A 55,368-nucleotide genomic window follows, 5' to 3' on the forward strand; every position below is an offset into this window, starting at 1 on the left:
CGGCACCGTGATGGCCTACGAGGCTCTCAGCAGGGGGCCGGCCGGATCGGCGTTCGAGATGCCCGACACGCTGTTCCGTGTCGCCCGGGAAGCGGAACTCACGACCGAACTCGACCGGGCCTGCGTCGCCGCCTCCCTTCTGGCGGGCCAAAGGGCCGGCATCACCGAGCCGCTCTCCCTGTTCGTCAACGTCGAAGCTCAGGCCCTCAAGAGTCTCGCCGATCTTCTGCCACTCAACCTGGTCATCGTCGTGGAGATCACGGAACGCGATCTGCTCGTCGACCTCGGACTGCTGCTGCGGTCGGTGGCGCGCCTGAGAGAGTCGGGGCTGAAGATCGCCATGGACGACGTCGGCATCAATCCGGCCTCACTCGCCCTGCTCCCTCTGCTGCGCCCCGACTTCATCAAACTGGACATGAGTCTGCTGCAACGACAGCCGACCAGGCACACTGCACGGGTCATGGATGCGGTCAGCACGTACCAGGAGGAGTACAACGCGGTCATCATCGCCGAGGGGGTCGAGACGGAACAGCACGTCGACCAGGCCCGGGCGCTGGGAGCGACCCTCGGGCAGGGTTGGCTCTTTGCCAAGCCGAGTCCCGACTTCCCTGCCGAGGCCCCCCCGGGGGTGCACGTCTCCGTCACCCAGCCGGTGATCGGCAAGGAGTCGACACCGTTCTCCGTCGCCCGGCAGTTCCGGTCTCCGATGGTGTCGACCCGGCCGCTCCTGATCGAGGCCAGCAAGCTGCTGGAGGCTCGCGCCCTCGACGGCGACCGGTCGACGATCGTGCTCTCGACCTTCCAGCACACCGCGAATTTCAGCGAGACGACGCGCGACCGGTACGGCTCCCTGTCCGAACGGAACGGATTGGTTGCGGTCTTCGTACGTGATGACAGCCCTTTGTCGGTTCCGGCCGGTGACAGCCGGATCAAGGTGCGGACCTTCCCGGAATCTGACCCCCTCGAGTCCGAGTGGTCGGTCATCGTCGTGAGCGCGACCTATGCCGCGATGCTCACGGCAAGCCGCCAGGGCGCCGCAGACAACGAGGACAACTACGAGTTCGTCTTCACCCACAATCGGGAACTCGTCATCCGTGGCGCTCTCACGCTGGCGGTGCGGATGTGAAGATGTTCGTCGGTCTCACCGCGCGGCAAATGCGGTCGCTGTCGATCCAGGTTGTCTTCTTCCCGGGCGCAGCCTTCCTCGGAGTCCTCGCAGTCGAGGGAGACTTCAACCCCGGATGGGCCCGCTGGGTGGCGTTCTTCGGAGTGGCCGCCGGGCTCGCCGTCACCATTGTCGCTCGGTTCACTCCCTGGGTGACCAACGCGTTCACCACCCGGCTGATCGCCGCGACGATGGCGCTCACTGCGATGATCGGGTTCACCATCCAGCCACCGGCTGTCGGTGTGCTGACAGCGTTCGTGTACCTCGGCATCGCTGTCGGGGGCGCGGCCTTCCTCCGGCTCAGAGTTGCGATCGCGTTCATTGTCGTCTGTACGATCCTCGGCCTCTCGGTCGTACTGATCCGCTCCTCCGTCCCCCTCGTCGCCTCGATCGTCTTCCTCGCCCTCACGACGATCACCACGATCGTCGTGATCGTCCTCCGGCAGTCGCTCCAGGCCGCTCGCGACGAAGCCATCGCGCTCTCGCTCACGGATTCGCTCACGGGTCTCGCGAACAGGCGGAGCATGGATGCCCAGGTGCCCCTGATGATCGCCGTGGCCGAACGAACCAGCCAACACCTCGGCTGCCTGCTGATCGACATCGACCAGTTCAAGACTGTGAACGACGAGCAGGGCCACAGTGCCGGTGACCGAGTGTTGTTGTCGATCGCCGACGCCATTCGCGAGGCGACCCGAGAGGCGGATCTCGGCGTACGGATCGGCGGAGACGAATTCTGTGTGTTCACGATCGTCAGCCGTCGTGGAGACCTCCAGATCATCGCGGAGCGTCTGAGGACGCTGGTGCAGAACCTGCCGACAACACCGGTCACGACCATCAGCGTCGGGGGCTCCTCGACCGTTCCGGCGGCAGCTTCTTCAGAGCCCCCCCTCACCCTCGACGACCTCCTGCACAGGGCCGATCAGGCTCTCTACGAAGCGAAATCCGCCGGTCGCAACCAGAGCAGGATCTACGGCTAAGGTGAGCGCATGACCTCACTGCGCGCCTCGGAGACCCGGCTCATCGTCACCGTGCAGCAGTGGCCGGTGTCCCGTGCGGCCGTCCCTGTCGCACGGTTGATGAGCCTGTTCGGGGAGCACGCGGCGGGTTGGATCCTCCTGGGTCTCGTGGGTGCCGTACTGGATGAGCCCCGCAGGTTCGCCTGGCTCGCCGGAGTCCTGGCCGTGGTCGTGGCCCATGGCGTCTCCATCGTGGTGAAACGGCTCGTCAGGCGCCTCCGCCCGGGAATCGTCGTCAGAGCGGGGTCGCGCGGCGACTCCGTGGGCGGCTACGCCTCGAGCGACGCCGGCCCGGTGAAGGTGTACGCGACGGCCCCCAGCAAGCTGAGCTTCCCCAGTTCGCACGCGTCGTCGACGATGGCGGCCGTCATCGTCTACACCGCCCTGCTTCCGTTGCTCTGGCCGGTCGCTCTGCTCGTCGTCGTGGCCATGGGGTTCAGCCGGGTCATCCTCGGCATGCACTTCGTCACCGATGTGCTCGCGGGCTTCGGCATCGGGATCCTCGTCGGAGTACCGACTGCACTGTTGACCGCCTGACAGGGACTCAGGGGGTCGGCAGTTCCCAGCCGTACAGTCGCGCCAACACCGACATCAGGAAGAGCAGCGCCCAGAGGGCAGCGCAGATGAACAGCTTGGGGTCCCTCAGCACGACCTCCTCAGGGGCGCTCGCCTCGCCCCGCTCCACATCGAAGGCGTACAGCAGCAGGGCGACTCCGAAGGGCACGATCGAGGCGATCGAACCGATCGACGTTCCACCGTTCAGGTCGAAGGCCCACATCGCGTAGGACAGCATGGTGAGCGTCGCCGCGACCGTCCAGATGAAGCGGAGGTAGCCGACGGAGTAGAGGTCGAGCGTCCTGCGGGTGTGGAGTTCCTCGCTGCCGGCGCTCCTCACCTTCTCGGAGTAGCGTTTTCCCGCGACCATGAACAGGGAACCGGACGAGATGACAAGCAGGAACCACTGCGTGACGGGCACGCCCACCACAGCGGCGCCCGCTATCGCCCGGAGGACGAAGCCGCTCGCGACGACGATGATGTCGATGACGGGCTGGTGCTTCAACCAGATGCAGTACGAGACCTGGACCACGACATAGGTCAGCAGCACAGCGGCGAAGAGCGGGTACCCGACGATGAAGGCCACAGCGCTCGGAATGACCAGCAACGCGATGGCGACGGGCCAGGCGGCCCGTGCAGGGAACTCGCCCGACGGTATCGGCCGGAACCGTTTCGTGGGGTGCACGCGATCGGACTCGATGTCGAGGAGATCGTTCAGGATGTAGCCACCCGACGATGTGAGACAGAACGCCACGATCGCGAAGACGACCTCGACGATGACCCCGGGCTCCAGGATCACCCCGGCGGCGAGTGGCGCGACCGCGAGCAGCACGTTCTTCATCCACTGCTTGGGCCGCATCGCCCGGAGGAACGGTGGGCTCTTCGGCACCGTAGTCTTGAGAACTGTCACGACATCCCCCGATTCGAACGCTCATGCAGCTCATGCACCAATACCCCCCGTAATGGGGTCTGCACTCCTATACTAGAGCTACAATCTCCCCCGAAAGGGTCAACCATCCCGAGAGAACAGGGCGCGAGCGTCGACACGAACATCTCCGTCTGCGCCGGCCGGGCCAGAGCGGACACCCGGTGACCCGGGTCTCGTCGTGGGGACGACTGAGCGACGCTCCGCATTCGGTGGTTCCCATCACGTCGGCGGCCGCGGCACCGGCCGTGCTCCGAGCCACGGCTCCCGGCATCGCCCGCGGTATGGAACGGAGCTACGGCGACGTCGCGCTGAACGCCGGCGGCACCCTGTGGGACACCAGGTCGATGAACCGTCTCGTGTCGTTCGACACCGTGACGGGCATCCTCACCGTCGAGCCCGGGGTGCTGCTCCGCGACATCCAGGCGACCTTCAGCAGGCAGGGCTGGATGCTCGCCGTCACGCCTGGCACGGAGGCGGTCACCGTGGCCGGAGCCATCGCGAACGATGTGCACGGCAAGAACCACGCCACGATGGGGACCTTCGCCGACCACGTGACCTCCCTCACGCTGGTGCGGACCGACGGGGAGATTGTGGAGTGCGGACCGGACGGTGACGGCGAGAGCCGCGGCTGGTTCGAAGCGACCTGCGGCGGGCTCGGGCTCACCGGCCTCATCGTGCAGGCGTCGATCCGCCTGAAGCGCGTCCCCGGGCCGTGGCTGCTCGCCGAAGACATCCCCTACCAGTCCCTCTCGGAGTTCTTCGAGCTGTCGGATTCGTCGGAAGCGTCGTTCGAGCACGTCGTCTCGTGGATCGACATCACCACCGGCGGTGGCCGGCGCGGGATCGTCTCCCGGGCGAACTCCATCCCGTCGCCCCACAGGGACCTGCCGGCGTCGGCGACAGTGCTGGGAGCCGCCCGGGGCGGCATCACGTTCCCGGTCGTGCCGCCCGTCTCGCTGGTGAACAGCCTCACGCTGCCGCTCCTGAACCGGGCGTACTACCGTCTCAAACGGGCAGGGGCCGGCGCGAAGGTGGTGCACTACAAACCGTTCTTCTATCCGCTCGACGCGATCGGTGACTGGAACCGTGCCTACGGCCCGCAGGGTTTCTACCAGTACCAGTGTGTTCTTCCGCGGGAGAACGGGCTGGAAGGTGTGCGGGAGATCCTGGCCATCGTCGCCCGGTCGTCGCAGGGATCTTTCCTCGGCGTCCTCAAGACCCTCGGGGAGCGCGAACCCATCGGCATGCTGAGTTTCGCCCGGCCCGGCGTCAACCTGACGATCGACTTCCCCAATCTGGGGCAGTCGACGCTCTCCCTGCTCTCCTCCCTCGACTCTGTCGTGGCCGCTCACGGCGGACGCCTCTATCTGGCCAAGGACGCCCGGATGCCCGTCTCTCTCTTCGAGGCGGGTTACCCCCGTATCGAAGAGTTCGTCACCTACCGCGATCCGGGCATCAGCTCGGAGATGTCGCGCCGCCTGTTAGGAAGCTGATGCCCGGTTCCCCCACCCTCCCCGGTTCCCCCGCACGGCCAGGTCCGACCTGGCCCACCGACATCGTCATCGTCGGTGCGACGTCGGCGATCGCGGAGAACTGCGCGCGCCTGTGGCTGGAGGGCGGGTCATCCAGCGCCCTGCTCATCGGACGCGACAGCGTCGGGCTCGAACGCATCGCCACCGACTTCCGGGTGCGTTTCCCCTCGGCGACCATCTCGACGTCGGTGACCGATCTTCTCGACGTGCCGTCGATCAGGGACTCGGTGGCCGGCTTCGCCGGGGCAGGCGCAGCGGGGGCTCCTGCCGGTGCCGGCCTCACGGTGCTGATCGCCCACGGTTCGATGATCGACCAGGCCGAGTCACAGGCCGACCTCGGCAAGGCCGACTCGGTCCTCCAGGTCACGGGGGTGTCCCCGTCGCTCTGGATGGAAGCGTGCGCCGACACGATGACGGAAGGGACGATCGCCGTCCTCGGCTCCGTGGCCGGCGACCGCGGGCGGAAGAAGAACTACATCTACGGGGCCGCCAAGGGTCTCGTCGAGCGCATGGCGGAAGGACTGCAGCACCGACTGGCCGGTTCGCCGCTGCACGTCGTGCTCGTCAAACCCGGGCCGACGGCCACCCCGATGACAGCCGGCCTGCCGCAGTCCGGGCTCGCACCCGTTGCAGCCGTCGCAGCCGAGATCGTGAAGGGTGTGAACGCGGCCCGCCCGGTCGTCTATGCGCCCCTGAAATGGCAGGCCATCATGACCGTCGTCCGACTCATCCCGCGACCCGTCTTCAATCGTCTCGACTTCTGAAGCCGGGCGGTGCGTCTCAGGCCGCGTTCCCCTCGAAGGCTGAGTCCTCGTAGTCTTCGGTGAGCCCGTGCGGGGTCTTCTCCCAGTGGTGCGGGCTGAAGACAATCTGCCACGCCGCCCGCCAGGCCGCGATCGAATGCAGGATCCAGTACGCGGGATTGAGCAGCGCGAACATCGCGACGCGCCAGTTGTACCGTTTCCACGCAGCGAGCCCCGACACGATGATCATCAGCCCATTGGAGAAGAGCATGTTGGTCGTGCCGGCCACGATCAGCCACTCCGGCAGGTCCAGCCCGATGAACTGCACCCCGAGGTAGGTGAAGACGGTGAACCCGAGCACGAGCGGGTAGAGCAGGAAGGCCAGGGGCGTGCCGAGGATCAGCGCGACCAGCGAGAGGGCGCCGAGCGGTCCGTTCACCCTGAACCAGCGCACCGGATGCCTCGTGTTGACCGCAGCGGTCATGATGTAGCCCTTGATCCAGCGGGTGCGCTGGCGGATCCACGCGCCCACCTCCGCGCAGGCCTCCTCCCCGGTGGATGCCTCGACCACACCGACGCGGTAGCCGTGGGCCGCGACCCGGAGGCCCAGGTCGGCATCCTCCGTCACGTTGTACGGATCCCACGCGCCGAGCTGGCGGAGCACCGCCGTGTCGAAGTGGTTCGAAGTACCGCCGAGCGGAATCGGCAGGTGCGACTGGTCGAGGCCCGGGAGCATCGAATCGAACCAGTGGGCGTACTCGACCGAGAACAGCCGCGTGAGAACGTTGTAGTCGGCATTGAAGTACACGAGCGCACCCTGCAGGCAGACCAGCCTCTTCTGACCCGGATCGACGTACTTCCGCTCGAATTCGTCCTGCCGGAACGCCGCGACGGTGTCTCGGAGCTGCGACGGGTTCGGCCTGTCCTCCGCGTCGTAGATGACGACGAACTCGCCCCGAGCGAACGACAGACCGTAGTTGCAGGCCCTCGGCTTGGTCTGCGGGCCGCCGGGCGGCACGATCACCATCCGCACATATTCGGGCGGGCGCATCCTCCGCACGGCCGAGATGGTCTCCTCGTCGTCGGCCTCGAGCAGCACCATGACCTCGAGCTTCGCCTTCGGGTAGTCGATGGCGCCGATGTTCACCAGCAGCTTGCTGATGATGTTCGCCTCCTTGTAGGCGGGAATCAGGATCGTGTAGACCGGCAACTCGCTGTCGGCGATCCGGGAGGGGAGAGGCCGGAGCCCGCGGCGCACCCGCTCGAGGGACACCTCGGTGGCCCACCGCTCCTTGTTGCGCAGGTTGAACGGAGCCCGGAAACCAGCCACGGCCTTGAAGCCGATGTTCATCAGGAAGATGAGGTTGGCGGCCGTGAGCACCACGACAAGGGTCACGGTCAGGTCGATGAGGCAGCCCACGACCACCAGGGCGACGAGGATGCCGGGCACCACGATCTGCCAGCGTCGGAGACCCGCCTTGGCTGATTCGTCCGAGCTCTCGGTGGCCAGGGCATCCGATGCCCCGAACAGCAGGCGGGTGCGGCAGGCGGCCTCGACGGCCTGGTTCAGGTCCCAGTCCGTCGTGGTCCGGACCGTGATGGTCTGCACGCCGAGCAGCACCCGCGCGGCATCGACGACCTCCTCGGTCGGTGGAACGGTCGTGGCGATGATGGCCGCGTCGCCCTCCCGCCGCCACGGCACCCAGCCCGCCTCGATGTACTGTTCGGGCTCCTCCGCCGCGAAGAGGCCGGCCTGAGGGGGATGCTCGATCAGGTCGACGAGCGGCGCGTTCCACTGCACCGCGAGCGCCTCGAACATCTCCCGGCGGGTGACCGCCCCCGAGAGGATCAGCTGCCGCCCGAGCAGACCGCCTTCGTGCGCCTGCTTCCGCAGGGCATCCTGCAACTCGGCCTCGGAGACCAGACCGGCATCGACCAGGATCTCGCCGACACGACGGGACGTGCTCTCGCGTCCTGTCATCCCCAGATCCTCTCGTAGATGCGGTAGTCACCCTTCTCGAAGACGACCCGGTACGACGTGGCGAACGACGGCTGGTCCTTCACGCTGTCGTAGACGAGGTCGGCCACACCGGTCTGGCTGAGCTCCGGGGCGTCCGCGGTCGAGACGAAGACCCATTTCGCATGCGTTCCGGGACTGGCGATCGCCTCCTCGAACAGGGCACCGGTCGAGCGGTTGTAGTAGTCCACCAGCGGAATGCCGATCTCCGGCAGGAGGGCGCTTCCGGCGGCCGACTCGTCCATGAGCACCTGCCCCCCGTCGTAGTGGTCGCGGAGGTAGGCCGCCGCATCCGTCGCTCCGCTGGCACTCTTCAGCTGCACGTACCCGTCGGCTTCGGCGATGACGGATGACCGGGCCGGGTCGGTGGCCCACCAGGCCGTCTGCAGCACCAGCGAGAGACCGAGCAGCGCGAGAAGACCGCCACGCACGACGGGCACCCGGGAGATGCTGTCGACGAAGACGGAGGCCAACACCGCCAGCCACGGGATCACGGCGAGCGCGTACCGGGAGTTCCACCAGTTCTCGGGCAGGGAGTGGTCGTTGTTCATGTGCGTCTGCCCGAGGAAGAGGCTGAGCAGCGAGAACGCGTACGCCACCCCCATCACCCAGACGAGGAGCGCTCTGTTCGACAGGCCCCAGCGCCAGGCGAGGACGACAGCCCCGGCGATGCCGAGAACCACGGTGAGAAGGCCTGCCGTCTCGAGCACCGACCAGTTGTAGGTCCAGAGCGTGAGGCCGGCATTGTGGGTGTAGGCCAGCAGCCCGGCGTCGGCTGTCGCCTTCTGCAGGTTCGATGCCGAGTACTGACCGTTCAGGAACTCGAGCGGGTTGCTGTAGACGGCGAAGTTGTAGGTCAGCCACCACGCGATGGCGAGAGCGGGGAGGGCGGCGAAGGCGAGGACCATCTTGACGGCGTACCGCCACTCCCTCTTCCTGCGCCAGCTCGCAATGAGCACGACCACGGAGCCGCCCACGACCAGCACCCATCCCTCGTAGCGGGAGAGCGTCGCTCCGGCGGCGGGAAGACCGGTGAAGACCATCATCTCGCCGGCGCTCAGGTTGCGCTTCGAGGTGACCCAGTGCGCGAGCCCGGCGAAGCAGGCTGTCATGCAGAGGATGAGTACCGGTTCGGTGAGTGCCGTCGTGTACACGTACAGGATGCTCGGGTTCGCGACGATGAGCAGAACACCGGCGATGCGGGCCGGGCGACCGAGACCGATCCGCGCCGAGACACGGTAGACCCCGCAGGCGGTGCCCATCAGACAGACGACGCCGAGGAGGCCGGCGGCGAGACCGGTGTGCCACAGCCACAGGTTCTGCACGAAGGGCACGAGGATCAGACTGGGCACGGGGAGCCAGACGGTGCCCAGCTGCGTGAAGCCGGGGGCCTTGCTGTCGAAGAGCCGTCTCGAGATCGTGAGGTGGCTCTGCGAGTCGGCATAGGCCAGGTTGAGGCCGGACGTGGTCGAGACGATCACTGCGGCAAGCCCGACGACGAGGGCGAGCACGGCGATCACCAGCGTTCCGGGCACCCGCCGGCCGACAGCGGGTGCTCCCAGCGAGTCCCAGCGCTCCAGCATCCAGCGGGTGAGTCTCGACAGGGCAGGGGATGACGGCTCGTCGGGCGCCGCTCTGGGCCGGGGGTCGCTCGTCACGAGGCTCATCGCGGCACCCTCAGTCCGAGGATTCCCACGCCGACGGACCAACCGGGGCGATCACCGGGCAACCCCGGAATCCCGGTCGGCCGCGAGCTGCGCATCGACGTAGCGCTTCAGTTTCGCCCGTCGACGGCGGCGCGTGAGTTCGCCGACCACCGCGGCGAGGATGAGGATGGCCGCCACCACGACGGTCCACAGGGCGTACCCGTTGTAGTCGCTCGTCACGGCGGCCTGCGGAACGATGGCGTTGCTCGAGAGCTGAACCGGCACGTCCCCGCCGGGTTGCGCGACGACCACATCGCCGTTGAGCCCGAACCATGCTCCGGCATTGGACAGCGAGTAGTTCGCGGCCTGCCGCTGGAGCTGGTCTGTGGCAGCAGGGTCCGAACCGTCCGGGGCCCAGCCGCCGAGAAGGAGCACGTTCCGGCCCTCGGTCTCGAACGCCTCCAACGCGGCATAGGGGAGGGTCGCTCCGACACCGAAGACGACGGCCTTCGAGTCGATGGACCGGAAGGCATCGAGTCTCAGGGGGGCCTTCAGGGCATCCGAATCGTCCGACGTGGCACCCACGATGAGCCCGGACCTGTCGGAGGACACGAACTCCCCCGCCGGCAGCACGGTCAGATCGAGCTGCACGCGCGAATTCCGCTGCAGGGAGGCGACGACGTCACCGGCGGCAGCGACGGAAGAGGCGTCGGTCATCCCGGTTCCGAACGCTACCGGAAGCGTGGTGCCGAGCACCTGCGGGAACCGCTGGAACCCCGTGTCCAGGCTCTGCCCGCGGGTCGCCGCGACCGATGACCCCGCGTTGTCGACGAACAGTTCGATCGGAATGGACCGGGATTCCGGGAGGCACTCCCCTGTCGCAGGCGCGGCACTGAGCGTCACCTTCAACGCATTCGAAGCCGTGAGACGCGATGCGGCGACGGGGAGCGTGACGTCGAACGCCGGGGTGTGCCCGAGCACCGCCGAGCCGATGAGGTAGTCGTTCCAGTAGACGTTCATGGTGGCGACGACGGAATCCGGAATGTCGGAGTGCGTGCCGACCAGGTGCACCGTGGCGTCGCCGATCGGACCACCGAAGCTCGACTGGCTGACATTCACGACGGCGTCGGCCTGTCCGTAGCGGGCCAGGGCGATCTGCGCTCCCGCGCCGAGATCCTGGAGGGTCTGCGTCAGACCGACCGTGGTGGTTCCGGACTGGGTGAGACCGGATGTCTCGGCCGTGTCGGCCAGGGCCAGATAGTCGCTGCCGAGGGCAGCCCCGGCGGCGGCGAGATCCGCCTCGGGCCCGGAGACCGTCAGGGTCGGCACGCCTGCGGCGTCGGTCGAGAGGGCGGTCGTGACGGTGTCGCCCGAAACGGCGAACGCGACGACCCGCCCGCGGGCCGGCTCGACGTCGACAGCGTCAGCGGCGTCGGAAGCGGTCGACAGGCTGAGAGCGACCGGAGACGGGTAGGCATGGGCGAGCGAGCCCACCGCGGCGAGGCCGGCCTGGCGGAGGGCATCGCTCGGGCCGTCGGGAATCGTCACGGAGATCGCGTCGAGGGCCGGTGAGAAGAAGTCGGCAAGCGACGTCGGGAGCTCGGGCTGGCCCTCGAACCCCAGCGACACGTCGCCGACAGAGACGACAGCGGAGTCCGGGGCGACGCAGACGGAATCGCTGCCGGCCCCAGCTGCCACATACTCGAAACCGATGGCGACCTGGCCGTCGGCCACATCGGCGGCGGAGAGCGGGACGCTCACGGTGGCCGGGGCTGTCGGATCGACGACCTGCCGCACCTGGCCCTTCACGATGACCCTCACACTGCCGGCCACGCCGTCGGAGGCCGCCACAACCGGCTCGATGAGCGTCGTCGCCTGAGTGGGTGAGAGCCCCGCGGGCACCTTCACGGTGACGAACACCGGCGCCGAATCATCCGGAAGCTCGTCGATGCCGGCCGTGACGGTCTGGCCCGACGCGTCCACCGCCTGCACGACGGTGCCGATCGACGCCGCAGAGGCCGACGAGGCGAACACCGTCACCAGGATGGCCGCGATGCCTGCGCTCGCGAGAAGGTGGGCGAAGGGGGAGGAGAAGGGACGCATCGACCATCCGACATGAGGGGGCACCCGAGGAGCCCGGCTGACATTGGCATTCTTTGGACAAAAAAGGGGATTGCCTTGACCGGTCTGCGGCGGTACACAGCTGCGAAGTCAGCACAATCCTACGGGATATGGCCCCCGTTCGGAGGACACGACTCCCGACTCGCCTCCCAACCCGCGCCCCGGAAACCAGGAAAGCCCCCCGCCGGGGCGGAGGGCTTTCGGGTGGTGCGCCCGGAGGGATTCGAACCCCCGGCCTTCTGATCCGTAGTTCCAGGCGACCCGTACACCCTCGTTTCAGAGCGTGTCATCATACGGAAATCCTACCCCCCACGTTCCCCGGCATGTCCACGGATCTCGGCGAGGTGGCTATTCGTCTGGCTATCGCAAGCTCAACCCGAGGAATACGCAGGAGTTGGTGGAAATGCTCCGACCGACTGTCGAGCAGCGTCAGATCATGGTCGTAGCGTGTAAGAAGCCCAGTACAACTCGACTATGGATCGCAGGACATAGAGGAGTTGGTATGCGACCAAACCCGCTGCTACCGCTGTAGCCCACGGGTCAGCCGCAGACGTGCCAACAAAGATGGCCAGACCGGCTAACCAAGATGTGCTGGCTAGACCTGCAAGCACTGTCCAGAGGAGGAGCGTCCTCATGTTGTCGAGTACAGACTTTCGCTCCTCATCGAAGATTAGGTCGGGATTTGACCTAGCGTCGATGCTCCGCTCCCAGAAGCGCATAGCCATCGTGAAAGTCAATCCGGTCATGATCGACGTTGCGGTGAGAAGCGCCCCCACTGCATTGGTGCGGACGGCCATACATAGCACCACGACACTAACCACGACTGCCGCAACGAGAATTGCTAACTCAAGCCATAGTCGAATGCCGCGCCTCGGAACGCCGGGGGCCAGGCCCAAGTGGTCACGCACTATCTGGAACGATGTGATCTGGGACATTCCAAACCACCTTCCATGTAGAGGGAACGACTACCTCTTCGCCGGGATCGGGTATCACGCAGTAGGTTGCGGAAGATGTGCCGATGCCGAAGTTACCGGCAACGTCTGACACTGCATCTTTGCACACTGCGAGGAAGTCATCGTCCTCTGGTTTAAACCGGTCAGCGACCGTACCGTCTCCCGTGGGTTTCAGTTTTGGTTCAAGCGTGTAGGCCAGTGCAGGCCCTTCATCCATTCCCAGAGTGAAGCTTCTGTGGTTGCCAGAAGGAAGAGTGACATGCAGGTCTGCCGTTACGCCTAGCTCTTTGAGACGTTCACCCGAAGTTTCTAATCCATTTGCAGCTAGGCCAGGGTTCAGCACCGCAAATATCTTGTCTGCGTCAAGCTTGGCACCCGTCGCGTCGGTGTAGTTCGAGAGCTTTCTCGCCTTCCGAAATCGCCAACGAAGGGAAAACGATCCGTCGGCGTTCGACAGATCCATGAGCTTGGCGGATGGATCATTCTTATCAGGGAACTGAAAATCAAGGCTTCTCAGCGCCAGGTTGGTATTTTTCAGATCAGCGGCGGTGGTCAACGCCTTGATGACCGTAGTCACTTCGTGGAAATTCTGTCGCAGAGTATCGCTGATCAGTTTGACGAGGAAGCTGGCGACCCCTCGATTACCGATGCGCTCGGTCAGCAAGACTGCGAACTTCCCGTGCGCTGGAAAGATCACAACATTGCGGAAATCAATGTGTTCCGTGTGTCCAGTCTTCCTCTCGAACACGATCTTCCCGTTGTCATCGATTCGAGACTCGATGCCCTTACTCCCCTGCGTAACCGTGAAGTAAATCGTTTGGGAGTCCTTGAACACTGACGCTATTACGAAGGTTGTATCGTCTTTCTTCGCGAAGGCGAATGGTTTATGACCCTTCGAAGCCACCAGCGTTTGCGCCAAGAGGTCCACGAGCTTGGTGCTACGACCGTCGAGATCGTCTAGAGGTCTAGTTTCCGCTCCATGCTCAGACCGCGGTTTGATTGATATCAGATAAGGCACCACTTGATAAGTCGCCAACGTCTCCCCTTTGGAACCCCCGCGTCATGCGGCTAATTCAGAATGGTATCGACGTTAATCAGTCGCCGTGACTGGCATGCATGGAGACACGGTCAAGATCGTCACGCACGAGCAGATTTCTCTTCCTTCGACGAGAGTATGAAGACCGTCACCGCACCTTCGGCGGTTAGTAGGGTGAGCTATGACAAGTGCTGCGCCTGACCGACTCGGTAGAACTCAACTTGGCGAGATCATCGCTGGGTCGCTCCAATCCCGGATCACATATTCGTCCGAATCGACCGTCACGGCCATAGTCGGAGAATGGGGTTCTGGCAAGAGTTGGCTGCTCCGGGAGATTGTCGCCTCAATCCAGGCGGCCGAATCATCCGATTTACTCATTCCAATCAGCGTCCGCAACTTCAATCCATGGCTGTACGCGGACGAAGACTCCCTCTTTGCGGGATTCGCGCAGCTTCTGCTCGGAGAAATTAGCAGCAGGCGAATCAGGATGAAGGTAGCGAAGGCGCTCCAATTAATTGGACCGTCTCTTAAATTCGGGCAGATAGACCTGTCCGATGCCACGATCAATTTAGCGAGCGCCGTTGGGTATGCCTCCGACCCCAAGTCGATACAGGGAAGCGTCAGAAAATCCCTCACGAAGTCGGGCAAGCAAATCCTCGTCGTGCTCGATGATCTGGATCGACTAACGCCGAACGAACTGTTAATGGTGTTCAAACTAGTGCGGCTGCTTGGCGATATTGGCGGAATTCACTACTTACTGGTCTACGACGAATCGACGCTATTGCAATTGCTGGCTGCTACTCCGATTGCAGCCAAGAATGTTGGTCGCGCTCGAAACTACCTTGAGAAGATCGTCAGTCAGAAGTTCAGTGTGCCACCCATGCTCCCTAGCCAAGTCAGCGAACTCGGTATAGAACGAATATTCCGCCAAGCTGCGGAACTTGATATTCCGATACCGCAAGACTCGGCATCTCGATTCGAGTGGATTTTTGATCAGATGATGCGCGGACTGCTGTCGAACCCGCGCATGCTCGATCAGTACGCCTCGGAAGTACTCACGCTTCCAACTGATCTCTTCCGCGAGGTCGATTTCTGCGACTGGTGCGTAACGACGTTTCTCCGAACTTCATTCCCCGATGTTTGGAAACTGATCATTCAGTACAGAGGAGCGCTCACCGGCAACGTCGATCAGATCATCGGTGGAGACAAAGATGCGCTGCCCGACTTCACTCGTCAGCTTGTCAAGCTGCTCTCGACTCGAAGTCAACTCGTCGGAGTCACAGACATGATCGTTGCCCTGTTCCCCATGGCGGGACTCGAACACAGATCAGTGCCTGCCGGTAGCCGAGCACCTGCCGCTCTAGCCGCCAACATGTGTGTCGGGGATGCTCGCTTTTTTGAGCGTTACCTGTGGCTGTCGCTACCACCTGGCGAGATATCTAACGAAGCGATCCGAAGTGCGCTGAAAGGAATCAGCAAATCCACGCCGAGCGACCAAGACTATGCGCGATTCGGAGAAATACTTGAAGCGTCCCCGCTCGATGTGATCGATAGAGTGAGCCATCTTGTGCCTGCCGACGGCATTAGCATTCCCTTACTCGTGGGATACCTAGAAAGATACCCTCCATTCAATGCGCTCAATACAACCTACGGTGGCTCTGACCGCTCGATAGGTATCTACAGGATCATGACGATCTTAGAATCGGCATCGGCGACTGATCTTGCGGCAATCAAGGCTCGGGCAATGACACTCGGGCTTGCCGACGGCGACCTGTGGCTTGAGATTTCGAGAAGAATGCAACCTCTCAGATACCCGAATCTCGCCGAAGCGCTCGGTGACATTCAGTCACGAATTCTCGATCTACTGGAAGTCGCGTTCGCTGAGCTACCCACGCCCGGCGAATTGACCGAGTCGCAGTCCATCGGTTTCTATTTCTATAGAAACGCTCGGAGAGACGATTTTTATCGGTTAGGAAAAGAGGCCGTTCTCGCAAGAAGGTGGCGGGCCGATGACACCATTGGTCTAGCGCTCAGCGTATGGACTGGCGAACGAGGATCGAGCATCGATAGCTTGAACGCTGATGTGATCGAGGCTGTTTTCGGACTCGAGTTCCTACGCGAGTGCGAGGAAATACTTAGGTCCGAGGAAGAGGATTTAGTCGGCCAGTCACTGCCTGACAATTGGAGCTTCGACGGTGTACCACCAACACTCGCTAATACCCGACTAATTGCACACGCAGCAGTGAGTTACATTCTCGCCAATGCCCCAGTCGAAGCAGACTGAGCCAAGCGACGCGGTCACCTCACCCGGGCCGGGCCAAGATGCCGGTAAATCGTTGCCACACCAACTCCAATAATTTGGGCAATTTCAGCCTTCGTGTGGTCGCCTGAATCGTAAAGCTTCTGTGCCAGCTTGAGCTTCTTTTCGTCCATTGCCAGCGGCCTACCCCCGGTTCGTCCTGACTCTCTGGCAACAGCTAAGCCCGCCTTGGTTCGCTCAATCAACGTGTCACGCTCAAGCTGGGCAAATGCGGCGATGACTGTGATCATGGCCCGGCCCATTGCGCCAGACGTATCAATTCCTTCCGTGAGGCTTCGGAAGTTGATCTCACGCTCGGCAAGATCATCAAGTAACGCCAGCGTATGCCGCGTGTTTCTACCGAGCCTGTCCAGCTTCCACACGAGCAGGGTATCCCCCGCCCTTAGGTAGTCGAGACACTTATCCAGTTCGGGCCGAGAGGCAAGCGTGCCCGAGACACCGTGATCCGTGAAGAACTTTTCAGCCCCACCTATCTTGAGAGCGTCCAGTTGCAATTGAGGATTCTGGTCAGCGGTGCTAACGCGGCTGTAGGCGATGATGGTCATGACACAGTTTTATCATAACTTGACTATCAATTGCTAGGGTTTCGGATACGAGTTTTGAGAAAAATATCGCCTGAATTTAAGGGGCGAGCACGCCTACGTTTGGACTATCACTAGAGAATCGTTTTTGAAAAACCCGTCGCGCGGTACCGTACTGGATTGATATGGCTAACATCGTGATCATGGCCGATGAAGAGATCGACGCTCCAAGGCTGGTTTGGCACTACACCTCCACCGAAGGCTTGCTGGGCATTGTCCAACGCCACGTTCTCTGGGCAACATCGGCAGCGTTTATGAACGATGCCGAAGAGCTGAAAGCTGGCGCGACGGCATTTCGGGCATATTTTGAGGAAAGAAAGCCTGATCTGTCCGCAAAGGTAGTGTCCGAAATCACGAAGAGTGGACACTTGTCACCGGGCAGCGTCTTCGATACTTACTTGCTCTCAGCGTCTCGGCTTCGAGATAGCCTCACGATGTGGCGAAACTACGGTGGAAGCGGGGTTGCGTTCGCAGTTGGGATCGATAGAACTGCGAAATTGGCCATCCTCGAGCAGAGGCGAGGAGAGTCCCATCCCAGCCCGCCACCCGACTACGATCCTCCCGACTGGATTGAGTTGGAAAATGGGCGCAGGGTGAACGCAGCGTACGATCCAGACACAATTTTCTCTTTCGGGGCCGAGTGGCAGCGAGTCGTGTACATCGCAGAGGGGACTCCCAAGAAGATTCGGAAGGCACTCGACAGGCTAGTTTCACGCATTGAGAGCCGCGAGGAGGGCCAAATCACCATCTGGCTTGGCGGAAGTTCATTTCACCACTTCAAAAACGCCGGGTTTCGCGACGAGAGGGAGGTAAGGCTCCTATTCGACATCAACCCTTCGTGGAAGTTCGTATTGCACAGGCCGAGCCGGTTTGGACCGGTTCCCTACGTAGAAATCACATCGCCCGAGGCATCTTCTGATGAAAGTCGCGAGCACTGGGCCAAGAAAGCAAGCGTTCTGCCCATTCATGAGATCGTCGTTGGCCCGACACTCTTTGCGGAAGACGCGAAGCGATCTCTAAGAATGTTGCTTGACCACACGGGCTATGGGCATGTCAAGGTCAGTTCCAGTAAGACTCCATATCGGTAGTGGCGATACCTACTCGCCCTCCGAAATAGCGAGGTCGATTAGGCGCAGAAATTCCGGTATCACGTCGCTGTCGAGAGTGAAAGTTACTGGAATAGACAGCTCGATGTCGGACATGTCACCGCCCGATCTCCGCGCAATCGCTGCTTCTATTGCCGAGGAGAAGTCATCAACGAACTCTCTGCAAGCTTGTATGGGCTGATCAACGGTGCGGACCAACATCTCTCTCGCCTGCCCTGTCCGATCCGCCACTTGAAATGCCCGCAAATCATCCGCCCAGTCCAAGATCTGCGAATAAGTTGACGCGAATCGATTGGCTATATGGTCCATGAGAACCGGGTCACCCGGTTCCCCCGGCTTTCCAAACCCCTCTTGCTGAGCCTCTTCACTGATGACCATCGGTAGCCGCGAAGCGATGCCCTCGATTCGTTTCATCTGATAAATAGCTTGAGCCTTGAATTCGCTGGCGGTGTATTGATTGATGAAATTCATGCTGTATCCGAAATGGTAGTCACGCCACTTCGCCTCGTGCTTTTGCATCTCGATCCTTAGCGCGCAAGCAAAATATAGGTGCTCCCATAGTGGAGGTTTCGAAGCCAGAACCTCACGACGACCACTCTCATCTCGTGGAACCCGAAGCATGAAGTTCTCGTCAGTCATCGGCCCGCTGCCTTGCTTTCTCGGCCATGAACGGTAGGGGAAGTAACGAGGATTCGATACCAACCCCTCGGGTTCGGATACGCATTCCCCGATCCTGTGAGACAACGGTGAAACGACCCTCGCATGCAGAAGCGAAATAGACCGACTGCCGCACGATCTCATCGTCCATACGATTCCACCGTTGATGGCCGATTGGTTCGTCAATAAATTGGATCGTGACGTTCCGCCTCACCCCATGCGGACCAAATGGAGACATGTCCGACAGATATGGGTCGAAGGCCCTGATTACAGTGCGTGCCTTCTTATCGAATTCCTTGTCTCGGTCTTTCATGTTGTCGAGTTCATCGAGCACTACCAATGGAATAAGGAGCTTCACCTTTTTCGAAGGGACGATTGTAGGCCAATCAAGTTCATTGAACATTCGTCCGTGAAGGAGCACATTTGTGTCGAGAACTAAAGCGTGTTCGTCTCTATCGAGGCTGAGGATCTCGGAGTAGTGATCAAGTTGCGACATGATTTGTGAAAGTCGATTGAGTTGAAAATAGACTTCGCTTTCGATGAGGGGGATGGGCCGTTGAGTTTGAGTACTGATCTCTCTAATCCGCCAGTACCTTTCAGTCTGAAACCCTTGAGTCACTGAAGGATCTGAGAACAGCGTTCTCGTGCGTTGGTCAGCTGCTTCGATGAAGAGTAGATATAGCGATGCTGCGATTTCAGCATCCACACTCAAACTCGTCAGTCTCGCATTCAGCTCCATAAGCACCCCGCCGATCTGCTCCCTCGCACGATCAAGCGCCACACCTTTGTTGAGAAAGTTCCAAGCCATAACCGAATCCTGCCCGTCAGAACGCGTGCGAGCCAAAAGTACTCACCATTTCGAGAATATGGCTCAGGGTTCGTGTGGGAGTGGCACCGGGTTATCGGAGATGAAAGAAGTGGCTATGCAAACAGGGATCACCCCGAAGCGCCAGCAACAGGGTGATCCGTTCTTACAACCGACGCGCCCGCCCCAACGCGTCAGCAGTAAGTCTATGAACGCGAATCGAACGAGATAGAGCTACCGGTACGGATTGGCGCGCCAAACTCTTTACGCACTTTCGCGAGCGCCGCCTCACGCTCAGACTCCGTAGGGATCAACCACGCTTGATCCCTTCTGCGCTGACGCTCGGCCTCGAATTCAAGCGAGCCGGAGAGGAGCACTGGTAGATCAGACGGGAACGGGCCTAGTCCAATTCTGGGATCGTCCCCCGTCGCGACAGCAGCAAGCCATGTCTCGCCGTTCCGATCCCGAGACGCATCGATCATGGCTTCCGTCACCGTTAGGGTGTCGCCGCGACGACCGATGTACGAGGGGTAGAAGTCGCCTATGGACAGCGTCACTCCTGTCGCGAGAATGTGAATCTGGTCACCCGGCTTGATGCTGGTGGCCTTGGTTGCTGCGGTCATGCTGCGCCCCTTTCCTCGGGCTTTTGTGTCGTCAGTGGACGAGAGCGTTGAGGTTCTCGATGAATCCCAGATCGCTGAACTGGTGCTTTTCCATCTCGGCGATGAGATCTGTTCCTGCTTCGTGGCGGGAGACGAATGATGCGACTGCTCGAACGACAGTGTTGGAATCGGCGATTAGCTCGACGATTGCGGCATCATCGATTCCCATTTGCGAGAGCAAAGCAAGAACGATTTTGGCTTCTGAGTCGGCTGCCCGGATTTCGACAGAAGTGGTGCCGGTCTGTCGTGCGATGAGACGTGTCTCTCTCGCATTGTCAGCGAGGTCTACCAGTCGGGTCAGGAGGGACGGTGGCGCGGCGGAAGTGAAGAGCGCACCCGCTCGAAGTTGTTTCGACAAATGGGCGTTCGCGTGTCGTGACAACGCCGACACCGATACGTCATACATCGATGAGATCGACACGAGCGAGTCTCCCTGTGAAAGAAGATTGTCGATTGCTCGATTATCCCGAGAGGTGCAAATGCTGCACTTTCGCCCGAGCTTGGTTTCTTGAATCATGGCGACCTCCGCCCCGAAGATGCTGACCTCGAAATCAGCGTTGCCGAGATATTCGGCGCACCGGTATCGCCGATGGTCGCGTTACGGGAATGCTAAAACTTCTCGTTTCATCCCGTAATACTATTGTACCAGAGTTTGTACCAAGATGTGCTGAGTTTGCGATTTAGCGTCGGTGAATTAGTTCGCGAACCAGGTCACCCAGATCGATATTCAGGGCATTCGCGAGGTGGTACCAAGTCTCAAGCGACCCTCGGGAGTCACCAACCTCTATCTCGATCAAGGTACGACGACTCACCCCGCTCAACTCCGACAAGGCTTCGTACGTCAGGTGCGCGTCATGACGCAACCGACTGAGCTTCAAACGCAGTGCCTCGAAGTCTGGCTCGGGTCGATCCGTCTCTACTGGCACGGATCAAGTTCAGGTCCGCCAAGTCGATTTTACAGTGCGGACTTCCGCACAATATGGTGAGGGAATCCGCACCATAGCAAAGGACGCACAATGAGGCGCACTGCCGCACCCCTACTCTCGCTTCTCGTCTTGAGCACTGCCCTCGCCGGGTGTAGCTCGACTTCCACCACAACGCCCGTCGCTGTCGCGCCAACGTCAACTTCGGCACCCATTGCACCCGCCGATACACGGCCTGCTGAAAATAGCAACGGCAATCTCCCCAAAGCCATCGGAGAGGACGGTGCTGTCGTGTTCGACGGTACTGAGAAGAACGCAATCACCTTCAAAGTCACCAACATAGAAGTCAACCCTGATTGCACGGGCGACGGATCATTTAAGGTTCCTTCAAAGAACGGCGAGTTTGTCGCCATGACGGTAGAGATCACGACCGATCCCGAATACTTAAAAATCATGTCCGCCGGTGAACCGCTTCGTTTCTTTTGGCAGGACTGGGAGGGCTAGACCGCTGACGGGGCGGTGACCGAGAACGGGCCGAATGGGCTGACCTGCTTCGCTCAGGACGAGGCGCTTCCGGTCGAGATTCCCGCCGGTTCCACGACGACCGGAAAGTTTGTTCTCGATGTTGCCCCCTCTACGAGGTCTGTTTCGTGGGTTCCGTCGTACGTTCAGGGCGTAGGAAACTCTGGCTGGGAATGGACGATTCCCCAGTAGTCCAGTGCTGCAAAGTCAAGATATTAGCGAGACCGTAGGAGGCGTTCAGAGGCGACAGAAATATTGGACAAGCGCATACTAGCAATCGTGCTGAAATTAACTCAGCGCGGCTTTGGTGCGCTACGAGAGGGGTTTCCGTGGAGTGCGTGGTCAGCGGTTGCAAGCGAACTGCCGAGCACAAGTTCAATGTGTCGTTCAATCCTCTTGTGGTGACCTACTCGGCGTGCGCTCAGCACTACCCCCCGCTATCGAGAGGCGAGTGCTTTGCTCAGTCCGCAGATCTGACCAGAGGCATGACGGGAGTAGCACCCGCGCCCCCGTCGTCAGACCATTGAGGTTCGTCAGCGGAATCTCACGGTCGAGGGTAGCTTCTCGTCGAGATTGGTAGAGAAGCGAAATCGCTGCTTGCGAAACGTCGCTTCCTCGAATTCGGCCCAGAGCGGAGATGCGTAGATCGCTTCGGGCGTTCCCGACGTTGCTGCATCGAATATGTCACCAGCACAGTGCACACCATCCTTCTTCGATCTGAACTTGGGGCTGTCTTTAAGAAGATATGCGGTCGCCCGACGAGCGGTCGCAGGATCTATCAGTTCTACCGACTGCGCGAATGTACTCGCAACGGCCCCAACCGATGTTGCTGAACCCACCCACTTTTCCGAGAGGGCTTTAGCAACTGGCTGCACAGAGTTCTTATCGAAGTCATTTCTAGAAAAGAAGTAGACGTGAAGATGCGGGTGCCATCCCCGGTCTTCGGAGTATGTTGTTTCGACGAGCCAGCCCTGACCTAGAATGCCGAATCGGTCACGAATCGACTCCCATCCCTTCCCCGTGGTCATTCTGCTCATCGTGTTCTTGAGATCGCGAAGCGACTCGGCCAAGGGCATAAAGCTTTCATGAAACAACGTGAAGGTAGCAAAAAGCGTGGAGGGTGCCCGTTGTATATATTTCTCTGCGTTGTGTCGGAAACCTCGGAGTGAGATATCAGTACAGGTTGGGCATGCCCAAGAGTTGCCACACCGCGCCCGATGGACTTCGCCTGCGGCGTTGATTATCCGTTTGCCTGATCGGCAAAGTTGGATGCCCCTACGGCTTGAGACGATAGCTGCATCATGTTGAAGTACCCCCTTAGATTTCTTCGGTCTGTTCTGATAGGGGTGAAGAGAAGATACGTCTATTGATATATCTAGCTGGGAAACGGACGCAGGGGCGGTGAGATCGATCGAGGGCACGGGCAGATACCTTTGGGAAGCCGGAAGTGGGGCAGCGGCAGAACCACTGAGCTTCCTGACTTCATCCGAACGGGCCTATGCAATGTTCGGAGATTGGTACCCGCCCGTCGCAAATGGGCGCACTCCTATTTTACCAGCCAGCGGGAGCGAATGTGCCGAGTTTGAACCTCACCTTCGCGTGCATGATCACCATGCCGCGCTCAGAGCGCTTGTCGCGCCATCGGCAAGCGACGTGGCGTGCTTTGCATACACGTCCATCGTCACGGCGATGGAACTATGCCCGAAAGCCTTACTGACGTGTTCTATGCGCGCACCTCCTTCGAGCATTATTCGTGCCGCTGTATGCCGCAGATCGTGAAAACGAATTTCACGGAGACCTGCCTGTCTCTCGACCCGCTTGATCTGCTTTCCAACCGTACTGGGGTAGAGCGGCCCACCATAGGAGTTGGTGAACACAAGGTCAGTCTCGTCCCAGTGCTCGCCTGCTTCCATCCTCTGGATAGCCTGCCGGTGTTGCTGACGACGAAGGGTCTCGACAACGAAGTCTGACAGTTGCAACCTTCGCAGGCTGCTCTCCGTCTTCGGCGAAGTCAGTTGTAGGCTCACCCCGCTGGTACCGTTCGCCTTCTCGATCCTCTTCTCGGAGAGCGAGGCTTCAACACGCAGAGAGCCTGATCTCAGGTCAATTGCGCTCCACCGAAGCCCGAGAGTCTCGCCCCTGCGTAGCCCCAAATGAACGGCGAGTATTAGCACGCCCTCAAGATAGGAATCGATCCCGGCTGCGGCGACAAGTTGACGAGCTTCTGGAAGCGTATACGGCTCTTTCACCTGCGTGACCTCACCCTCCCTTTTGCCTACCGTTCGTGACCTTGCGACAGGATTAGACTGCACTGTCCCCTCGGCGAGCGCGTGTCTGAATATCGCGCCGAGCACTTGACGAGCCGCTTTCACAGTGCTCGTACTAAGGTTTCGCAGGCGTAAGACTGACACCCATTCGTTCACGTCTTGAGGCTTTACTTCAGACGCTAGTTTCTCCCCAAAGGTCGCCTCAATGTGGGAGCGCCAGTGGTACGTATAGCTCTGCTTTGTACTATCTCGGATTGAGTCCTTTAGACCATATTCAAGCCATGATGCAGCGAGCGCACCGACAGTCGCAGGCTGTTCAGCCTTAGCCTTCATAGAATCACGATCCGCGCAAAGCTGGCGAAGGATTGTCTTTGCTTCCCTTTCACTACGGCATACTCGGCGCTTGCGATCCCGCTTCCCTTCGGCAGTCATTCCCATGTCAACCGCTGCAATCCACTTGCCTCGACCGTCCTTGAAGACCGTGCCGTTGCCCTTTGATACGGTAACCGCGCTCATCGAGACACCTCCGCCCGCACCGAAGTGCGTCCCGGCGGTGACTGACTGATCAGATCTTCAATGGCATCGGTGGGGATTCGCACACTTGACCCGATGTAGATAGTGCGCAATCTCTCCGACTGGATGAGGCGATAGATTGTTGACCTCGACACCGAGAGACGGTAGCCCGCCTCTTCAATGGTCACTGCGTTTCGAACGTTGTACATATGTGTTGCTCCACTCTGTAGCAGGCATTCCCAGCGTGAAAGCACGTCAAAGTGCGCGAGGGGCGTGCGGACTATCCGCAGTCTGCCTGTGAAATAGGAGTCCGATGGCGAGTAGCCAGACTCAACAATCTCGTGAGGGTTACAAGGTATGTGACGGGTTTTTGCCGAAGCGAATCGACACGTCCCGTTTGACATTAACATTTGAATTTTTTGAACAAAAAAAGGCCAAGGTCTCGACTCGATGGCTATCCGCTTGGATATCCGTCGAGCCGAAACCTTGGCACTGGTTTCCGCACTTGCTTGCAATTGCAGGGTTGTAGCGGTGCGCCCGGAGGGATTCGAACCCCCGGCCTTCTGATCCGTAGTCAGACGCTCTATCCAGCTGAGCTACGGGCGCAAATCACACAAGAGATGACTCTACCACAGGCCGGGAGACGCAGTTGTCGCCGCAGAAGCGTGCTCACTGGGCGGAGCGCACTCGCGGCTACGGCCGCGGTGTCACGGTCAGGCCGCGAACGTCTCCGGCGCGGCGAACGGAAGGCCGAGCGCCGAGGCGACCAGCGCGTTCGTGACCTGCCCGTCGTGCACGTTGAGCCCGCGGGCGAGCGCAGCATCGTCGGCGATCGCGCGCTGCCAGCCCTTGTCGGCGAGCGTCAGCACGTAGGGCAGCGTCGCGTTCGTGAGGGCGGTCGTCGACGTCTCGGGAACGGCACCCGGCATGTTCGCCACGCAGTAGAAGACGCTGTTGTGCACCGGGAAGATGGGGTCGTCGTGGGTCGTCGGGTGCGAGCCCTCGAAGCAGCCACCCTGGTCGATCGCGATGTCGACGAGCACCGAACCGGGCTTCATCGCGGCGACCATCTCATCGGTGACGAGCTTCGGCGCGGCGGCACCCGGGATCAGTACGGAGCCCACCACGAGGTCGGCGTCCCGCACCTGCGCCGCGATCTCGTAGGCACTCGACGCGCGGGTCTGGATGCGCCCGCCGAACTGCACCTCGAGCTGGCGGAGGCGGGGCAGCGAGAGGTCGATCACGGTGACGTCCGCACCCATGCCGAGCGCGTTCGCTGCGGCGTGCTCCCCCGCGACTCCGCCGCCGATGACGACGACCTTCGCCTTGCGGGTGCCGGGCACACCGCCGAGCAGGATGCCGCGCCCGCCCGCCGCGCTCATCAGGTGGTAGCCGCCGACCTGCACCGAGAGCCGGCCCGCGACCTCGCTCATCGGCGAGAGCAGCGGGAGGCTGCGGTTCTCGAGCTGCACGGTCTCGTAGGCGATGGCTGTCGTGCCCGAGCGGAGCAGCGCGTCGGTGCACTCACGGCTGGCGGCGAGGTGCAGGTAGGTGAAGAGCACCTGCCCGCTCCGCAGCCGGTCGTACTCGCTGGCGATGGGCTCCTTGACCTTCAGCAGCAGATCGGCCTGCGCCCAGACCTCGTCGGCGGTGGCGAGGATGCTCGCCCCCGCGGCGACGTAGTCGTCATCGGTGATGCGCGAACCGAGGCCGGCGCCGGCCTGCACGACGACGTCATGACCGCGGCGGGCGAGCTCGTGCACACCGGCGGGCGTGATCGCCACGCGTTCCTCGTTGTTCTTGACCTCGCTCGGGATGCCCACGCGCATGTTCGTCTTCTCTCGCTCGCTCGCTGATACCTGTGTCCATTCTGCGAATCCCGCGTTTCAGACTCATTAATTCCGCAGAAACTGCTGCGGAATCATCCAGAGCCTCAGTATTCTTCTGGGAAGGAGGCTGAAGCCGATGGTTACGACGAACAATCCGCGGGCGTCCGGGCCGCTCGACGACGTCGACAGCCGGCTCGTCGAGCTCCTCAAGGCGAACGCACGGATGCCCAACAGTCGACTGGCGGAGCTGACCGGCATTGCGCAGTCGACCTGTATCGCGCGGGTGCGGTCGCTCGAGGAGCGCGGGGTGGTCACGGGCTACACCGCGCGCATCTCCGCCGCCGCCCTCGGCTTCACCCTGCAGGCGCTGATCAGCGTCAGCATCAAGTCGGGCGCCCGGCACAACCTGTCGTCGTTCAGCGACGAGATCCGCACCCGGCCGGAAGTGGTCGAGCTGTTCTTCCTCGGCGGTGCGGAGGATTTCGTGATCCACGTGGCGACCCGCGACAGCGACCACCTGCGGGAGTTCGTCGTCTCGAATCTCTCGGCGCACCCGGCCGTCGCCGCGACCCGCACCAGCATCGTGTTCGACCACATCGTCAACTGACGCCCTCATCTTCTCGTCCACAGGCAGTGGTTTGTGAACGCTGTCCACAATTTTGGCGTGATCGCTTGTCGCGCGCTCCCCGGCCGGAGTAGCTTTTCCCTCATCGACGAGCGGCGTCGATGAGACGAAAGGCGTGGACCATGTCAACAGTCGAGGGCTACGCGCAGGGAGTACCCTGCTGGATCGACCTCATCACCAGCGATGTCGACAGCGCACGAACGTTCTACGGTGAGCTGTTCGGTTGGTCGTACGGCTCCTACCCGATGCCCGGCGACGCGACCTACTACATGAGCACGATCGACGGCAGGAACGTCGCCGGCCTCATGCAGCTTGCGCCCGCGATGGAGGGCGACGCGCCGGCCTGGCAGACCTACCTCGCTGTTGACGACGCTGACGCGGCAGCCGGGCGGGTGACGGACGCCGGCGGCACCGTGCTGTTCCCCGTCGATGAGATCCCGGGGTCGGGCCGCATGACGATCGCCTTCGATCCGAGCGGAGCGAAGTTCGGGTTGTGGCAGACGACCGGTCACATCGGATCGGCTGTGGTCAACCAGCACGGCGCCCCGATCTGGCATGAGCTGCAGGCCGACGATCCGGCCCGGGCGGCCGACTTCTACAGTGCCGTCACCGGCGTGGAGGCGAAGACCTCCGACGTCGACGGCATCCCGTACATCGAGCTGCTCGTCGAGGGGAAGTCCTCTGCCGGCATCATGCCCAAGCAGGCAGCCGACCAGCCGAACGCGTGGCTGGTCTACTTCGGAGCGCACAGCCCCGACGAGACGGCCGCCAGGGCTGCAGAACTCGGCGGCCGGGTTCTACAACCGGCGTTCGACATCCCGGGCATCGGGCGCATGGCCGTGCTGGCCGATCCGCAGGGCGCAGTGTTCGCCGTGATGAGGGGTGAGGGCTGAGCTTCCGCGCCGCTCGTCTCAGCCACCCGGGCCGGTAACGTGGGCACATGGCCCATCTCCTGCACCTCGACTCGTCCGCCGATCCGGAACGCTCCCGCTCCCGGGCGATCGGCCGCACCTTCGACGAAGCCTGGCTGAAGGCCGACCCGGCGAACACCATCACGCACCGCGACCTGCACGCGAACCCGGTGCCGCACATCGCCGACGCTTCGCTGCACTGGCCGGCACGGCTCCGGCCGGAGGGATCCCACCCGCCCGCTGAAGCGGAGGCGTTGCAGGCGGAGCTCATCGAGGAACTGGTCGCCGCAGACGTGCTCGTGGTGGGCGCTCCGCTCTACAACTACTCCCTGCCGTCGACGCTCAAGGCCTGGATCGACCACATCCACGTTCCCGCGGTCACCGCCCCGTTCGACGTCGACACGCAGCCCATGAAGGGCCGGCCCGCGGTCATCCTCTCGAGCCGCGGAGCATCCTACGACGCGGGTTCGCCGACAGCCGACTGGGACCACGAGATCCCCGCCCTGAGCCTCATCCTCGGAACGGCCCTCGGCATGGAGATCACCGTCATCCAGACGAACCTGACGCTCGCCGACAGCGTCGCCGCGCTCGCCCCGCAGCTGGGCCGCAGCAACGCGGAACTCGCGGCGGCACACGAGGCTGCGGCGGAGACGGCCGCCCGGCTCGGCACCTCGGCCGCGTAGATGCGGGCTGGCGGCGTGGACCGGCGCGCCTCCACACCGGCGCCCCCTCCACACCGGCGCACCCTCCACACCGGCGCACCCCTCCACACAGGCGCTCCCCTCCACGCAGGCCCCCGCCACGCAAGCCCCCCGCCGCGATTGGCCGCCGAAGCCGGCAACTGCGACGATCGGATGAGCGGCTACCCGTGCCGCGAGGGTGAGGTGCAACATGCGGATCGTCGTCGTCGGAGCCACAGGAAACCTCGGCACAGCGACGCTCCGGCGAATGCAGGACGCGCCCGAGGTCACCGAGCTGGTCGGCATCGCCCGTCGGAGACCCGATGAGCACGCCGAACCGTACTCCGGGGCCGAATGGCAGACTATCGACATCGGCGCGCCCACGGCGGCGGCAGCCCTGACGACGGCGTTCGCCGGAGCCGACGCAGTCATCCACCTCGGCTGGGCGCTGCAGCCGAGCCACGACGAGCGGAGCATGTGGCGCACCAACGTCACGGGCACGGCGAATGTGCTGCACGCAGCATCCGGTGCAGGCGTCGGCCATGTGCTCGTCGCATCGTCGGTCGGCGCATACAGCCCCGGCCCGAAACACCGCCGGATAGACGAGACCTGGCCGACCGGCGGCATCCACACCTCGCACTATGCGCGCCACAAGGCCGTGAACGAGAGGGCGTTCGACCAGTTCGAGCAGGAACACCCCGACATCACACTCACCCGGTTCCGGCCGGGGCTCGTCTTCCAGGAGGGTGCCGGCCACGAGATCGCGGGGCTCTTCCTCGGCGGGCTGCCGATGGGCTGGCTGAAATATGTGCGGCCGCCGGTCATCCCACTGCCGGCCCAGATGGTGTTCCAGGCGATCCACGCCAGCGACGTCGGAGATGCGTTCTGGCGCGCGGTGGAACGGCGGGCCGGCGGTGCGTTCAACATCGCAGCCGAACCGGTGCTCGATCCGCAGCTCATCGCCCGGGTGATCGGTGCCCGCCGGGCCGTGCCGGTGCGGCTGCTGGCGGCGAAGTTCCTCGTCTGGCTGACCTGGCGGCTCCGCATCCAGCCGACGCCGCCGGGGTGGGTGGACATCGCGGCCACCGTTCCGATCATGTCCACTGAGCGGGCGCGCGACGTGCTCGGGTGGGAACCGCAGGTGTCGTCGACCGATGCCCTCGCCTCAATCGTGGCCGGCCTCGCGCACGACACCCGCACGCCGGGCTCCGGGCCGCTCGGGGGCTGAATGCGAGCATCCAGAATTCCCGGCCGGAGCGCCCGCGACCGTAACCTCAGCGCCCGCGTCGCTCCAGCCGGGCAGCCTTCCGCTGGGCGGACGACGCCTGCAGATTCGAGAGGATCACGAGCACCTCGGGCAGCGTGCCGAGCAGGAAGGCCGCGTACAGCGGAACCGACACGATCAGCAGGCCCCACGCCGCAACGAACACAGCAAGTGAGGTGCGACCTCCGGCCCGCACGACGATGGGTGGATCGGGGAATTCGCGGCGATCATCCTCGCCGAGATCCGTCACATCGCTCATGCGTTGCAGTATTGCACCCGAAACCGGCCACCGGCTGCGGATCACGGTGCCAGACTCTGTGCAGAAGAAAGGTCGCGCAGTCATGACACCCGACGACGAACTCCAGGGCCCACCGGGCGAACTCCGCGAGGACCGCCGCATCGGCGGCACCGACCTGACCCACTGGTATACCGCCCTCGGACGGCAGACCGCGCGCGTCGCCGAGGCCGTGAACCGTCGGCTCGGCCCGAACGCCACCCTCATCGTCATCCTCGTCATCGGACTGATCATCGCCATCGGTCTCAGCATCGCCGCCGTGGCGGTGTACGACGCCGTCACCGATTCCGACGGCGTCGCCGGGTTGGACCAGCCCCTGCTCGACTTCGCCATCACCCTGCGCTCCCCCTGGCTCGACACGATCGTGACGGGCTACACCGACATCGCCGGGCCGATCGGGATGCCCGTGATCGCCGTCGGCACCCTGCTGGTGCTCGGCATCCACCGCCGATCCTGGACCCCGGTCATCCTGATCGTGGCGGCCGGGAGCGGCTCGCTGCTGATGACCGTCGCCGGTAAAGACTTCATCGGCCGCGTACGCCCACCCCTCAGCGACGCCGTGCCGCCATATGAGTTCTCGCCCTCGTTCCCGAGCGGCCACACCCTCAACGCGGTGGTCGTGGCCGGGGTCATCGCGTACCTCCTGATCCTGCGGCAGGATCGCGTACGGAACAGGGTGCTGATCATCTCCGCCGCAGCGCTCTTCGCCCTGACCATCGGCCTCAGTCGCGTGTTCCTCGGACACCACTGGTTCACCGATGTGCTCGCCGGCTGGATTCTCGGTGCCGCGTGGCTCGCACTCGTGATCACTGCGCACCGGCTGTACCTGACCGTGCGCGCGGACCACGAGCGCCGAAGAGCGGCCGACGCCCCGGCTGCGTAGCAATCGACGCTTCGGCTGCGTAGCGGTGGTCGTCGCGGGGCTTCGCCGGGCGTGACGTGGGAGCTTGACTCGGCACCGCCGTGCCCTGCGGGCTCGCCGTCGGTGGGTGTGGTTCTGGATGCGCGTGGCCGGGTCGGTGGTGCGGACGGCAGGCGGCGCATGATCCGCAGCTGGTCGGCTGGTGTGGCTGGTGTGGCTGGGATTATGGGCATGGTTCTGCCCGGTGCCGTCCTACCAGGTGTCCTCCTGCCCTGTGTCCTCCTACCCCGTGTCGCTCTGGCGGTGTTCGAGCCACCATCCGGCCGGGGATGGGTCGCTCGATTGTGGCTCGCCGGATCGAGGGTCGCCGGGTCGGGGGTCGCCTGGTCGGGGGTCGCCTGGTCGGGGTGCGCCGCATTCGGGGTGGCCGAGTCGGGGGTCGTCACGTAGAGGCTCGCCGGGTGGAGGGTTGCTCGATTGTCGGGCGGCCGGTGGTGTCGGGGGTGGGGTCGGTGGTGGGCGGTGCCGGGCAGGGTTGTGCGGGCCGGGTGGGTGGTGGCCGGTCTTCTGTCGTGCCCGGTTCTGCTGGCAGGGCCTCGGGGTTTGGGTCCAGTCGAGCCACTCCGGTGGGATGAGGTGCGGGGTGCCGTTTCGGATGGTGAGTTTCCAGTGTGTTTTGTGCACGTTCGAATGGTGGAAGTGGCAGAGCAGCGCCCCGTTGTCGATGTCCGTGAGGCCGCCGGGGTTCGTGTCGGAGAGCCACCCGTCGACATGGTGACTTTCGCACCAGGACGGGGGTGCGTCGCAGCCCGGCCACACACACCCACCGTCCCGTGCCGCGAGGGCGCGGTTCTGGGCGGGGGTGAACAGGCGGCGGGTCTTCCCGTGCTGGAGGACCTGGCCGTGTTCCCCGAACAGGGTCGTGATCACATCCCCGTGACACAGCAGCGCCTCGACCGTTGAGTAGGGGACGGGGGCGGTGAGGCCGTCGATCCAGCCGATGCCGCGGCCGGTGACGACGTCGTCGAGGGTGGCGTGGAGGTTCACGGTCGGTGCGGCACCGTTCAGGCGCGGCATCTCCGGCCGTCCTGCCGCGGCCTGGAGGAGGTTCACGAGCGCGTCGACGCGCTTCTGACCCGTGGTGCGGGTATCCGCGGTCAGACCGTCGACCGGCGCGTCCGGGGCGCCGCCCGCGTCGTCGGCGGGATCGGTGGGGGAGGTGCTGGCCACGGTGCCGTCCGTTGCGGCGGCGCCATCCGCGCCATCCGCGCCTGCTACCGCGGCAGCCGCGTTTGCCTCGCCGAGTGCTGCCGGGTCGGGTTCGAACGCGACGATACGCGGGGACGTGTGCGGCTCCAATGCGGACGCGACGATCGCGGCCATCGACGGCGACAGCAGACCCCGGATCGAGGTCATGCCTGAGCGGTGCGCCTTCAGCTCGAGGTAGCGCTTCTCGTGCAGGTCCGCCTCGCGAGGCTCAGCACCGTCAGGGTCGAGGTGTTCCCGGCACCGGATAGCCAGATCATCCACCTGGTTCGCGGAATACCCGAAACTACCCGACGTCTGCTGAGCCAACGCCACGAGGTCACCCTCCGCTGCCGAGATCTCTTCGGTGAACCCGATCTTCGCGGCGGCCCCGGAGAGACGCCTCGTAATCGACGTCGCCGCATCCACCCCCAGCTCGCCCCGGGCCAGCGCCTCCGCAACCTGCGGGAAACGAGGTGGGTTCGGCAACCCCACCAACGACATGCTCGTGTGCACCTGCGAGGCGAGCTTCATCCTGCTCAAGATCGTCTCCGCCCGCGCACCGGTGATCGCCGCCAAAAACTTCGGAACCGACCGCACGTTGTGCGACCGGGCAAGACCCTCCGCCCCGAACTCCGCAGCAGAACGAGCCGCCACCTCCCCAGCCATCCGCACACGCAGGCCATCGACGATCCGGCCCAACGACTCCACCTGCACAGTCGCAGCCACCAGCTCGTCGTCGGCAAGCCCGCAGGGCGCGGCAGCCCCACCGCCCGACGCCAACAACGCGTCAAACCCCCGCCGGGCATCCAGAACCCACGACACCACCGACAAGAAGTCGGGTGCGGGAGCAGCTGGCTGGTTCATACCCGCAGTCAAACACCAACCACTGACATTGCCTCAACTACGGCAACAGCGTGCAATTCCGGCGCGAGCGGGCAGACTGTTCACGACCGAGACCTCACGTTCCGGCGAGTCCGAGCGTCTACAGAGTGTGAACATGAAACCGCCCTTCGAGAGAGTGGTCGCCGAGCACGGCGCCACGGTGCTGCGCGTCTGCCGTGCGGTGCTCGGGATGCCCGATGCCGAGGATGCCTGGTCCGAAACGTTCCTCGCCGCCCTCGGCGCGTATCCGGAGCTTCCACACGATGCGAACGTCGAGGCGTGGCTCGTCACGATCGCCCACCGCAAAGCGATCGATGCGACCCGGGCGCGCAGCCGCCAGCCGATCGCCGTCGAGGATGTGCCGGAACGGGCATCCAGAACCGGCAGCAGCTCAGACGGCAACGGTGACCGCAACGGCAACAGCCACAGCTCGGCGGACCGCCTCGATTCCCTCGCGCTCTGGCAGGCCGTCGGCTCACTGCCCGAGAAGCAGCGGCTCGCGGTCGCGTACCACTACCTCGGCGGGCTGCCCTTCGCCGACGTCGCCCCCCTTCTCGGAGGGAGCGTCGAAGCGGCCCGCCGCGCCTCCTCCGACGGAGTGCGCGCCCTGCGCCTCGTCTACCAGCCCCAGCGCGACACCGATCTGGAAGGAGCCGTGCGATGAACACGACCAACGCCGCCCACACGTCCGCCGGATTCGACTTCAGCCCCCGAGGGCCGGAATCCGCAGAACTCGCGGGCGCCGTCGCCCGGTTGCACGCCCGGCTCGAACAGCAGGCTCTGGATGCCCGCCTCCTCGACCTCGCCTACACAACGGTCGACACCCCCGTCGGATCGCTGCTGCTCGCCGCCACCGAGACCGGCCTCCTGCGGGTCGCCTACGACATCGAGGGTCACGATTCCGTGTTGGATACGCTCGCGGCCCGGGTCGGTGCGCGGATCCTGCGCGCACCGAAGCGTCTCGACGCCGTGGCTTTCGAGCTGGACGAGTACTTCGCCGGCACCCGTCGCGTGTTCGACGTTCCGCTCGACCTGTCACTGTCGAGCGGCTTCCGCCAACTCGTGCAGAGGCATCTGCCCGGGATCGCCTACGGCAGCACCGAGACGTACAAGGAGGTCGCCTTACTCGTCGGGAATCCGCGGGCCGTGCGCGCAGTCGGATCGGCGTGCGCGACGAACCCGCTGCCCGTCGTGGTGCCGTGCCACCGGGTGCTGCGGAGCGACGGCGGCCTCGGCGGGTACATCGGCGGGCTCGCGGCGAAGACGGCGCTGCTCGAGTTGGAGGGTCGGGTGGCGCGCGGCTGAGCCCCCGCCCGCCGGCGGCGCCGCGCGCGGGCCGGCGGTGGGGCCCGGAGGCCGCCGGCCGTCGCGGCACAATGGGCGGCAGGGCACGATGGGCGGTGGGCGGCGGCAGCGGGGCGGCGGCTGCATACGCGCCCATTTGTCGCATCCGCGCTTGCGCGCGCAAGCGACAAAGCGCGGCGCAAGCTCGGCAGCGCGGGCGCCGCGGGGGCCGGACGGGATCGGGGCGGGCGGGCGGAGACGGCGCGTTCGGTGGATGCGCGCCTGTTTGTCGCAACCGCGCCTGCGCGGGCGGGCGCGGAAGCGACAAACCGAAGCGCAAGCCTCGACGCTGGCGCGGACGGTCGCGGCGGCCGGGCGCGGGGCGGCGGGCGGGCGGGGCGGCGGGCGGCGGCCGGCCGCGGGGCGGGCGGGGCATGGCGGCGCGGCGCGGGGCGGGCGGGGCGGGGCGGAGACGGCACGTTCGGCGGATGCGCGCCCATTTGTCGCAACCGCGCCTGCGCGCGCGGGCGCGGAAGCGACAAACCGCGGCGCAAGCCCCGACGCGGGCACGGCCGGGCGCGGGGCGGCGGGCGCGGCGCGGCGGCCGCGGGGCGGCGGCCGGACGCGGGCGGCGGGGCGGCGGGCGCCGGGCGCGGGGCGGCGGGCGCGGGGCGGCGGCCGGGCGCGGGCGGCGGGGCGGCGGGCGCCGGGCGCGGGGCGGCGGGCGCGGGGCGGCGGCCGGGCGCGGTGCGGGCGGGGCGCCGGGCGCGCCCGCCTCAGCCGAGCAGCTCGCCGGGGTGGGTGAGCCGCCAGAACGGGTCCGGCCCGTCGAGCCCCGCCTCGAGCTGCAGCGGCACGGTGACGGTCTGCCCGGCGACGCTGAAGCGCAGGTCCCCGGCCGCGGTTCCCGCGTCACCTTCGCTGAGCGACACCGGATCGCCGGCCACGCTCACCGGCGTGCTCGACCAGACGACGGTGGAGGCATCCTGAGCCGCCACGACCGGCACGGTCGCACCCCACACCGACGTGTAACTGCCGACGACCTGGCCCACCGTCGACAGCGGAACACTCGTGAACCCGAGTTTGGCGCTGTCGAGCAGCGCGGTCACGGCCTGGCGAGCGGCCTCCGAACTGGCGGCGCCGAGAACCACGCCGACGACGCTGAACGGCGCGCCGGCCACGGTGAAGTCGGCGGAGAAGAGCAGGCACGAACCCGCTTCATCCGTCGTGCCCGTCTTGAGCCCGTCGATCCCGTCGGAACCGAGCAGCGTGTTCGTGTTGGTGAGCTCGGAGAGGCCCGGGATGCTCTCCTTCTGCGTCGAGACGACCGCCGCCAGAACGGGGTTGTCGAGCGCGAGCGAAGCCAGTTCCAGCAGATCGGTGGTGGTGCTGACGCTCGCCGGATCGAGTCCGCTCGAATCGACGACGTGGGTGCCGGTGAGCCCGTGCGCATCGATGAAGGCCTGCGCCGCGGTGAGGTAGTCGGGGATCGAGCCGAACGCCCAGGTGACAAGTGTCTCGCTGTAGTTGTTCGCCGATTCCATCAGCATGATCTCGATGACCTGCCGTTCGGTCAGAACCTGTCCCTCATTGACGAGCACGTACGATCCGCCGACCGCCCGCGTCGAATCGAGGAACGCCACGTCGGCGGCGGTCATCGTGATGCTCGGCCCGTCGTCGGTGAGCGTCAGCGGTTTCGCCTGCAGCACCACGAGCGCGGTGAGGATCTTCGTGACACTCGCGATCGGCACCGGTCCGGACTGCCCGCTGGAGGCCAGCACGTCCGCCGAATCCTGGAGCGAGATCGCGCTCGAGCCCTGCGCCGGCGTCGCGACCGCTGCCGCCGGCGCCGCCTGCACCGCGGGCAGTTCGAGCGTGACAGCCGCCGCGGGAAGGGGCGCCGTGAGCACCACGGGCACGTAGATGCCGGCCGCGACGAGCATGAACAGGATGCCGAGAACCACCACCCTCCTGACGAGGAACTGGCGTCGGGTCGGGGTCACCGCGCCATCGTATCCGAGCCCGCCTGACAGGCAGGTGGAGGGCGCCGATCGGCGCGCGCGGCACCAGCCGCAGCGACGAGACAGCAGCGACGTCGACGGCGGCTGCAACAGCAACAACAGCAGCGCGATCAGGTCGCGCTGAGCACCCCGGTCGCCAGGAGCACCATCAGCACGGCGCCGAGCGCCACCCGATACCAGATGAACACGGTGATCGGGTGCCGCGCGACGAACCGCAGCAGCCAGGCGATCGAGACGTATGCGACGGCGAAACTGATGACCGTGCCGATGACGACGGGCAGCCAGCCGACGGTGGAGCTCACCGCGCCGGCCTCGCTGACACCCTCATAGGCACCGGCTCCGACCAGCGCGGGGATGGCCAGGAAGAACGACAGCCGTGTGGCGGAGAGCCGGTCGAGCCCCCGCAGGAGCCCGGCGGAGATCGTCGCGCCCGACCGGGAGACGCCGGGGATGAGGGCGATGCACTGGAAGACGCCGATGATCAGCGCATCTTTCAGCGTGAGGCTCTCCTCGGGTCGCGACTGCCGGCCGACACGCTCGGCGACGAACATCACGACGCTCCACAGGATGAGTCCGGCGGCGACGACCCAGAGGTTCCGGAGCGGCCCGGAGACCAGCCCCTTGGCGGCGAACCCGACGACACCGATGGGCACGGATCCGGCGATGACGAGCCACGCGAAGCGGTAGTCGGGGTTCCGCCGCGCATCCGCCGCGAAGAGCCCCCGCAGCCAGGCCGCGACCAACCTGCCGATGTCGGCGCGGAAGAAGAGGATGACCGCGAGAATCGCACCGAATTGGATGATCGCGGTGAACGCCGTCACACCGGCATCGTCGATCGGCAGCCCGAGCAGCTTCTCGGCGAGGGTCAGGTGGCCCGTGCTCGACACCGGGAGGAACTCCGTGAACCCTTCGACGACGCCGAGGATGACGGCGAAGAGGAGGTTCATGCGCGGGCCTTCCGACGGCGGCGGAGAACGTCGACGACGATCGGCAGCACCGAAACGATCACGATGAGCACCGCGATGATCTCGATGTTGTTCGCGACGAACGGGATGCCGCCCAGGAAGTACCCGGCCAGCGTCAGCAGCAGCGCCCACGCGACGCCGCCGATCCCGTTCCAGAGGAGGAACGAGCGGAACGGCATCGCCGACATGCCGACGATCGGCGGAACGAACGTTCGCACCAGGGGAACGAAACGGGCGAGCACCAGGGCCCTGCCACCGTATCGGGTGAAGAAGTCATCGGCCTGGTCGCGGTACTTCGTCTTGAAGAGGCGCGCCTCGGGCTTGAACAGCCGCCCGCCGAAGCGACGACCGATGTGGTAGCCGGTCTGGTCCCCGAGGATGGCGGCTGCGGCGACCGCGATCACCAGCACGGGCAGGGTGAGGCCGAGCGGCACGGCGAGCAGTGCAGCCGTGAAGACCAGGGTGTCGCCGGGCAGGAACGGGAACAGCAGCCCCGTCTCGATGAACACGATCGCCATCACGACGACCAGCACCCAGGGTCCAGCACCTTCGAGCAGCGCGGTCGGGTCGAGAAGGCTCGCTGCGTGCAGGGGGGCAGCATGCAGGGGGGCGGTGTGGATGCTCGCGGCAGGGATGCTCGCTGGTGACACGCTCATCGGGCGGCTCCTTGTCGTGGGTCGTTTCCACGTTAGGCACCGCCGCCGCCGAGCGAATCAGCCGAGCGGAGCATCCTCGGCGTACATCGCTGTGATGACCCCGGGTGGGTCAGCCCTTCCCCTTGCCGCCGTTTCCGTTGCCGTTCCCGTTCCCGTTGTTGCCGTCACCCGGGGCGGGGGTGGCTGAGGTGTCCGGCGCCTCCGGCGGGGTCGGCGTCGTGACCGGGGTTGCCGGTGCGGCCGGAGTGGGCGGTGCAACCGGCGTGGCCGGCACTGATGGCAGGGCCGACTCGGGAGTATCGCCCGTCCCGTTCTCGGGAGCCTCGGTCGAGACCGGCGCGACGTTGGCCGGATCGGTTGCCGGATCCGTCGACGGATCCCCCGTCTGCGTCGAGGCAGGAACGGGCTGTGCCGGGTCGGCTGTGGGCGTGGAGGCCATCAGGCTCCCTCCGAGCCACACCGCGCCGGCCAGGGCTGCTGCCGCGGCGACCGCCACGACCGCGATTCGACGGCTGCGACGCTCCGGGATGACGGCTGCCGGCGCTGCCGGGAATGCCGCGGTCGCTGCCGTTTCGGCCGTTCCCGAAGACGCATCGGCCTGCGCCGCTGCCCCCGCCGCCGCCGGTGCCCCTGGTGCCGCCGCCCCCGCCGCCCCCGCCGCAGCCGCAGCCGCAGCCGGCAGCACCATGGTCGGCCGGGCAAGAGGGGCGGTGGCGTCGTCCACAGTCGGCTCGGCCGACGCCTCCCAGGTCGCGAGGTCGGCGACGATGTCGTGCGAGCGGATCGCCACGTCGAGCGCGGTGGGCCTGGCGAGGGGGTCCCGCGCGGTCATCCAACTGAGCAGGGAGACCCAGCTCGCCGGGATCCCGCCACCGATGACCGGATCCCGGGACGCCCGCGCACTCATTGCCTCAACGACCGTGCCGGGGTATTCCCGGCGCCCGGTCAGGCCTTCGAGGATCACGAGGCCGAGCGCGTAGACGTCCGCCTCCGGGCCGGGCTCGGCCCCCGCGGCCTGCTCCGGGCTGAGGTACGACGCGGTGCCGATGATGGTTCCCACGGTGGTCATCCGGTCGGCGCCCACCAGGTGGGCGATGCCGAAGTCCGCCAGCTTCGCGCGGTGGGTCGGTGAGGGCAGGCCCGTCGGGGCGAGCAGGATGTTCGCCGGTTTCAGATCGCGGTGCACGATGCCCTGCGCGTGCATGGCGGCGAGCCCTTCGGCGATGTCGGTCGCGACCTGGGCCGCCACCGCACCCCGGAGCGGTCCATGGTCGAGCGTCGAGCGGAGGTCCGGCCCGTTGACCAGTTCCATCACCAGGAAGCTCGGCACCGTCTCGTCGCCCGAGGCGAGGTGGGCGTCGTACATCGTGACGAGGTGGGGGTGGTTCAACCGGGCCAGCACATCGACTTCGCTCCGGCGTCGGGAGTCGTCCCGGGCTTCACCAGCATTGAACAACTTGACGGCGACCTTCCGGCCGAGCTGCTCGTCCGTCGCCTCGTACACCGTCGACATTCCGCCGGAGCCGATCCTGCGGGTCACCGCGTAGCGGCCGGCCAGCACCCGGCCGACCCAGCCTCCGCCTTCGGAATCCATGGCTGCCTCTCCGCGCGTGAATCTTGGTGCTTGCTGGGTAATGGTCGGATTGCTAGTCAAACTAGCAATCCGTGACGGACACTAGTAATTGTGACTGATTCGTTCGACTTCAGCGACCTGGTGCGACCTGATGCGGTTCCAGGGCCCGATCCGGTTCAGGATGACACGAACGTGCTCGAAGCCCTGCACATGTACCGCGCGGCCGAGGCTGCCATGCGGCGCCGCACCGGCTCGGCGATGGGGCTCGGCGACAACGACCTGCTGGCACTGCGTTTCATTCTCGACCAGCGTGCCGCCGGCCATCCGGTCGCTTCGAAGGACATCACGCGGTACCTCGGGATCTCGAGCGCCTCGACGACGGTTCTGATCCGCCGCCTCGAGTCGGGCGGCTTCATCGAGCGCCGGGAGAACAGCGCAGACCGCCGCTCGAGCGAGATCGTGCCCACCCAGGCCGCTGAGGGAGACACGGGGCCGCTGCTGGCTGTCGCCCAGAACCACATGGCTGCCGCGACCCAGACCCTCACGGCCGAGGAAGCGCGGATCGTGTCCCGCTTCCTGACGACGATGCGCACCACCGTCGACGGGATCGGCGCGAAGTAGAGCGCTTCTCTACACCCATTCGTCAACTCATGTCAATGGATTGCTAGTCCAATGAACTAGTTGTTATGTTCTCGTCCATGAACATTCTCGTTGTCATCATCGCCGTCATCGCGGTCATCCTGCTCATCACGGGCGGGGTCACGCAGTCGCTCAGCTTCCTGCTCTGGATCGGGGTCGTACTGCTCGTCATTGCTCTGATCGTCTTCCTGCTCCGGTTCATCACCGGCAACCGTCGCGTCTGAGGACGACCATGAGTCTCGGATCAGGCATCTTCCTCTTCGTCGTGGGCGCCATCCTGGCGTTCGCGCTCGACATCCAGGTCTCCTGGGTCGATCTGCACCTCGTCGGCTACATCCTGATGGCCGCCGGCGTGATCGGCATCATCCTCGGGATCGTGCTCATCACCCGGCGCCGCCAGAGCACCATGACCACGCGGTCCGCCGTCGATCCCGTCAGCGGCGAGCAGGTCTCCCGCCGCACGATCGATCGCGACGACCCCCTCGTCTAGTCAGCCGATCGACAAGCTCCTCGGGAATCGCTACCGGCTTGTCGAACCCCTGGGGCACGGTGGCATGGCCACCGTGTTCCGGGCCCGCGACGAACTCCTCGGGCGCGACGTCGCGATCAAGGTGTTCCACACCGCCGAAGCCCAGTCCGGGCGGATCGACGGCGAACTCGCCGTTCTGGCGTCGCTCGACCACCACGCTCTCGTGCAGCTCATCGATGCGGGATCCGAGACCGACGAATACGGGCGTGCCAACCGGTACATCGTGATGGCTCTCGTCAACGGCACGGATCTGCACGTGCACCTCCAGAGCCGCGCACGTCTCTCTGCCAGGCATATCGCCGAGATCGGCTACGACATCGCCGAGGCTCTCGACTACATGCACGCCCGGCGGGTCATCCACCGCGACATCAAGCCCTCGAACATCCTGCTCGTCGACTATCGGGACGGCTCGGCCAGGGCCCGGGCCAAGCTGACCGATTTCGGTATCGCCCTCGCCGACGACCGCGAACGCCTCACCGCGCAGGGTGTCACGACAGGCACCGCCGGCTATCTCAGCCCCGAGCAGGCCTCCGGCGGCGAGGTGACGACCGCCTCCGACGTCTACTCCCTCGGCCTGGTGCTGCTGCAGTGCTTCACGCGGCACCTCGAGTTTCCGGGGAGTGTCGTCGAGTCGGCGGTCGCGCGACTGGAGCGCGACCCGGTCGTCCCGGCGGAGCTGCCCGAACTCTGGCGGCGGCTGCTCCTGGCGATGACGGATCGCAACCCGCACAACCGTCCGCAGCGCCACGATCTCGTGGCCGCCCTCCGCCAGGTGGTGATCGCTGAGAGCGGCCGCCACAAGGGAGACGCCCTCGAACCGCTCTTCCCCGACGAGGCGCTCCGCACCGCCGCGCTCGTTCGCACAACGATTCTCGACACTCTCCCGAACGAAGCACTCGACCGCGTGACGGCGATGGCCGCGAGGCTGTTCTCCGCCCCGATCGCGATCGTGAGCGTCGTCGACCACGACAGGACCTGGTTCCGGTCGCACTACGGCGAGGCCGTCGACCAGATCGCCCGGCAGGTCGACCTCTCGAGCTCACCCACCCCGAGCACCGGGCCGGTCATCGTCGAAGACGGGCGGACGGATGATCGCACCAGGGCCAATCCCCTCGTCACCGGGCCCCTCGGACTGCGGTTCTACGTCGGCGTGCCGCTCCGCCGGGCGAACGGCGCGGTGATCGGCACCCTCAGTGTGCTGGACGTCGTTCCCGGCACGGCGACCGAAGCCGACGTGGCGAACCTCGAAGACCTCGCCGCACTGGTGGTCAACCAGCTGGAGCTCCGCCAGCTGAGCCTGCAGACGACGGTGGAGATGACCGCGCCGGGCAGCTGACCGCTAGACCACTCCCGCCGTGCCGAGCAGCGTTCCGACGACGAACGTGGCGACCAGTGCCAACGCGCCGCCGACGACCACCCGCACGGTGGCGCGCCCGATGGGACTGCCGCCGAGCCGCGCGCCGATCACACCGGTCGCCGCGAGCGCGAGGATGACCACGACGAACGTGACCGGCACCCGCACGGCCTCCGGCGGGAGAAGGATGGCCAGCAGGGGCAGGATCCCCCCGACGAGGAACGCCAGCGCCGACGCACCCGCGGCGTTCCACGGACTGACGACATCGTCTTCGTCGATGTTGAGTTCCATCGCGAGGTGCGCTCGCAGAGCATCCTTCTCGGTCAGCTCGACCGCGACGCGGTGCGCGGTCTCGGGCGTCAGGCCGCGGGACTCGTAGAGCCCGGCCAGCTCCGCGAGTTCGCCCTCGGGATCTTCCTTCAGTTCGGTGCGTTCCTTCTCGATCAGCGAGCGCTGGCTGTCGCGCTGGCTGCTCACCGAGACATACTCGCCGAGCGCCATGGAGACGGCACCACCGATGAGCGCCGCGGAACCGGCCGCGAGGATGGCGGGGGTGGAGGAGCTCGCTCCCGCGACACCGACGACGATGGCAGCGACGGACACGATGCCGTCGTTCGCCCCGAGAACACCGGCCCGCAGCCAGTTCAGGCGCCCCGCGAGGCTGCCGGAGTGCGGTTCGTGGGGTTGCTGGGCGAAGGCGGAGTCACTGCTCGGAGTGGTCATGCAGTCACTGTAGGCGCTAAGAAAGCTGGAAGAAACTCGCGAGATTCTTGAATGGTCGGATCCCCCCTCCCCGAGCCCCCCGCCCCCCTTCACCCAGAGAGCACCTCATGACCACCCACACGGCACCACCCCGCCGCGTCGCCCCGGACAGGATCGACCGCGCCCGGCGTACCCGCACGCGGCGACGGTTGCGGAAGGCCGACCTGCTCGTCGTGCTCTGCTGGTCATCCGTCGCCGCTGCCGTCTCGCTGTTCCTCGCGTACGGCGGCCTCTCCGAGGTGGTGGATGTCGCGTCCGCCCTCACCGCGCTCGGCATCGTCACCGGGCTGGTCGGCAGCGACCTCATCCTGGTCATGCTCGTTCTGGCCGCCCGCATCCCGGCCATCGACAGGGCTGTCGGGCAGGACACGGCGATGGCGTTCCACCGGAGCCTCGGCAAGCCCGCGCTCTACCTGATCCTCGCGCACGGGGCCCTGCTCACCGTGGGCTACGCGATGTCCGACGGGTCGAACGTCGTCGCGGAGACGATCTCCTTCTTCCAGGACCCCGACCTCGTGCTGGCGTACGCCGGGCTCGGTCTGCTGGTGCTCGTCGTCGTGACCAGCGTCGTCGCCGTGCGCCGCCGTTTCTCGTACGAGGCCTGGCATGTGATCCACCTGCTCAGCTATCTCGCCGTGCTCATCGCCCTCCCCCACCAGCTCTCGAGCGGGGCGGTGCTGGCCGACGGCACCCTGCAGCGGGTGTACTGGATCGGCCTCTACATCCTCGCGTTCGGTTCCATCGCCGTCTTCCGGTTCGCCGTGCCGATCGTCCGGAGCGCCCGGCACGACATCACGGTCTCCGCCGTCGAGACGATAGCCCCGGGAGTCGTGTCCATCCACCTCGCCGGTCGCGACCTCGAGCGTCTCCAGACAGCCGGCGGACAGTACGCCATCTGGCGGTTCTGGTCGGCGAAGACCTGGTGGCACGCCCACCCGATCTCGTTCTCGGCCGTACCGACCCGCACCTCTGCACGGATCACCGTGCGCGACCTCGGTCGCGGCAGTTCCGCGATCTCCCGGGTGCGCCCCGGCACGCGCGTCTCGATCGAGGGCCCGTACGGCATCTTCACCGACGACGTGCGTGCAGCCCCCCGGATCGCGGTCGTCGCGGCCGGCATCGGAATCACTCCCGTGAGATCGCTGCTCGAGGGCTCCACCCTGCGCCCCGGCGAGGCGACCGTGCTGCTCCGCGCCACGGATGCCTCGCAGCAGTACCTCTGGCAGGAGGTGGGCGCGCTGCCGAGCATGCAGGGCAGCGCGGTCTACAGCATGGTCGGGCCCCGGCCGCCGGGGCTCGCGACGTGGATGTCGGCTGAAGCCCTCTCCCGCGGCGTCACGCTCTCCTCCGCCTTCCCGCACCTGCTGGGTTCCGACCTCTACGTCTGCGGCCCGCAGTCCTGGGCCGACCTCGTGATCCGCGATGCCCGAGCCGCAGGCCTGCCCGAGAAGCAGATCCACGTCGAGAGGTTCGACTGGTGAGGCGACGCGCAGCGGTCTGGAGCGTACTGTCCTCGGGTGCCGTGCTCGCGATCGGCTGGCAGCTGGGGGCGCATGCACAGGCGTCTACCGGTCTCGCCGAGACGGCCGTGACCCCGGATGCCTCGTCGGCGTCATCCGCGAACGCCGCACCCGCGCCCGCCCCGTCAGCGTCCGCGTCCGCGACACCCGCTCCCTCATCCTCGGCTTCGGCCTCGGCGACCGCGGCCCCGTCGGCCACTCCGACCCCCGAAGCCACCGCTGCCGCACCGTCCGGAACCTCCGGCACCTTCACCGGCAGCAGCGTCTCGACCCGCTACGGCAGCGTGCAGGTGCAGGTCGTCGTCGCGAACGGCTCGATCACCGACGTGGTGGCGCTGAAACTGACCGACGACGACAATCGGTCGGTCTCGATCAGCAACCGCGCTGCCCCGGTGCTCCGCAAAGAGGTGCTCGCCGCACAGTCGGCAAAGGTGCAGAGCGTCTCCGGCGCGACGTACACGAGCGACGCCTACCTGACGTCGTTGCAGTCCGCGCTCGACCAGGCGGGGCTGTGACGATAGTCGCCCACGTGTTCGACACGATGGGCACCACCGCGAGCATCCGCCTCGCCGGACGCACACCTGCGGCCGGAGTACTGGCCGCCGTCGAGGCGTGTTTCGCCGGGTACGACGAGCAGTTCAGCCTCTACCGAGCGGACTCCGAGATCAGCCGGGTCGCCCGCGGTGCGCTGGCTCTCCCGCACACCAGCGAGAGCTTCCGCGACATGTACGCCGAAGCGTTGCACTGGCGGAGCGCCACCCGGGACTCGTTCTCGCCGCACCGGCCCGACGGGGTGCTCGACCTGTCGGGTGTGGTGAAGGCGAAGGCGATGGATGCCGCGGCGGCACTCCTCGGGGAGGCCGGCCTCACGGACTGGCTGCTGAACGTCGGCGGTGACATCGTGCTCGACGGGCGGTGCGCCGGTGCACTCTGGCGCGTCGGCGTCGTCGACCCGGATGACCGGCGGAGCCTGCTCTGCACGCTCGACCTCGACGACGGCAGGCGGGGGATGGCGACATCCGGAACCAGCGAACGCGGCGAGCACGTCTGGCGGAACAGCCTCACCCCGGACTACCGCCAGGTGACCGTCGTCGCCGACGACATCGTGACGGCCGATGTGCTCGCCACGGCGATCCTCGCGGGTGGGCGGGAACGGCTCGACGAAGCCGTCGACGAGTTCGGTGTCGACGTCATCGCGGTGGACGCCGATGGCGGCGTGGTCGCGACCGCGCGGATGCGCCACGCCCACGGATTCTCCCCGGCGTGAACACCCCCACCCCACAGGGCCCGCCAGCACCCCGAGACCTAGACTGCCCCCATGACTGACCCCCGCCGCATCCTGCTCGTCGAAGACGACCGGCAGCTCTCCGGGATGCTCGAACAGCTGCTCGCGAGCGAAGGCTACGACGTGGTCGTTGCGCGCGACGGCCAGCGGGCACTCCATGAAGGGCTCACCCAGGCCTTCGACGTGCTGGTGCTCGACCGCGGCCTCCCCGTGATCGAGGGGCTCGACGTTCTCAGCCGGCTGCGCGGGCGCGGCGTCCTCACGCCCGCCCTCATCCTCTCCGCGCTCGGCAACCCCGCCGACCGTGTAGAAGGGCTCGACCGCGGCGCGGAGGACTACCTCGGCAAACCGTTCGACATCGACGAACTTCTGGCGCGCATCCGGGCCCTGCTGCGACGCCACCAGACCGTCACGCCGATACTGCGGGTCCCCGGCGGCGAGTTCGACACCGGATCCCGCAGCGTGGCCACGGCCCACGCAGGAACGGTGCTGCTCTCCCAGCGTGAGGCTGAGCTCCTGGAGCGGCTGGCGAGGCGGCCCGGGCAGGTCTTCGAACGCGCCGACCTCCTGGGCTCCGTCTTTCCCGACGCCGACGATCTCGGCGTCGTCGACACGTACGTGCACTACCTCCGCAAGAAGCTCGGCCGGGGCTCTGTGCTCACCGTGCGGGGCGTCGGCTACCGCCTCGGAGCGGTGAAGTGAGGCGCGGCGGCGGGGCGCGCGCCGGGGGTACTCGCTCCGGGGGTACTCGCTCCGGGAGCGGCGATTCCCTGCGAGGCGCCGCGATCCGGCTCACCCTGCAGTTCATCGCTCTGATGACCGTCGTGCTCGTGATCGTCGCGGGCGTCGTGTTCGCGATCGTGAGCGTCGACGTGAACGAATCGAACCAGCGCTCCGTCGTCGTCGCCTCCCAGCTGGACTCTGTGCAGGAGACCCCGAGCGGAACGTACATCACCGTGGTCGAACACGGTCGACAGATCTCCTCGGACGGACTGCCCGACGGCCTGGTCGACACGGATGCCCTCGCCTCCGCCGCGGCGCTGGCCGACACGGGCGACGGCCGGGGCGGCGGGGGCAGCAGCGGGGGCGGCACCGGGGGCGGTTCGAGCGCCCTGCAGAGCCAGCGCACCGTCGACGGGCAGACCTACCTGATCAACACCTCCCGCCACGGGGACCGGATCGTGCAGGTGGCGGTCAACCTCTCCGAGGGCAGCGAGGAACTGACCCGGCTCGCTGTCGCCCTGGTGATCGCCGGGCTGGTCGCCCTCGTGGTCGCGGCCGCCCTCTCGTACCTCATGGCCCGGCGCGCCATCCGGCCGCTCGCAGATGCCCTCGAGCTGCAGCGCCAGTTCGTCGCCGATGCCAGCCACGAGCTCCGCACACCCCTCACGATCCTCAGCACGCGGGCGCAACTCCTGCAGCGCCGTGGCCGCTCCGATCTGCCGGCGGATGTCGGGGCCGCCGTCGACGGGATGGTGCGCGACTCGCGGGCCCTCACCGGCATCCTCGACGACCTGCTGATCGCCGCGGACACCCGGAGCGAGGTGCCTCTCGCGCCCATCGATGTGACGCGGACCGCGGACGCCGCCATCGCGACCCTGCAGGACGACGCGGACCGGCTCGGGATCACGCTGTCGCGCTCGGGGACGGGAGCGGACTCCGGGGCCGGGGCCGCGTCGGGGCCGGGGGCCGGGACGGACTCCGGGCCGGCGCCGGGGTCTGGATCAGCCGGGTCGGGGTCAGGGCCGGCGGCGGCGGGGCCGGGGGCGCCGGTCACGGTGAACGGATCCGAGGCCGCGCTGCTCCGCCTCCACATCGCCCTGCTCACCAACGCGCTCGACCACGCCCGGGAGGCGGTGCGCGTCGACATCGCCGTCGAGGGCGGCTCGGTGGTCATCCGCGTCATCGACGACGGCCCGGGATTCGATCCCGCCATCGCCGACCGCGCGTTCGCCCGCTTCGCCAGCACCCGCCCGGCGACCCCTGCCGGCAACGGGGCCACCCACTACGGTCTCGGCCTGGCGCTGGTGGCCGAGATCGCCCGGCGACACCACGGATCGGTGCGCATCGAGCAGCCGACAGGGGCCGGGGTGGGCGCGATCGTCGCCGTGCGCATCCCGCTCAGCACCGCGGCCTGAGGCCGGGAGTCAGGCCGGTTCGGCCGGTTCGGCTTGTTCGCCGGGTTCGCTCGCCGTGATGGGTTCGCCCGGCGCGACGGATGGCCCCGACTGCGGCGCCGACCGTTCCGCGGCATCCGTGCCGCCCGCGGCATCCGCCCCGCTCGCGGGATCCGGCCGGCCCGCGGCATCCGCCCGCCCCGCGGCATCCGCCCGTTCCGCGTCGGCGAACAGCTCGTCGACGTTGGCGTCGGGGTCGCGCACCAGCGCAGCGCTGACGACCGCGTGGACGCGCACGCGGCTCCGAGCATCCCCGCCCCGGGCATCCAGCGCGGGGAGCGCGGCCTCGCCGAGCACCCCGAACGCACGGCTGAGGCTCCGTTGCGTCTCGCGCGACCCGCGCCCGAGCTGCGCGCACAGCTCTTCTGCGAGATCGGCCTCCTCGCCGGGCGGCACCAGCCCCGCCGCCGTGCGCCACGCGCTCCGTGCCAGGCCGTCGTCGGAATCTCGCAGCAGCTCGACCGTGATCGCCGACCAGCCCCGCGGATCGCCGATCTTCGAGAGCGTGTGGAGCGCCTGGCTGCGCGCCTGCGACTCGTCAGCACCGACCTCGTAGACCAGCCGCGGCACCGTCCGTGACGTCGGGTGCCGGAGGAGCGCCCAGGTGAGCATGTCCCGCACGAAGAAGTCGGGCTCGACCGCGCACCGCCGCACCAGCACCTCGACGTACGACTCATCCGGACGGGTGCCCGCGGCGAGCGCGCTCGCCAGACGGTTCGACGACGACTCGTCCTCCAGAGCGATCCGGAGCCGGTCGGCGGCGGTGGACTCTGTCGACGTCATGTTCTCCTCGCTCCGGAAACCACAAAAGCCCCTCCCGAGGAAGAGGCTTTCATGAAAGTGCGGAGCCGGTGGGATTTGAACCCACGGTGGGCTTGACGCCCACTCCACCTTAGCAGGGTGGTGCACTAGGCCGAACTATGCGACAGCTCCAAAAGTGTTGCGTCAGCAAGCATAGCCGACAGCGCAAGTCGTCGTCGACGAGGGCGGGCGGAGTGCGCCCGGAACCCGCCGCACTAGGCTCGCGACATGCAGATCTTCCACATCGCCCGGGCCGCCGACTGGCTGGCCGCGCAGTCCAGCGGCGCTTACACCGTCTCGTCGAGCACGACCACGCTCGCCGAGGAGGGCTTCATCCACGCCTCCACCGCCGCCCAGGTGGGTGCGACCGCGGGCCGGTTCTACCGCGACATCCGCGAACCGCTCGTCGTGCTGGTGATGGATGACCGGCAGATCGTCGCCGCCGGAACCGCCGTCGAGCACGAGGAGGCCGGCAACGGCGAGCGCTTCCCGCACATCTTCGGCCCCATCGACCCGGCCTGGGTCCTGGATGCCCGCCCCGCCCACTTCGACGACACCGGCCAGTTCGTGTACTGAGCCGCGCCGGCCCTGCGACAGCCCGGCTACTGCATCCCGCCCAGTGCGGGCGGCGCGAAGATCGCCCAGAGCAGCGCCAGGAACGTGAGCACGAAGATCGTCGGCGTGACGAACTTCACCACGTTCGCGAAACCTGCCTGGGCCACGATCCGGCGACTCACGGCACTCGGAGCACCCAGCGACGACAGGTCTGCGGCGATGGCCTGCGCCTCGGCCGCCGCCGAGAACTGCACGACCGCGCCGAGGATGCCGGTCGACAGCAGAATGAGGGCCGCAGCCAGGCGGATGGGTGTCGGCTGGTGCCCGAGCCCGGCCATCACGAGGGCGACGCTCGACGTCAGCAGCACGATCGGTCCGAGCTGCGACAGGATGATCTGCAGCCGTGCTGACGCCCACATCGCGTGGAGCTCGTGTTCGGTCATCCGTTCGCCGCCTCTCAGGTCGCACCGGATGCCGGTGCCTCACGACTGACCCTACGTCACGCCGCGGGCCGCGTCGCGCAGGTTGCGGGGGGCTTGCCTCGGCCGTGCGGCCGGGAAAGGCTGGCGTAGTCTGGGGCGGGTGAACAGCGAACTGATGCGCCACTTCGTCGAAGCTGCCGAGCAGCTGAACTTCGCGCACGCCGCCCGTTCGCAGGGCGTCTCGCGGGCGACGCTCGTCGCCTCGATCAAAGAGCTCGAAGCCGAGCTCGGTCACCCGGTGTTCGACTACTCCGCACCGACGACGACGCTCACGCCCGCCGGCGAGGCACTGCTCGCGACGACGCTCGTGCAGTGGGCGAAGTCGGCTGCAGCGGCCGCCGCCGATGTGCCGCCGCCGGGCGGCAAGGCGAAGGCGTCGAAGGGCAAGGGCCGCGCCCCCGCGGTCAAAGGCGCGTCGCGCTCGGGCAAGCGCCGCCAGTCACGCTGATCCGGCGTCTCCCCCGCGCTGATCAGCGCCGCGGCGACCCGGCGGCTCAGACCCCGGTTGCGAGCCCGCCCGCGGGCACCGGAAGCACCGTCGCGATCTCGGTGGTCGTGCGGAGCCCCACCTGCCGCAGCTCGAGCTGGCTCACCACGAGGGCCGCGAGGTCCTGCAGGTTCGCGATTTCGGCGTCCGATGCCGTGCCGGGCAGGAAGTGCATGACGCAGAGCGTGCCGATGACGGTGCCGTCCCCGCGCTTCAGCGGCACCCCCACGTAGAACCGCATGCCGAGCGGTCCGGTCACCAGAACGTGGTCGCGCGTGCGCGGGTCGGAGCGGGCATCCTCGACCACCACCGGCTCGGCCGACGGCACCGAGCTCATCGTGAGGTCGAGTTCGCGGGCCACGCGTTCGACGTCGGGTTCGTAGTGCGCCTTGAACCACACGCGGTCGTGGTCGGCGATGCTCACGAGCGAGATCGGCGCGGAGAAGAGCCGGGCGGCCATTCCCGTGACACGGTCGAGCGCCTCGTCGGGCAGGGTGTCGAGCACGTCGGGCCGGGTGATCTCACCGGGCACGCGCGGCTCACCGGCCTCCGGGAAGAGCGGTTCGAGTTCCTCGTCGCGGTGCCGTCCGCTCTCCGCGATCACCAGCATCTTCAGCAGGGCCACCAGTTCGTGGCGGATGGGCCGGGCATCCGGATCCCGCGCTGTCATCGCGGTGAGAAGCTGCTGCCAGTGCTCGGGCAGGCCCTCGGGGATGCGGGGATCGCGCGAGAGCCTGGCCATCGCCGATTCGACGACGCTGCCGGCGAATTCGAGGTGCTGGGTGAAGCACTCCAGCAGCACGAGTCCGAGCGAGTACACGTCTGTCGCGGGGCCGACGGGGCGGCCCGAGGCCTGCTCGGGGCTGAGGTAGCCGGCGGTTCCCGTCGTGGCCCCCTCCTTGGTCATCCGTTCCATGTCGTCGGCGAGCGCGACTCCGAAGTCGGTGAGTTTCGCGCGGGCGCGGGTCGATCCGTCGCCGTAGTCGACGAGCAGGATGTTCGAGGGCTTGATGTCGCGATGCACCACGTTGTGCGCGTGGATGTAGTCGAGCGCCTCGGCCATGTCGTACCCGAGCTCGGCGATGTGGCGCGCCGACAGCGGGGCGGAGCGGATGCGCTGGTGCAGGTCGCTGCCGTTCACCAGCGCCATCACGATGTACCGGTGCGAGCGCCCGTAGTCGTCGGTGTCGAGCCCGGCATCGTGCAGCTGCACGAGCGCGTGGTGGTCGAGCCCTGCCAGAACGGCGAGCTCCCCTTCCTGGCGGCCGGCCTCGATCGCACAGTTGTGGAACAGTTTGACCGCGACATCCCGACCGAGCACCTCATCGCGCGCCCGGAAGACCGTCGCCATGCCGCCCTGGCCGATCGCCTCATCGAGCCGGTACCGACCACCCAGCACTTTGTCGACAGGGAGGTCACGCGCGCCAGTCACTGGATGCTGCTTTCCGGGATGTTGGTGCACGGATGACCGGCAGACGACAGGCGTGACAGAACGCCTACTCGCACATCGTAACTCAGGCCAGAATCGCCCGGACGACCCTTGCCACCTCCGGGAAGCTCGTGTAACCGTCCTCCTGGCAGAAGTGCCCGGCGCCGGGAACCACCGTGACCTCTGCGTCGAGTGCTGCCGCAAGGTCGTGGCTGAGGGCCGGGGCGACGATCTCGTCATCGTCCGACACGATCATCCGGCGGCTGCGGGTGCACCGGATGATCGGGGCGTAGTCGACCGTGGCGACCGTGAAGCCGTCGATCCCCGGGAGGTTCGCGAGGCGGCGGTCGAAGCCGGAGACGAGCACGAGGCCGCCGAGCCGTGCGGGGCCGGGAGCGGGGCCCAGCAGCGCTGCGAGGGCCTTCAGGGCCGTGATGCTGCCGAGGCTGTGGCCGATCACGACGAGACCGTCGTCGGGCGTGCCGATCGCGTCGCGGGCCGACGCCAGCCAGGCATGGAGCTGCGGCTCGGCCGAGTCGGGCAGGGCCGGCGTGAAGACCGTGATTCCCTCGGGCGCGAGTTCAGCCGCCAACCAGTCGAACCAGTGTTTGCCGGGGTGGGCGTTGTAGCCGTGCAGCACGACGACGCGGCGGGTGGGCGTGGCTTCGGACATGCGCTCCACTCTAGGTGCGGCAGGCACGCCGGGGGCTGGCCGGCGCGGCAGGTACTGGCGGTGGCGGATGCGCGCCCGTAAGTCGCATCCGCGCCTGCGCGCGCAGTAGCGGAAGCGACTTAACGTGGCGGTGGCGGGGCAGTCGCGGCGGCGGTGGCGGGGGCAGTCGGCGGGGGCGTCGGCGGGAGTGCGGAGGCGGCCGTTCAGCCGGCCCGGAAGCCGCGGAACGGGCGGAAGAAGTCCCGCAGCTCCTGGGCGTAGAGCTCCGGCTGCTCGAACGGCGCGAAGTGCCCGCCGCGCGCCGGCTCCGTGATGCGTACCGCGTTCGCGGTGCGCTCGATCCACTCCCGCGGTGGGCGCACGATGTCGCCGTGGAAGATCGAGAACCCCGACGGAACCTCGACCCGCCGCAGCAGCTGCTCCTTCGGCAGGGCCGCGTTGGCGCTGTACATGCGCATCGACGAACCGATTGTGCCGGTCAGCCAGTAGAGCGTGACGTTCGTCAGGATCTCGTCCATCGTGTACGCCCCGACCCCGCCGTCACTCCAGGCGTGCAGTTTCTCGACGATCCAGGCGGCGAGGCCGACCGGCGAATCGTTCAGTGCGGCCGCGGCCGTCTGGGGTTTCGTCCGGTGCATCGCGCCGTAGGCTCCCTCGGCCTGGTTCCAGGCGGCGGATGCTTCGAACCAGCGCTGCTCGGCCGGGGAGAGCTCCGACGGGGCTCCGCCGAAGACCGGCAGCCCGGCATCCATCCGGTGCACCGCCACGACGCGGTCGGGGAAGTCGAGGGCGAGGTACCGCGAGACGTGGCTGCCGATGTCACCCCCGGCCGTGACGAACCGGTCGTGGCCGAGCCGCCCGAGGAGCTCGGCCCAGAGGGCGGCCACCGCGCGGGAGTCGAGCGGGCCGCCAACGGGCGCATCCGAGTACCCGAACCCCGGCATGTCGGGAACGATCACGTCGAATGCGTCCTCGGGGTCGGCGCCGTGCGCGCCCGGGTCGGCCAGCAGGCCGACCACCTTCGAGTAGCGCCAGAACGAGTCGGGCCAGCCGTGGTTCAGCAGGAGCGGAAGCGCCGGCCGACCCGACGGTGTGGCGGCCCCGCGCGCGTGCACGAAATGGATGCCCAGCCCGCCCACCTCGGTGCGGAACCGTGGAAGGCGGGCGAGCTTCGCCTCAGCGGCGGGCCAGTCGAAGCCGTCGATCCAGTGCGCGACGAGGTCGCGGAGGAACCCCTGGTCGGCGCCGGGCGACCAGCCCACCCCTCCCGGCACCTCGGGCACATCGGGCCACCGGGTCGCGACCAGCCGGGCCCGCAGGTCGGCGAGCGCTTCAGCCGACGCGCACTCGTCGAACGGATGGATGCTCGCTGGTGCGTTTGCCATGCGACCCACGCTACGCCCCGCCCCACCCGGGCGGTGCCGCACGGCGAGGGCGCTCAGGCGAGGCGGTCGAGCCAGTCGCCGAGCAGTGCCCGCTCCGCGTCGGTGAACGCTGTGAGATCCGGGAGCGCTGCGCGGAGCGTGAGTGCAGCCACCCCGGCTGCAGCGGCCGGCGCCGGGGTGATGGCGTCTCCGGAGTCGCTCGCCGGAGTCAGGATGCTCGAACAGACCGACTCCCACGCCAGATCGGCCAGCGACTCGTCGCGCGCCGCCTCGGGCTGGTCGATGAGCGTGAACACGACGCCGGTCCCGGCAGCTCGGATGAGATCGACCGCGCGCTGGTCGGCCACACGCAACCGGCCGGCCCGCGCGACCCGCCGCACCCGTTCCCGAAGAACATCGCCGCCCGCGTCGGCGATCCGCTGACCGTCCGGTGTCAGGAGCGCCGTGTTCATCAGCCGGAACAACGCGGGGTTGGCGAGGCCGAAACCGATGTGCAGGTACCAGCCGGAGCGGAGGTTCTCGACGGGGTCGTCGTCTGCGTCGAGGGGTCGCTTCTCGGCCATGTAGTGCGCGAATCCGTGCTCGGCGACGGCCGCGAGCAGTCGTTCCTTGTCGCCGAAGATCCGGTAGATCATGGGTGCCTGCACGCCGGCCGCGTGGGCGACGGACCGGGTCGTGACGCCCTCGGGCCCCTTCGTGGCGAGCAGATCTGCCGCTACCTCGACCAACCGAGTGCGCAGGAGGTCGCGCGGGGCGAGCACGTCGGTCGCAGTCATGGTCCGACGATAGCGCATCCTTGCTAACACTGTGATTCCAGTGTTAGCATCTGAATCGAACCATCGATAACACCTAGAGAAGAACAATGATCGTCATCACCGGAGCCACCGGCGCGCTGAACGGCGCGACCGTCGACCACCTCCTCACCCTCGTACCGGCGTCCGAGATCGCCGTCGCCGTGCGTGACATCTCGAAGGCGGAGCGCTTCACCGACCTCGGCATCACCGTGCGCCACGGCGACTACGCGGATGCCGCGACCCTCCCCTCCGCCTTCGAGGGCGCCGATCAGCTGCTGCTCGTCTCGTCGAGCGACCCGCGCGCCGACGCCGTCGACCTCCATCGCGTCGCGATCGACGCAGCGGTCGCTGCCGGAGTGGGGCGCATCCTCTACACCAGCCACCAGGGCGCGGGCCTCGACAGCCCGTTCAACCCGGCGCGCGACCACGCGGCGACCGAGCAGCTGCTGGCCGACTCCGGGGTCGCCTGGACATCGCTCCGCAACGGCTTCTACGCCCACTCCCTGAACTGGCTGCTCGGCGACTGGCGCCAGACGGGCGTCATCACGATCCCCGTCGACGGCCCGATGTCGTGGACCTCGCGCGACGACGAGGCGGAGGCCGCCGCGATCATCCTCGCCTCAGGCGGCGGGTTCGACGGGCCGACGACCCTGACCGCCAGCGCCGCTCCGACCTTCGCCGAGATCACCGCCATCGCGTCTGAGGTCGCCGGGAGCGACGTCGAGCTGCGAGTGGTGGGCGACGCCGACTGGATGGCGCTCCAGATCGCGCAGGGAACGCCGGAGTTCGTGGCCGGTTTCACGCTCGGCACCTTCCAGGCCGCAGCCCAGGGCCGTTTCGCGGGCGTCGACCCCCTGCTCGCGGAACTGCTCAGCCGGGAGCCGCACACCGTCCGCGACGCTCTCGAAGCTCCCGCCGAGCACTGACAGCGGCAACGGAGTGCTACGCGCGGTCGTGCAACGTGATCTGGTAGCCGTCGGGGTCGGCGAAGGTGAACGTACGACCGAACGGGCCGTCGATCGGCGCGGAGACGATCGGCACTCCGGCGGCCGCGAGCGCGTCGTGGATACCCTGGGCGTCGGCCGCGTGCATCCAGATGCCGACACCGAAGCCGAGCTGCGAGACGGAGTCGAGATCGACACCGGGGGCTGCGTCACGCACGGCGAAGGCGGCGGGTTTCGTGTCGAAGACGACGGCGTGCGGCGGGCCGGCCTGGCGAGTGAGCCCGAGGTGGGTCTCGTAGAAGGCCGCCGAGGCGTCGAGGTCGCGTACCTGCAGTGAGATGAATCCGGGACCTGCTGCTTCAGACATTCTGATCTCCATTCGTAAAGTC

The 55,368-nt window shown here is 66.2% G+C and carries 56 protein-coding genes and 2 tRNA genes (1 of these 58 only partly in view); 27 read left to right on the top strand and 31 right to left on the bottom strand.

All coding sequences use genetic code 11. The features are described from left to right. The 3 genes in view from FB464_RS13595 to FB464_RS13605 are tightly spaced (at most 9 nt apart) and all read left to right on the top strand, a layout consistent with a single transcriptional unit that may run on beyond the window. A protein-coding gene (locus FB464_RS13595; RefSeq protein WP_170151831.1) for a sensor domain-containing phosphodiesterase crosses the window boundary here: on the top strand, positions 1-1,126 show its 3' portion. Its footprint begins 104 nt before the window's first position; only the last 1,126 of its 1,230 coding nucleotides appear in the window; its start codon lies beyond the left edge, outside the window; its stop codon occupies positions 1,124-1,126. 2 nt (positions 1,127-1,128) lie between these two features. Further along, positions 1,129-2,142: a GGDEF domain-containing protein gene (locus FB464_RS13600; RefSeq protein WP_116413374.1), complete on the top strand. Its 1,014-nt coding sequence runs from the start codon at positions 1,129-1,131 to the stop codon at positions 2,140-2,142. 9 nt (positions 2,143-2,151) lie between these two features. Further along, positions 2,152-2,718 carry a phosphatase PAP2 family protein gene (locus FB464_RS13605; protein ID WP_116413373.1) on the top strand — a complete coding sequence of 189 codons (567 nt, stop codon included), beginning with the start codon at positions 2,152-2,154 and terminating at the stop codon, positions 2,716-2,718. A 7-nt stretch (positions 2,719-2,725) separates the two neighbouring features. Here FB464_RS13605 and FB464_RS13610 read toward each other — a convergent pair whose 3' ends face one another. Beyond that, entirely contained in the window at positions 2,726-3,646 is a 921-nt protein-coding gene (locus FB464_RS13610) for a decaprenyl-phosphate phosphoribosyltransferase (RefSeq protein WP_246093065.1), read from the bottom strand. A 227-nt stretch (positions 3,647-3,873) separates the two neighbouring features. Between FB464_RS13610 and FB464_RS13615 the strand changes: the two genes are divergently transcribed. Together FB464_RS13615 and FB464_RS13620 are read left to right on the top strand one after the other, a co-directional pair. Further along, entirely contained in the window at positions 3,874-5,157 is a 1,284-nt protein-coding gene (locus tag FB464_RS13615; protein ID WP_211327272.1) for an FAD-binding oxidoreductase, read from the top strand. After that, positions 5,157-5,960 (top strand): SDR family NAD(P)-dependent oxidoreductase, encoded by an 804-nt coding sequence (locus tag FB464_RS13620; protein ID WP_116413370.1) that lies wholly within the window; start codon positions 5,157-5,159, stop codon positions 5,958-5,960. The genes FB464_RS13615 and FB464_RS13620 overlap by 1 nt, the downstream gene beginning before the upstream one ends. A 16-nt stretch (positions 5,961-5,976) precedes the next feature. Here the strand turns inward: FB464_RS13620 and FB464_RS13625 are convergent, their stop codons facing one another. The 4 genes from FB464_RS13625 to FB464_RS13640 form a co-directional block, all read right to left on the bottom strand. Then, complete coding sequence (locus FB464_RS13625) at positions 5,977-7,920, bottom strand: glycosyltransferase (protein WP_116413369.1); 1,944 nt, start codon at positions 7,918-7,920, stop codon at positions 5,977-5,979. Then, positions 7,917-9,623: a hypothetical protein gene (locus FB464_RS13630; protein WP_116413368.1), complete on the bottom strand. Its 1,707-nt coding sequence runs from the start codon at positions 9,621-9,623 to the stop codon at positions 7,917-7,919. The genes FB464_RS13625 and FB464_RS13630 overlap by 4 nt, the downstream gene beginning before the upstream one ends. 51 nt (positions 9,624-9,674) lie before the next feature. Continuing rightward, complete coding sequence (locus tag FB464_RS13635; RefSeq protein ID WP_116413367.1) at positions 9,675-11,705, bottom strand: hypothetical protein; 2,031 nt, start codon at positions 11,703-11,705, stop codon at positions 9,675-9,677. Positions 11,706-12,623: 918 nt separating this feature from the next. Next, on the bottom strand, positions 12,624-13,604 hold the full coding sequence (locus tag FB464_RS13640) for a hypothetical protein (protein ID WP_142206705.1): 981 nt from the start codon (positions 13,602-13,604) through the stop codon (positions 12,624-12,626). A 289-nt stretch (positions 13,605-13,893) separates the two neighbouring features. Here FB464_RS13640 and FB464_RS13645 point away from each other — a divergent pair, with 289 nt between their 5' ends. Beyond that, positions 13,894-15,996: a KAP family P-loop NTPase fold protein gene (locus tag FB464_RS13645; protein ID WP_116413365.1), complete on the top strand. Its 2,103-nt coding sequence runs from the start codon at positions 13,894-13,896 to the stop codon at positions 15,994-15,996. 14 nt (positions 15,997-16,010) lie between these two features. On the opposite strand, the gene FB464_RS13650 is transcribed toward FB464_RS13645, so the two are convergent. Beyond that, positions 16,011-16,577, bottom strand: coding sequence for a recombinase family protein (locus FB464_RS13650; protein ID WP_116413364.1), 567 nt, complete (start codon positions 16,575-16,577; stop codon positions 16,011-16,013). A 179-nt stretch (positions 16,578-16,756) separates the two neighbouring features. Between FB464_RS13650 and FB464_RS13655 the strand changes: the two genes are divergently transcribed. Next, the gene (locus tag FB464_RS13655) at positions 16,757-17,701 is read left to right on the top strand and encodes a DUF2971 domain-containing protein (RefSeq protein WP_142206706.1); all 945 of its coding nucleotides are present in this window, start codon (positions 16,757-16,759) and stop codon (positions 17,699-17,701) included. 9 nt (positions 17,702-17,710) lie between these two features. Here FB464_RS13655 and FB464_RS13660 read toward each other — a convergent pair whose 3' ends face one another. The 5 genes from FB464_RS13660 to FB464_RS20600 form a co-directional block, all read right to left on the bottom strand. Beyond that, positions 17,711-18,358: a hypothetical protein gene (locus FB464_RS13660; RefSeq protein WP_142206707.1), complete on the bottom strand. Its 648-nt coding sequence runs from the start codon at positions 18,356-18,358 to the stop codon at positions 17,711-17,713. Continuing rightward, positions 18,351-19,184, bottom strand: a complete 834-nt coding sequence (locus FB464_RS13665) for a PIN domain-containing protein (RefSeq protein ID WP_116413361.1) — start codon at positions 19,182-19,184, stop codon at positions 18,351-18,353. The genes FB464_RS13660 and FB464_RS13665 overlap by 8 nt, the downstream gene beginning before the upstream one ends. 203 nt (positions 19,185-19,387) lie before the next feature. Further along, on the bottom strand, positions 19,388-19,804 hold the full coding sequence (locus FB464_RS13670; protein ID WP_116413360.1) for a hypothetical protein: 417 nt from the start codon (positions 19,802-19,804) through the stop codon (positions 19,388-19,390). Positions 19,805-19,835: 31 nt separating this feature from the next. Beyond that, positions 19,836-20,360, bottom strand: coding sequence for a hypothetical protein (locus FB464_RS13675; protein ID WP_142206708.1), 525 nt, complete (start codon positions 20,358-20,360; stop codon positions 19,836-19,838). Positions 20,361-20,523: 163 nt separating this feature from the next. Continuing rightward, on the bottom strand, positions 20,524-20,769 hold the full coding sequence (locus tag FB464_RS20600) for a helix-turn-helix transcriptional regulator (RefSeq protein ID WP_116413359.1): 246 nt from the start codon (positions 20,767-20,769) through the stop codon (positions 20,524-20,526). 129 nt (positions 20,770-20,898) lie between these two features. On the opposite strand from FB464_RS20600, the gene FB464_RS13685 reads away from it, so the two are divergent. Further along, positions 20,899-21,270, top strand: a complete 372-nt coding sequence (locus tag FB464_RS13685; RefSeq protein ID WP_142206709.1) for a hypothetical protein — start codon at positions 20,899-20,901, stop codon at positions 21,268-21,270. 551 nt (positions 21,271-21,821) lie between these two features. On the opposite strand, the gene FB464_RS13690 is transcribed toward FB464_RS13685, so the two are convergent. The 5 genes from FB464_RS13690 to ald all read right to left on the bottom strand — a co-directional run bounded on the left by FB464_RS13690 (position 21,822) and on the right by ald (position 25,897). Then, positions 21,822-22,364: a hypothetical protein gene (locus FB464_RS13690; RefSeq protein WP_142206710.1), complete on the bottom strand. Its 543-nt coding sequence runs from the start codon at positions 22,362-22,364 to the stop codon at positions 21,822-21,824. Positions 22,365-22,895: 531 nt separating this feature from the next. Beyond that, positions 22,896-24,071 carry a tyrosine-type recombinase/integrase gene (locus tag FB464_RS13695; RefSeq protein WP_116413357.1) on the bottom strand — a complete coding sequence of 392 codons (1,176 nt, stop codon included), beginning with the start codon at positions 24,069-24,071 and terminating at the stop codon, positions 22,896-22,898. Then, positions 24,068-24,478: an excisionase family DNA-binding protein gene (locus FB464_RS20515; RefSeq protein ID WP_342780859.1), complete on the bottom strand. Its 411-nt coding sequence runs from the start codon at positions 24,476-24,478 to the stop codon at positions 24,068-24,070. The genes FB464_RS13695 and FB464_RS20515 overlap by 4 nt, the downstream gene beginning before the upstream one ends. 122 nt (positions 24,479-24,600) lie before the next feature. Then, positions 24,601-24,674: transfer RNA gene (locus tag FB464_RS13705), tRNA-Arg, on the bottom strand. 107 nt (positions 24,675-24,781) lie between these two features. Then, the gene (gene ald / locus FB464_RS13710) at positions 24,782-25,897 is read right to left on the bottom strand and encodes an alanine dehydrogenase (protein ID WP_116413355.1); all 1,116 of its coding nucleotides are present in this window, start codon (positions 25,895-25,897) and stop codon (positions 24,782-24,784) included. A gap of 136 nt (positions 25,898-26,033) precedes the next feature. On the opposite strand from ald, the gene FB464_RS13715 reads away from it, so the two are divergent. From FB464_RS13715 to FB464_RS13730, 4 genes are all read left to right on the top strand, one after another. Further along, positions 26,034-26,504: an Lrp/AsnC family transcriptional regulator gene (locus FB464_RS13715; protein ID WP_116413354.1), complete on the top strand. Its 471-nt coding sequence runs from the start codon at positions 26,034-26,036 to the stop codon at positions 26,502-26,504. A 140-nt stretch (positions 26,505-26,644) separates the two neighbouring features. Beyond that, entirely contained in the window at positions 26,645-27,415 is a 771-nt protein-coding gene (locus FB464_RS13720; protein ID WP_170151829.1) for a VOC family protein, read from the top strand. Between the two features lie 47 nt (positions 27,416-27,462). Further along, positions 27,463-28,116, top strand: a complete 654-nt coding sequence (locus tag FB464_RS13725) for an FMN-dependent NADH-azoreductase (RefSeq protein ID WP_116413352.1) — start codon at positions 27,463-27,465, stop codon at positions 28,114-28,116. 208 nt (positions 28,117-28,324) lie between these two features. Continuing rightward, positions 28,325-29,341, top strand: coding sequence for an NAD-dependent epimerase/dehydratase family protein (locus FB464_RS13730; protein ID WP_116413351.1), 1,017 nt, complete (start codon positions 28,325-28,327; stop codon positions 29,339-29,341). 46 nt (positions 29,342-29,387) lie between these two features. Here FB464_RS13730 and FB464_RS13735 read toward each other — a convergent pair whose 3' ends face one another. Then, the gene (locus FB464_RS13735) at positions 29,388-29,636 is read right to left on the bottom strand and encodes a hypothetical protein (RefSeq protein WP_116413350.1); all 249 of its coding nucleotides are present in this window, start codon (positions 29,634-29,636) and stop codon (positions 29,388-29,390) included. Positions 29,637-29,718: 82 nt separating this feature from the next. Here FB464_RS13735 and FB464_RS13740 point away from each other — a divergent pair, with 82 nt between their 5' ends. After that, a complete protein-coding gene (locus FB464_RS13740) occupies positions 29,719-30,555 on the top strand; it encodes a phosphatase PAP2 family protein (RefSeq protein WP_116413349.1) in 837 nt (278 codons plus the stop codon). 261 nt (positions 30,556-30,816) lie between these two features. Here the strand turns inward: FB464_RS13740 and FB464_RS13745 are convergent, their stop codons facing one another. Next, positions 30,817-32,646 (bottom strand): HNH endonuclease signature motif containing protein, encoded by a 1,830-nt coding sequence (locus tag FB464_RS13745; protein ID WP_116413348.1) that lies wholly within the window; start codon positions 32,644-32,646, stop codon positions 30,817-30,819. Positions 32,647-32,779: 133 nt separating this feature from the next. Between FB464_RS13745 and FB464_RS13750 the strand changes: the two genes are divergently transcribed. Both FB464_RS13750 and FB464_RS13755 read left to right on the top strand, forming a co-directional pair. Further along, the gene (locus tag FB464_RS13750; RefSeq protein WP_116413347.1) at positions 32,780-33,328 is read left to right on the top strand and encodes an RNA polymerase sigma factor; all 549 of its coding nucleotides are present in this window, start codon (positions 32,780-32,782) and stop codon (positions 33,326-33,328) included. After that, positions 33,325-33,969 (top strand): methylated-DNA--[protein]-cysteine S-methyltransferase, encoded by a 645-nt coding sequence (locus FB464_RS13755; protein WP_116413346.1) that lies wholly within the window; start codon positions 33,325-33,327, stop codon positions 33,967-33,969. Before FB464_RS13750 ends, FB464_RS13755 begins: the two co-directional genes overlap by 4 nt. 755 nt (positions 33,970-34,724) lie before the next feature. Here FB464_RS13755 and FB464_RS13760 read toward each other — a convergent pair. The 4 genes from FB464_RS13760 to FB464_RS20465 form a co-directional block, all read right to left on the bottom strand. Further along, the gene (locus tag FB464_RS13760) at positions 34,725-35,951 is read right to left on the bottom strand and encodes a D-alanyl-D-alanine carboxypeptidase family protein (protein WP_142206711.1); all 1,227 of its coding nucleotides are present in this window, start codon (positions 35,949-35,951) and stop codon (positions 34,725-34,727) included. Positions 35,952-36,079: 128 nt separating this feature from the next. After that, complete coding sequence (locus FB464_RS13765) at positions 36,080-36,916, bottom strand: undecaprenyl-diphosphate phosphatase (RefSeq protein ID WP_116413344.1); 837 nt, start codon at positions 36,914-36,916, stop codon at positions 36,080-36,082. Continuing rightward, on the bottom strand, positions 36,913-37,590 hold the full coding sequence (locus FB464_RS13770) for a VTT domain-containing protein (protein WP_116413343.1): 678 nt from the start codon (positions 37,588-37,590) through the stop codon (positions 36,913-36,915). The genes FB464_RS13765 and FB464_RS13770 overlap by 4 nt, the downstream gene beginning before the upstream one ends. Positions 37,591-37,699: 109 nt before the next feature. Further along, complete coding sequence (locus FB464_RS20465) at positions 37,700-39,184, bottom strand: serine/threonine-protein kinase (RefSeq protein WP_281279782.1); 1,485 nt, start codon at positions 39,182-39,184, stop codon at positions 37,700-37,702. A gap of 90 nt (positions 39,185-39,274) precedes the next feature. On the opposite strand from FB464_RS20465, the gene FB464_RS13780 reads away from it, so the two are divergent. The 4 genes from FB464_RS13780 (at position 39,275) to FB464_RS13790 (ending at position 41,667) form a co-directional block, all read left to right on the top strand. Further along, positions 39,275-39,784: a MarR family winged helix-turn-helix transcriptional regulator gene (locus tag FB464_RS13780; protein ID WP_246093066.1), complete on the top strand. Its 510-nt coding sequence runs from the start codon at positions 39,275-39,277 to the stop codon at positions 39,782-39,784. A 77-nt stretch (positions 39,785-39,861) separates the two neighbouring features. Beyond that, positions 39,862-40,026, top strand: coding sequence for a hypothetical protein (locus FB464_RS19875; protein WP_170151828.1), 165 nt, complete (start codon positions 39,862-39,864; stop codon positions 40,024-40,026). Between the two features lie 8 nt (positions 40,027-40,034). Further along, positions 40,035-40,292, top strand: coding sequence for a DUF6458 family protein (locus FB464_RS13785; RefSeq protein ID WP_116413342.1), 258 nt, complete (start codon positions 40,035-40,037; stop codon positions 40,290-40,292). A 7-nt stretch (positions 40,293-40,299) separates the two neighbouring features. Then, the gene (locus FB464_RS13790; protein WP_281279805.1) at positions 40,300-41,667 is read left to right on the top strand and encodes a protein kinase domain-containing protein; all 1,368 of its coding nucleotides are present in this window, start codon (positions 40,300-40,302) and stop codon (positions 41,665-41,667) included. A gap of 3 nt (positions 41,668-41,670) precedes the next feature. Here FB464_RS13790 and FB464_RS13795 read toward each other — a convergent pair whose 3' ends face one another. Next, on the bottom strand, positions 41,671-42,408 hold the full coding sequence (locus FB464_RS13795; RefSeq protein ID WP_116413340.1) for a VIT1/CCC1 transporter family protein: 738 nt from the start codon (positions 42,406-42,408) through the stop codon (positions 41,671-41,673). 107 nt (positions 42,409-42,515) lie between these two features. Here FB464_RS13795 and FB464_RS13800 point away from each other — a divergent pair, with 107 nt between their 5' ends. The 5 genes from FB464_RS13800 (at position 42,516) to FB464_RS13820 (ending at position 47,390) form a co-directional block, all read left to right on the top strand. Then, entirely contained in the window at positions 42,516-43,928 is a 1,413-nt protein-coding gene (locus tag FB464_RS13800) for a ferredoxin reductase family protein (protein WP_116413339.1), read from the top strand. Then, positions 43,925-44,482, top strand: coding sequence for an FMN-binding protein (locus FB464_RS13805; RefSeq protein ID WP_116413338.1), 558 nt, complete (start codon positions 43,925-43,927; stop codon positions 44,480-44,482). The genes FB464_RS13800 and FB464_RS13805 overlap by 4 nt, the downstream gene beginning before the upstream one ends. Further along, positions 44,479-45,234, top strand: a complete 756-nt coding sequence (locus FB464_RS13810) for an FAD:protein FMN transferase (RefSeq protein ID WP_246093067.1) — start codon at positions 44,479-44,481, stop codon at positions 45,232-45,234. The genes FB464_RS13805 and FB464_RS13810 overlap by 4 nt, the downstream gene beginning before the upstream one ends. Before the next feature lie 51 nt (positions 45,235-45,285). After that, positions 45,286-45,954 (top strand): response regulator transcription factor, encoded by a 669-nt coding sequence (locus tag FB464_RS13815; protein ID WP_211327270.1) that lies wholly within the window; start codon positions 45,286-45,288, stop codon positions 45,952-45,954. Between the two features lie 113 nt (positions 45,955-46,067). Further along, positions 46,068-47,390 carry a sensor histidine kinase gene (locus FB464_RS13820; RefSeq protein ID WP_142206712.1) on the top strand — a complete coding sequence of 441 codons (1,323 nt, stop codon included), beginning with the start codon at positions 46,068-46,070 and terminating at the stop codon, positions 47,388-47,390. A gap of 9 nt (positions 47,391-47,399) precedes the next feature. Here FB464_RS13820 and FB464_RS13825 read toward each other — a convergent pair whose 3' ends face one another. Together FB464_RS13825 and FB464_RS13830 are read right to left on the bottom strand one after the other, a co-directional pair. Continuing rightward, on the bottom strand, positions 47,400-48,212 hold the full coding sequence (locus FB464_RS13825) for a HEAT repeat domain-containing protein (RefSeq protein ID WP_116413336.1): 813 nt from the start codon (positions 48,210-48,212) through the stop codon (positions 47,400-47,402). 60 nt (positions 48,213-48,272) lie between these two features. Then, positions 48,273-48,362: transfer RNA gene (locus FB464_RS13830), tRNA-Ser, on the bottom strand. Positions 48,363-48,458: 96 nt separating this feature from the next. Here FB464_RS13830 and FB464_RS13835 point away from each other — a divergent pair. Further along, positions 48,459-48,806, top strand: a complete 348-nt coding sequence (locus tag FB464_RS13835; RefSeq protein ID WP_116413335.1) for a DUF952 domain-containing protein — start codon at positions 48,459-48,461, stop codon at positions 48,804-48,806. A 26-nt stretch (positions 48,807-48,832) separates the two neighbouring features. On the opposite strand, the gene FB464_RS13840 is transcribed toward FB464_RS13835, so the two are convergent. Then, positions 48,833-49,228 (bottom strand): hypothetical protein, encoded by a 396-nt coding sequence (locus FB464_RS13840; RefSeq protein WP_116413334.1) that lies wholly within the window; start codon positions 49,226-49,228, stop codon positions 48,833-48,835. A 139-nt stretch (positions 49,229-49,367) separates the two neighbouring features. Between FB464_RS13840 and FB464_RS13845 the strand changes: the two genes are divergently transcribed. Continuing rightward, the gene (locus tag FB464_RS13845) at positions 49,368-49,715 is read left to right on the top strand and encodes a LysR family transcriptional regulator (protein WP_116413333.1); all 348 of its coding nucleotides are present in this window, start codon (positions 49,368-49,370) and stop codon (positions 49,713-49,715) included. Between the two features lie 46 nt (positions 49,716-49,761). On the opposite strand, the gene FB464_RS13850 is transcribed toward FB464_RS13845, so the two are convergent. From FB464_RS13850 to FB464_RS13865, 4 genes are all read right to left on the bottom strand, one after another. Beyond that, on the bottom strand, positions 49,762-51,186 hold the full coding sequence (locus FB464_RS13850; protein ID WP_246093068.1) for a protein kinase domain-containing protein: 1,425 nt from the start codon (positions 51,184-51,186) through the stop codon (positions 49,762-49,764). 82 nt (positions 51,187-51,268) lie between these two features. Then, on the bottom strand, positions 51,269-51,856 hold the full coding sequence (locus FB464_RS13855) for an RBBP9/YdeN family alpha/beta hydrolase (RefSeq protein WP_116413332.1): 588 nt from the start codon (positions 51,854-51,856) through the stop codon (positions 51,269-51,271). Between the two features lie 203 nt (positions 51,857-52,059). Then, positions 52,060-53,241 carry an epoxide hydrolase family protein gene (locus tag FB464_RS13860; RefSeq protein ID WP_116413331.1) on the bottom strand — a complete coding sequence of 394 codons (1,182 nt, stop codon included), beginning with the start codon at positions 53,239-53,241 and terminating at the stop codon, positions 52,060-52,062. A 53-nt stretch (positions 53,242-53,294) separates the two neighbouring features. Beyond that, the gene (locus FB464_RS13865) at positions 53,295-54,017 is read right to left on the bottom strand and encodes a TetR/AcrR family transcriptional regulator (protein WP_211327268.1); all 723 of its coding nucleotides are present in this window, start codon (positions 54,015-54,017) and stop codon (positions 53,295-53,297) included. An 86-nt stretch (positions 54,018-54,103) separates the two neighbouring features. On the opposite strand from FB464_RS13865, the gene FB464_RS13870 reads away from it, so the two are divergent. Then, positions 54,104-54,961 (top strand): NAD(P)H-binding protein, encoded by an 858-nt coding sequence (locus FB464_RS13870; protein WP_116413329.1) that lies wholly within the window; start codon positions 54,104-54,106, stop codon positions 54,959-54,961. A gap of 16 nt (positions 54,962-54,977) precedes the next feature. On the opposite strand, the gene FB464_RS13875 is transcribed toward FB464_RS13870, so the two are convergent. Beyond that, positions 54,978-55,346, bottom strand: coding sequence for a VOC family protein (locus FB464_RS13875; RefSeq protein WP_116413328.1), 369 nt, complete (start codon positions 55,344-55,346; stop codon positions 54,978-54,980). Positions 55,347-55,368: the final 22 nt, after the last annotated feature.

The sequence above is a fragment of the Subtercola boreus genome (assembly GCF_006716115.1).
In the GTDB taxonomy this organism is placed as follows: domain Bacteria; phylum Actinomycetota; class Actinomycetes; order Actinomycetales; family Microbacteriaceae; genus Subtercola; species Subtercola boreus.

Excerpts from the sequence above, each read along its gene's own strand:
- FB464_RS13600 (WP_116413374.1), top strand. The coding sequence starts at position 1,129 with ATGTTCGTCGGTCTCACCGCGCGGCAAATGCGGTCGCTGTCGATCCAG.
- FB464_RS13605 (WP_116413373.1), top strand. The coding sequence starts at position 2,152 with ATGACCTCACTGCGCGCCTCGGAGACCCGGCTCATCGTCACCGTGCAG.
- FB464_RS13620 (WP_116413370.1), top strand. The coding sequence starts at position 5,157 with ATGCCCGGTTCCCCCACCCTCCCCGGTTCCCCCGCACGGCCAGGTCCG.
- FB464_RS13625 (WP_116413369.1), bottom strand. The coding sequence starts at position 7,920 with ATGACAGGACGCGAGAGCACGTCCCGTCGTGTCGGCGAGATCCTGGTC.
- FB464_RS13630 (WP_116413368.1), bottom strand. The coding sequence starts at position 9,623 with ATGAGCCTCGTGACGAGCGACCCCCGGCCCAGAGCGGCGCCCGACGAG.
- FB464_RS13635 (WP_116413367.1), bottom strand. The coding sequence starts at position 11,705 with ATGCGTCCCTTCTCCTCCCCCTTCGCCCACCTTCTCGCGAGCGCAGGC.
- FB464_RS13645 (WP_116413365.1), top strand. The coding sequence starts at position 13,894 with ATGACAAGTGCTGCGCCTGACCGACTCGGTAGAACTCAACTTGGCGAG.
- FB464_RS13650 (WP_116413364.1), bottom strand. The coding sequence starts at position 16,577 with ATGACCATCATCGCCTACAGCCGCGTTAGCACCGCTGACCAGAATCCT.
- FB464_RS13655 (WP_142206706.1), top strand. The coding sequence starts at position 16,757 with ATGGCCGATGAAGAGATCGACGCTCCAAGGCTGGTTTGGCACTACACC.
- FB464_RS13660 (WP_142206707.1), bottom strand. The coding sequence starts at position 18,358 with ATGACTGACGAGAACTTCATGCTTCGGGTTCCACGAGATGAGAGTGGT.
- FB464_RS13665 (WP_116413361.1), bottom strand. The coding sequence starts at position 19,184 with ATGGCTTGGAACTTTCTCAACAAAGGTGTGGCGCTTGATCGTGCGAGG.
- FB464_RS13670 (WP_116413360.1), bottom strand. The coding sequence starts at position 19,804 with ATGACCGCAGCAACCAAGGCCACCAGCATCAAGCCGGGTGACCAGATT.
- FB464_RS13675 (WP_142206708.1), bottom strand. The coding sequence starts at position 20,360 with ATGATTCAAGAAACCAAGCTCGGGCGAAAGTGCAGCATTTGCACCTCT.
- FB464_RS13690 (WP_142206710.1), bottom strand. The coding sequence starts at position 22,364 with ATGCCCTTGGCCGAGTCGCTTCGCGATCTCAAGAACACGATGAGCAGA.
- FB464_RS13695 (WP_116413357.1), bottom strand. The coding sequence starts at position 24,071 with ATGAGCGCGGTTACCGTATCAAAGGGCAACGGCACGGTCTTCAAGGAC.
- FB464_RS20515 (WP_342780859.1), bottom strand. The coding sequence starts at position 24,478 with ATGTTAATGTCAAACGGGACGTGTCGATTCGCTTCGGCAAAAACCCGT.
- ald (WP_116413355.1), bottom strand. The coding sequence starts at position 25,897 with ATGCGCGTGGGCATCCCGAGCGAGGTCAAGAACAACGAGGAACGCGTG.
- FB464_RS13715 (WP_116413354.1), top strand. The coding sequence starts at position 26,034 with ATGGTTACGACGAACAATCCGCGGGCGTCCGGGCCGCTCGACGACGTC.
- FB464_RS13720 (WP_170151829.1), top strand. The coding sequence starts at position 26,645 with ATGTCAACAGTCGAGGGCTACGCGCAGGGAGTACCCTGCTGGATCGAC.
- FB464_RS13725 (WP_116413352.1), top strand. The coding sequence starts at position 27,463 with ATGGCCCATCTCCTGCACCTCGACTCGTCCGCCGATCCGGAACGCTCC.
- FB464_RS13730 (WP_116413351.1), top strand. The coding sequence starts at position 28,325 with ATGCGGATCGTCGTCGTCGGAGCCACAGGAAACCTCGGCACAGCGACG.
- FB464_RS13735 (WP_116413350.1), bottom strand. The coding sequence starts at position 29,636 with ATGAGCGATGTGACGGATCTCGGCGAGGATGATCGCCGCGAATTCCCC.
- FB464_RS13740 (WP_116413349.1), top strand. The coding sequence starts at position 29,719 with ATGACACCCGACGACGAACTCCAGGGCCCACCGGGCGAACTCCGCGAG.
- FB464_RS13745 (WP_116413348.1), bottom strand. The coding sequence starts at position 32,646 with ATGAACCAGCCAGCTGCTCCCGCACCCGACTTCTTGTCGGTGGTGTCG.
- FB464_RS13750 (WP_116413347.1), top strand. The coding sequence starts at position 32,780 with ATGAAACCGCCCTTCGAGAGAGTGGTCGCCGAGCACGGCGCCACGGTG.
- FB464_RS13755 (WP_116413346.1), top strand. The coding sequence starts at position 33,325 with ATGAACACGACCAACGCCGCCCACACGTCCGCCGGATTCGACTTCAGC.
- FB464_RS13765 (WP_116413344.1), bottom strand. The coding sequence starts at position 36,916 with ATGAACCTCCTCTTCGCCGTCATCCTCGGCGTCGTCGAAGGGTTCACG.
- FB464_RS13770 (WP_116413343.1), bottom strand. The coding sequence starts at position 37,590 with ATGAGCGTGTCACCAGCGAGCATCCCTGCCGCGAGCATCCACACCGCC.
- FB464_RS20465 (WP_281279782.1), bottom strand. The coding sequence starts at position 39,184 with ATGGATTCCGAAGGCGGAGGCTGGGTCGGCCGGGTGCTGGCCGGCCGC.
- FB464_RS19875 (WP_170151828.1), top strand. The coding sequence starts at position 39,862 with ATGAACATTCTCGTTGTCATCATCGCCGTCATCGCGGTCATCCTGCTC.
- FB464_RS13785 (WP_116413342.1), top strand. The coding sequence starts at position 40,035 with ATGAGTCTCGGATCAGGCATCTTCCTCTTCGTCGTGGGCGCCATCCTG.
- FB464_RS13795 (WP_116413340.1), bottom strand. The coding sequence starts at position 42,408 with ATGACCACTCCGAGCAGTGACTCCGCCTTCGCCCAGCAACCCCACGAA.
- FB464_RS13800 (WP_116413339.1), top strand. The coding sequence starts at position 42,516 with ATGACCACCCACACGGCACCACCCCGCCGCGTCGCCCCGGACAGGATC.
- FB464_RS13815 (WP_211327270.1), top strand. The coding sequence starts at position 45,286 with ATGACTGACCCCCGCCGCATCCTGCTCGTCGAAGACGACCGGCAGCTC.
- FB464_RS13820 (WP_142206712.1), top strand. The coding sequence starts at position 46,068 with ATGACCGTCGTGCTCGTGATCGTCGCGGGCGTCGTGTTCGCGATCGTG.
- FB464_RS13825 (WP_116413336.1), bottom strand. The coding sequence starts at position 48,212 with ATGACGTCGACAGAGTCCACCGCCGCCGACCGGCTCCGGATCGCTCTG.
- FB464_RS13835 (WP_116413335.1), top strand. The coding sequence starts at position 48,459 with ATGCAGATCTTCCACATCGCCCGGGCCGCCGACTGGCTGGCCGCGCAG.
- FB464_RS13840 (WP_116413334.1), bottom strand. The coding sequence starts at position 49,228 with ATGACCGAACACGAGCTCCACGCGATGTGGGCGTCAGCACGGCTGCAG.
- FB464_RS13855 (WP_116413332.1), bottom strand. The coding sequence starts at position 51,856 with ATGTCCGAAGCCACGCCCACCCGCCGCGTCGTCGTGCTGCACGGCTAC.
- FB464_RS13860 (WP_116413331.1), bottom strand. The coding sequence starts at position 53,241 with ATGGCAAACGCACCAGCGAGCATCCATCCGTTCGACGAGTGCGCGTCG.
- FB464_RS13865 (WP_211327268.1), bottom strand. The coding sequence starts at position 54,017 with ATGACTGCGACCGACGTGCTCGCCCCGCGCGACCTCCTGCGCACTCGG.
- FB464_RS13870 (WP_116413329.1), top strand. The coding sequence starts at position 54,104 with ATGATCGTCATCACCGGAGCCACCGGCGCGCTGAACGGCGCGACCGTC.
- FB464_RS13875 (WP_116413328.1), bottom strand. The coding sequence starts at position 55,346 with ATGTCTGAAGCAGCAGGTCCCGGATTCATCTCACTGCAGGTACGCGAC.